This is a genomic window from Flavobacterium sp. LAR06, from assembly GCF_041946075.1.
Taxonomy (GTDB): domain Bacteria; phylum Bacteroidota; class Bacteroidia; order Flavobacteriales; family Flavobacteriaceae; genus Flavobacterium.
Genome location: NZ_JAUTYT010000001.1, coordinates 576,715 through 634,385, shown reverse-complemented (window position 1 = coordinate 634,385; position 57,671 = coordinate 576,715). Strand labels below are relative to the sequence as shown.

At 34.5% G+C, this 57,671-nt stretch carries 60 protein-coding genes (2 of these 60 only partly in view); 34 read left to right on the top strand and 26 right to left on the bottom strand.

What is annotated here, in order from left to right; translation table 11 throughout:
- The 12 genes from mgtE to Q7C23_RS02730 all read right to left on the bottom strand — a co-directional run.
- Positions 1-508, bottom strand: the start of a protein-coding gene (mgtE, locus tag Q7C23_RS02785) for a magnesium transporter (protein ID WP_375031070.1). The gene continues 842 nt to the left of window position 1, outside the view; only the first 508 of its 1,350 coding nucleotides appear in the window; it begins with the start codon at positions 506-508; the stop codon falls past the left edge of the window.
- Positions 492-1,277, bottom strand: a complete 786-nt coding sequence (rsmA, locus tag Q7C23_RS02780; protein ID WP_072969895.1) for a 16S rRNA (adenine(1518)-N(6)/adenine(1519)-N(6))-dimethyltransferase RsmA — start codon at positions 1,275-1,277, stop codon at positions 492-494. Before rsmA ends, mgtE begins: the two co-directional genes overlap by 17 nt.
- Before the next feature lie 186 nt (positions 1,278-1,463).
- Positions 1,464-1,775, bottom strand: a complete 312-nt coding sequence (locus tag Q7C23_RS02775; RefSeq protein ID WP_375031069.1) for a DUF4286 family protein — start codon at positions 1,773-1,775, stop codon at positions 1,464-1,466.
- Between the two features lie 143 nt (positions 1,776-1,918).
- Positions 1,919-3,700 carry a tetratricopeptide repeat protein gene (locus tag Q7C23_RS02770; protein WP_375031068.1) on the bottom strand — a complete coding sequence of 594 codons (1,782 nt, stop codon included), beginning with the start codon at positions 3,698-3,700 and terminating at the stop codon, positions 1,919-1,921.
- 56 nt (positions 3,701-3,756) lie between these two features.
- Positions 3,757-4,590 (bottom strand): prolipoprotein diacylglyceryl transferase, encoded by an 834-nt coding sequence (gene lgt, locus Q7C23_RS02765; RefSeq protein WP_375031067.1) that lies wholly within the window; start codon positions 4,588-4,590, stop codon positions 3,757-3,759.
- Positions 4,591-4,685: 95 nt separating this feature from the next.
- Positions 4,686-5,957 (bottom strand): serine--tRNA ligase, encoded by a 1,272-nt coding sequence (gene serS, locus Q7C23_RS02760; protein WP_375031066.1) that lies wholly within the window; start codon positions 5,955-5,957, stop codon positions 4,686-4,688.
- Between the two features lie 293 nt (positions 5,958-6,250).
- The gene (locus tag Q7C23_RS02755) at positions 6,251-6,664 is read right to left on the bottom strand and encodes a lipocalin family protein (protein WP_375031065.1); all 414 of its coding nucleotides are present in this window, start codon (positions 6,662-6,664) and stop codon (positions 6,251-6,253) included.
- A 196-nt stretch (positions 6,665-6,860) separates the two neighbouring features.
- Positions 6,861-8,405, bottom strand: a complete 1,545-nt coding sequence (locus Q7C23_RS02750) for a patatin-like phospholipase family protein (protein ID WP_375031064.1) — start codon at positions 8,403-8,405, stop codon at positions 6,861-6,863.
- Between the two features lie 123 nt (positions 8,406-8,528).
- The gene (locus tag Q7C23_RS02745) at positions 8,529-8,888 is read right to left on the bottom strand and encodes a PKD domain-containing protein (protein ID WP_375031063.1); all 360 of its coding nucleotides are present in this window, start codon (positions 8,886-8,888) and stop codon (positions 8,529-8,531) included.
- 106 nt (positions 8,889-8,994) lie between these two features.
- Positions 8,995-9,552, bottom strand: coding sequence for a hypothetical protein (locus Q7C23_RS02740; protein WP_375031062.1), 558 nt, complete (start codon positions 9,550-9,552; stop codon positions 8,995-8,997).
- Between the two features lie 144 nt (positions 9,553-9,696).
- Entirely contained in the window at positions 9,697-10,239 is a 543-nt protein-coding gene (locus Q7C23_RS02735; RefSeq protein WP_375031061.1) for a hypothetical protein, read from the bottom strand.
- Between the two features lie 70 nt (positions 10,240-10,309).
- Positions 10,310-10,483, bottom strand: a complete 174-nt coding sequence (locus Q7C23_RS02730; RefSeq protein ID WP_375031163.1) for a hypothetical protein — start codon at positions 10,481-10,483, stop codon at positions 10,310-10,312.
- 248 nt (positions 10,484-10,731) lie between these two features.
- Between Q7C23_RS02730 and Q7C23_RS02725 the strand changes: the two genes are divergently transcribed.
- The 8 genes from Q7C23_RS02725 to Q7C23_RS02690 all read left to right on the top strand — a co-directional run bounded on the left by Q7C23_RS02725 (position 10,732) and on the right by Q7C23_RS02690 (position 15,918).
- Positions 10,732-11,232, top strand: coding sequence for a hypothetical protein (locus Q7C23_RS02725; protein WP_375031060.1), 501 nt, complete (start codon positions 10,732-10,734; stop codon positions 11,230-11,232).
- A 36-nt stretch (positions 11,233-11,268) separates the two neighbouring features.
- On the top strand, positions 11,269-11,832 hold the full coding sequence (locus Q7C23_RS02720) for a hypothetical protein (protein ID WP_375031059.1): 564 nt from the start codon (positions 11,269-11,271) through the stop codon (positions 11,830-11,832).
- Between the two features lie 12 nt (positions 11,833-11,844).
- On the top strand, positions 11,845-12,360 hold the full coding sequence (locus Q7C23_RS02715; RefSeq protein WP_375031058.1) for a hypothetical protein: 516 nt from the start codon (positions 11,845-11,847) through the stop codon (positions 12,358-12,360).
- 2 nt (positions 12,361-12,362) lie between these two features.
- A complete protein-coding gene (locus Q7C23_RS02710; protein WP_375031057.1) occupies positions 12,363-12,920 on the top strand; it encodes a YdeI family protein in 558 nt (185 codons plus the stop codon).
- A gap of 25 nt (positions 12,921-12,945) precedes the next feature.
- Positions 12,946-13,362, top strand: coding sequence for a hypothetical protein (locus tag Q7C23_RS02705; protein ID WP_375031056.1), 417 nt, complete (start codon positions 12,946-12,948; stop codon positions 13,360-13,362).
- Positions 13,363-13,463: 101 nt separating this feature from the next.
- Positions 13,464-14,366 carry a PhzF family phenazine biosynthesis protein gene (locus Q7C23_RS02700; RefSeq protein ID WP_375031055.1) on the top strand — a complete coding sequence of 301 codons (903 nt, stop codon included), beginning with the start codon at positions 13,464-13,466 and terminating at the stop codon, positions 14,364-14,366.
- 6 nt (positions 14,367-14,372) lie between these two features.
- A complete protein-coding gene (locus Q7C23_RS02695; RefSeq protein WP_375031054.1) occupies positions 14,373-14,861 on the top strand; it encodes an SMI1/KNR4 family protein in 489 nt (162 codons plus the stop codon).
- Between the two features lie 97 nt (positions 14,862-14,958).
- Positions 14,959-15,918 carry an IS110 family transposase gene (locus Q7C23_RS02690; protein WP_375031053.1) on the top strand — a complete coding sequence of 320 codons (960 nt, stop codon included), beginning with the start codon at positions 14,959-14,961 and terminating at the stop codon, positions 15,916-15,918.
- A gap of 613 nt (positions 15,919-16,531) precedes the next feature.
- Here Q7C23_RS02690 and Q7C23_RS02685 read toward each other — a convergent pair.
- The gene (locus Q7C23_RS02685) at positions 16,532-16,759 is read right to left on the bottom strand and encodes a CDGSH iron-sulfur domain-containing protein (RefSeq protein WP_026984188.1); all 228 of its coding nucleotides are present in this window, start codon (positions 16,757-16,759) and stop codon (positions 16,532-16,534) included.
- A gap of 254 nt (positions 16,760-17,013) precedes the next feature.
- Between Q7C23_RS02685 and Q7C23_RS02680 the strand changes: the two genes are divergently transcribed.
- From Q7C23_RS02680 to Q7C23_RS02630, 11 genes are all read left to right on the top strand, one after another.
- Positions 17,014-17,901, top strand: a complete 888-nt coding sequence (locus Q7C23_RS02680; RefSeq protein ID WP_375031052.1) for a DUF1080 domain-containing protein — start codon at positions 17,014-17,016, stop codon at positions 17,899-17,901.
- Positions 17,902-18,202: 301 nt separating this feature from the next.
- Complete coding sequence (metG, locus tag Q7C23_RS02675; RefSeq protein WP_375031051.1) at positions 18,203-20,338, top strand: methionine--tRNA ligase; 2,136 nt, start codon at positions 18,203-18,205, stop codon at positions 20,336-20,338.
- A gap of 122 nt (positions 20,339-20,460) precedes the next feature.
- Positions 20,461-21,906, top strand: a complete 1,446-nt coding sequence (locus Q7C23_RS02670) for a hypothetical protein (protein ID WP_375031050.1) — start codon at positions 20,461-20,463, stop codon at positions 21,904-21,906.
- Positions 21,907-22,006: 100 nt separating this feature from the next.
- The gene (locus Q7C23_RS02665) at positions 22,007-22,894 is read left to right on the top strand and encodes a DMT family transporter (RefSeq protein ID WP_375031049.1); all 888 of its coding nucleotides are present in this window, start codon (positions 22,007-22,009) and stop codon (positions 22,892-22,894) included.
- 117 nt (positions 22,895-23,011) lie between these two features.
- Complete coding sequence (locus Q7C23_RS02660) at positions 23,012-23,719, top strand: HAD family hydrolase (RefSeq protein ID WP_375031048.1); 708 nt, start codon at positions 23,012-23,014, stop codon at positions 23,717-23,719.
- Entirely contained in the window at positions 23,719-24,348 is a 630-nt protein-coding gene (locus Q7C23_RS02655; protein WP_375031047.1) for a CatA-like O-acetyltransferase, read from the top strand. Before Q7C23_RS02660 ends, Q7C23_RS02655 begins: the two co-directional genes overlap by 1 nt.
- Before the next feature lie 74 nt (positions 24,349-24,422).
- Complete coding sequence (locus Q7C23_RS02650; protein WP_375031046.1) at positions 24,423-24,737, top strand: hypothetical protein; 315 nt, start codon at positions 24,423-24,425, stop codon at positions 24,735-24,737.
- Positions 24,738-24,789: 52 nt separating this feature from the next.
- Positions 24,790-25,587: an OmpA family protein gene (locus tag Q7C23_RS02645; protein WP_375031045.1), complete on the top strand. Its 798-nt coding sequence runs from the start codon at positions 24,790-24,792 to the stop codon at positions 25,585-25,587.
- 154 nt (positions 25,588-25,741) lie between these two features.
- Positions 25,742-27,217 carry a hypothetical protein gene (locus tag Q7C23_RS02640; RefSeq protein ID WP_375031044.1) on the top strand — a complete coding sequence of 492 codons (1,476 nt, stop codon included), beginning with the start codon at positions 25,742-25,744 and terminating at the stop codon, positions 27,215-27,217.
- Positions 27,218-27,311: 94 nt separating this feature from the next.
- A complete protein-coding gene (locus Q7C23_RS02635; protein ID WP_056188711.1) occupies positions 27,312-27,830 on the top strand; it encodes a ferritin in 519 nt (172 codons plus the stop codon).
- A 355-nt stretch (positions 27,831-28,185) separates the two neighbouring features.
- Positions 28,186-28,878 carry a DUF2461 domain-containing protein gene (locus Q7C23_RS02630; protein WP_375031043.1) on the top strand — a complete coding sequence of 231 codons (693 nt, stop codon included), beginning with the start codon at positions 28,186-28,188 and terminating at the stop codon, positions 28,876-28,878.
- A gap of 66 nt (positions 28,879-28,944) precedes the next feature.
- On the opposite strand, the gene Q7C23_RS02625 is transcribed toward Q7C23_RS02630, so the two are convergent.
- Positions 28,945-29,277 carry a single-stranded DNA-binding protein gene (locus tag Q7C23_RS02625; protein ID WP_375031042.1) on the bottom strand — a complete coding sequence of 111 codons (333 nt, stop codon included), beginning with the start codon at positions 29,275-29,277 and terminating at the stop codon, positions 28,945-28,947.
- 177 nt (positions 29,278-29,454) lie between these two features.
- Here Q7C23_RS02625 and Q7C23_RS02620 point away from each other — a divergent pair, with 177 nt between their 5' ends.
- From Q7C23_RS02620 to Q7C23_RS02600, 5 genes are read left to right on the top strand one after another with little or no spacing between them, the layout of a single operon-like run.
- On the top strand, positions 29,455-30,984 hold the full coding sequence (locus Q7C23_RS02620) for a GNAT family N-acetyltransferase (RefSeq protein ID WP_375031041.1): 1,530 nt from the start codon (positions 29,455-29,457) through the stop codon (positions 30,982-30,984).
- The gene (locus tag Q7C23_RS02615; RefSeq protein WP_026984200.1) at positions 30,981-31,328 is read left to right on the top strand and encodes a hypothetical protein; all 348 of its coding nucleotides are present in this window, start codon (positions 30,981-30,983) and stop codon (positions 31,326-31,328) included. Before Q7C23_RS02620 ends, Q7C23_RS02615 begins: the two co-directional genes overlap by 4 nt.
- Positions 31,329-31,340: 12 nt before the next feature.
- The gene (locus Q7C23_RS02610) at positions 31,341-33,746 is read left to right on the top strand and encodes a M28 family peptidase (protein WP_375031040.1); all 2,406 of its coding nucleotides are present in this window, start codon (positions 31,341-31,343) and stop codon (positions 33,744-33,746) included.
- A 17-nt stretch (positions 33,747-33,763) separates the two neighbouring features.
- Complete coding sequence (locus tag Q7C23_RS02605; RefSeq protein WP_375031039.1) at positions 33,764-34,633, top strand: tetratricopeptide repeat protein; 870 nt, start codon at positions 33,764-33,766, stop codon at positions 34,631-34,633.
- Between the two features lie 2 nt (positions 34,634-34,635).
- Positions 34,636-35,055 (top strand): SRPBCC family protein, encoded by a 420-nt coding sequence (locus Q7C23_RS02600; protein ID WP_375031038.1) that lies wholly within the window; start codon positions 34,636-34,638, stop codon positions 35,053-35,055.
- A 276-nt stretch (positions 35,056-35,331) separates the two neighbouring features.
- On the opposite strand, the gene Q7C23_RS02595 is transcribed toward Q7C23_RS02600, so the two are convergent.
- From Q7C23_RS02595 to Q7C23_RS02585, 3 genes are all read right to left on the bottom strand, one after another.
- Positions 35,332-35,499: a group II intron maturase-specific domain-containing protein gene (locus Q7C23_RS02595; protein WP_375031037.1), complete on the bottom strand. Its 168-nt coding sequence runs from the start codon at positions 35,497-35,499 to the stop codon at positions 35,332-35,334.
- Positions 35,500-35,525: 26 nt separating this feature from the next.
- Positions 35,526-36,098 (bottom strand): reverse transcriptase domain-containing protein, encoded by a 573-nt coding sequence (locus Q7C23_RS02590; RefSeq protein WP_375031036.1) that lies wholly within the window; start codon positions 36,096-36,098, stop codon positions 35,526-35,528.
- A 208-nt stretch (positions 36,099-36,306) separates the two neighbouring features.
- On the bottom strand, positions 36,307-36,702 hold the full coding sequence (locus Q7C23_RS02585; RefSeq protein WP_375031035.1) for a rhodanese-like domain-containing protein: 396 nt from the start codon (positions 36,700-36,702) through the stop codon (positions 36,307-36,309).
- A 145-nt stretch (positions 36,703-36,847) separates the two neighbouring features.
- Between Q7C23_RS02585 and Q7C23_RS02580 the strand changes: the two genes are divergently transcribed.
- The 8 genes from Q7C23_RS02580 (at position 36,848) to Q7C23_RS02545 (ending at position 45,185) form a co-directional block, all read left to right on the top strand.
- A complete protein-coding gene (locus tag Q7C23_RS02580) occupies positions 36,848-37,750 on the top strand; it encodes a LysR family transcriptional regulator (RefSeq protein WP_375031034.1) in 903 nt (300 codons plus the stop codon).
- Entirely contained in the window at positions 37,735-38,184 is a 450-nt protein-coding gene (locus tag Q7C23_RS02575; protein WP_375031033.1) for a GNAT family N-acetyltransferase, read from the top strand. The genes Q7C23_RS02580 and Q7C23_RS02575 overlap by 16 nt, the downstream gene beginning before the upstream one ends.
- 134 nt (positions 38,185-38,318) lie before the next feature.
- Complete coding sequence (locus tag Q7C23_RS02570) at positions 38,319-39,152, top strand: SDR family NAD(P)-dependent oxidoreductase (protein ID WP_375031032.1); 834 nt, start codon at positions 38,319-38,321, stop codon at positions 39,150-39,152.
- Positions 39,153-39,332: 180 nt separating this feature from the next.
- A complete protein-coding gene (locus Q7C23_RS02565) occupies positions 39,333-39,809 on the top strand; it encodes a methylated-DNA--[protein]-cysteine S-methyltransferase (RefSeq protein ID WP_375031031.1) in 477 nt (158 codons plus the stop codon).
- 96 nt (positions 39,810-39,905) lie between these two features.
- Positions 39,906-40,619, top strand: a complete 714-nt coding sequence (locus Q7C23_RS02560; protein WP_375031030.1) for a 3'-5' exonuclease — start codon at positions 39,906-39,908, stop codon at positions 40,617-40,619.
- 72 nt (positions 40,620-40,691) lie between these two features.
- On the top strand, positions 40,692-41,765 hold the full coding sequence (locus Q7C23_RS02555) for a winged helix DNA-binding domain-containing protein (RefSeq protein ID WP_375031029.1): 1,074 nt from the start codon (positions 40,692-40,694) through the stop codon (positions 41,763-41,765).
- A 291-nt stretch (positions 41,766-42,056) separates the two neighbouring features.
- On the top strand, positions 42,057-43,496 hold the full coding sequence (locus Q7C23_RS02550; protein ID WP_375031028.1) for a nucleoside recognition domain-containing protein: 1,440 nt from the start codon (positions 42,057-42,059) through the stop codon (positions 43,494-43,496).
- Positions 43,497-43,580: 84 nt separating this feature from the next.
- Entirely contained in the window at positions 43,581-45,185 is a 1,605-nt protein-coding gene (locus Q7C23_RS02545; protein WP_375031027.1) for a fumarate hydratase, read from the top strand.
- Positions 45,186-45,338: 153 nt separating this feature from the next.
- Here the strand turns inward: Q7C23_RS02545 and Q7C23_RS02540 are convergent, their stop codons facing one another.
- The 3 genes from Q7C23_RS02540 to Q7C23_RS02530 all read right to left on the bottom strand — a co-directional run bounded on the left by Q7C23_RS02540 (position 45,339) and on the right by Q7C23_RS02530 (position 47,616).
- Entirely contained in the window at positions 45,339-45,836 is a 498-nt protein-coding gene (locus Q7C23_RS02540) for a PAS domain-containing protein (RefSeq protein WP_375031026.1), read from the bottom strand.
- A 95-nt stretch (positions 45,837-45,931) separates the two neighbouring features.
- Positions 45,932-47,014 carry a DNA polymerase IV gene (gene dinB / locus Q7C23_RS02535; RefSeq protein WP_375031025.1) on the bottom strand — a complete coding sequence of 361 codons (1,083 nt, stop codon included), beginning with the start codon at positions 47,012-47,014 and terminating at the stop codon, positions 45,932-45,934.
- A gap of 89 nt (positions 47,015-47,103) precedes the next feature.
- Positions 47,104-47,616 carry a hypothetical protein gene (locus tag Q7C23_RS02530; RefSeq protein WP_375031024.1) on the bottom strand — a complete coding sequence of 171 codons (513 nt, stop codon included), beginning with the start codon at positions 47,614-47,616 and terminating at the stop codon, positions 47,104-47,106.
- 154 nt (positions 47,617-47,770) lie between these two features.
- Between Q7C23_RS02530 and Q7C23_RS02525 the strand changes: the two genes are divergently transcribed.
- Together Q7C23_RS02525 and Q7C23_RS02520 are read left to right on the top strand one after the other, a co-directional pair.
- The gene (locus Q7C23_RS02525; RefSeq protein WP_375031023.1) at positions 47,771-48,505 is read left to right on the top strand and encodes a metallophosphoesterase family protein; all 735 of its coding nucleotides are present in this window, start codon (positions 47,771-47,773) and stop codon (positions 48,503-48,505) included.
- 49 nt (positions 48,506-48,554) lie between these two features.
- Positions 48,555-49,085, top strand: coding sequence for a DUF6646 family protein (locus Q7C23_RS02520; protein WP_375031022.1), 531 nt, complete (start codon positions 48,555-48,557; stop codon positions 49,083-49,085).
- A 67-nt stretch (positions 49,086-49,152) separates the two neighbouring features.
- On the opposite strand, the gene Q7C23_RS02515 is transcribed toward Q7C23_RS02520, so the two are convergent.
- From Q7C23_RS02515 to Q7C23_RS02490, 6 genes are all read right to left on the bottom strand, one after another.
- The gene (locus Q7C23_RS02515) at positions 49,153-51,936 is read right to left on the bottom strand and encodes a M4 family metallopeptidase (RefSeq protein ID WP_375031021.1); all 2,784 of its coding nucleotides are present in this window, start codon (positions 51,934-51,936) and stop codon (positions 49,153-49,155) included.
- Positions 51,937-52,300: 364 nt separating this feature from the next.
- Entirely contained in the window at positions 52,301-52,954 is a 654-nt protein-coding gene (locus Q7C23_RS02510) for a CoA transferase subunit B (protein ID WP_192186624.1), read from the bottom strand.
- Positions 52,955-53,063: 109 nt separating this feature from the next.
- The gene (gene bla, locus Q7C23_RS02505) at positions 53,064-53,951 is read right to left on the bottom strand and encodes a class A beta-lactamase, subclass A2 (RefSeq protein ID WP_375031020.1); all 888 of its coding nucleotides are present in this window, start codon (positions 53,949-53,951) and stop codon (positions 53,064-53,066) included.
- A gap of 113 nt (positions 53,952-54,064) precedes the next feature.
- The gene (locus Q7C23_RS02500; RefSeq protein WP_375031019.1) at positions 54,065-54,766 is read right to left on the bottom strand and encodes a CoA transferase subunit A; all 702 of its coding nucleotides are present in this window, start codon (positions 54,764-54,766) and stop codon (positions 54,065-54,067) included.
- 172 nt (positions 54,767-54,938) lie between these two features.
- The gene (locus Q7C23_RS02495) at positions 54,939-57,245 is read right to left on the bottom strand and encodes a penicillin-binding protein 1A (protein WP_375031018.1); all 2,307 of its coding nucleotides are present in this window, start codon (positions 57,243-57,245) and stop codon (positions 54,939-54,941) included.
- Between the two features lie 10 nt (positions 57,246-57,255).
- Positions 57,256-57,671, bottom strand: the 3' portion of a protein-coding gene (locus Q7C23_RS02490; protein ID WP_375031017.1) for a gliding motility lipoprotein GldH. The gene runs 64 nt beyond the window's last position; only the last 416 of its 480 coding nucleotides appear in the window; the start codon falls outside the window, past its right edge; its stop codon occupies positions 57,256-57,258.

The following is a 57,671-nucleotide window of genomic DNA, read 5'->3' as shown; positions in this document are numbered from 1 at the left end:
CTCTGGAAACGTTTTCTGCCTGAATACGCATTTCTTTCACACATGTTAGTACATTCCAATTTTCATTGACTTTTACTAACTCTTTCCCCATCAAACCACCGGCAGAATTTTCGTCGTAACGTAATAATTCGACGATATCCTTTGCGTGTTCAACGTCGTTTAATTCTGAAATTACCTCCGCTTTAATTTCCTGCGAAAGTTCTCCGATAATATCGGCCGCGTCATTGGTTTCAAGCTCATCAAGCTCTTCTGCAATCTCTTTAGGTGAAAGTCGGCTTAAGATGTTTTCACGCAAATCATCTTCCAGTTCAAGAAGAATTTCCGCTGTTTTATCACTATCTAAAACCCTGAAAATATAAGTTGCTTCATCAAAATCCAGCTCATCCAGGATTTCCGCAATATCTGCGTGGTGCAGATCGTTTAATAAAACTTCAAGTTCCTTGTCGTTTTTATTAACAATGTGCTCTTCTAATTGGTGGATTAAATCTTTGCTAACTTTGAACTCCATCGGCTTCTATTTTTTGAGTCAGTTCAATAAATTCTTCTACACTAAGTTGCTCGGGACGTTTATCAAAGATAGTGTCTAATCGCAAATCATCAGTTAAATTTAATGTTTTCAAACTGTTACGTAATGTTTTTCGTCTTTGCTGAAAAGCAGTTTTCACCACAGTAAAGAACAACTTTTCACCACATGGAAGACTATAATCTTCCTTTCGGGTCATTTTCATCACACCCGATTTCACCTTGGGCGGAGGAATAAAAACATTTTCGTCAACAGTAAACAAGTACTCAGTAATATAGAAAGCCTGGGCTAATACAGATAAGATTCCGTAAGCCTTTGAGCCTTTTTTCTCGCAGATTCGCTCTGCAACTTCCTTTTGAAACATTCCGGAAAACTCAGGAATCTGGTCTCTGAACTCTAAAGTTCTAAAAACGATCTGAGTTGAAATATTATAAGGGAAATTCCCGATTATAGCGAATTGTTTGTCCTTGTAAACCTCATTGATATTGTATTTCAGGAAATCCTGAGAGATAATCTGATCTTTTAATTTCGGATAATTTTCACCCAAATACGTTACCGACTCGGTGTCGATCTCGATTACGTGCGTATTAATTGGTTTGTCAAGCAAATACTTAGTCAACACACCCATCCCTGGTCCTATTTCCAGAACCTCATTGTATCCCTCTAAACTCAAAGTATCAGCAATTGCTTTGGCGATACTTTCGTCTTTTAAGAAGTGTTGTCCTAAATGTTTTTTAGCTTTTACTTTTTCCATTTTCTTTTTTATTTGCCGCGAAGGCTCGAAGCTATTTTGCCACTAAGGCACCAAGTTTTTTATTTTTTGCCACGAATTATACACATTATCACTAATTTTAAAATACAATAATCATTGGTAATCTGTTTAATCCGCTAGATCTTTGAGCAATTCTGTTACTGTAAACCGAGACTGAAAACTCAAAAATTAATGTTCCGAGATAACTTCCAACTCCGTTCTGAAAGAAAGCATTTTGTCTGCGAACAACTCTAAAGCTTCTCTGTGAAATTCTGGTTCATCTTCTATGTAATAGCGCTCCAAAGTTTCTTTGTTATCGGTAACATATTGAACAGAATACGTGATTCCGCCCATTTCTTCTTCAATTAAAACTTTTACAATTCTTGCTGAAGAAAACTTGTTCGTAGCCAGAATTTCCGGTATGTGTTTTTCCTGCATCCATTTTAACCATTGGTCGTGAACGCTTTCGTGTATATTTGTGGTAACGTTGTAAATTATCATTTTTTAAAGGTTCTGAGATTCTAAGGTTCTAAGCTTTTTTCTTCTTAAAATCTTAAAACAATTCGTCATATTATTAATTCTATTCTTTTTGGAATTTGGAATTTGCTTTTTGGACCCGAGCGATAGCGAACAGGCGAAGCAATTTACAAATTCTTATCTCCTCTCAACTCACGGTATTTTTTTCTCGCATCAACAAAGTAAATACTGTCCTGATGGTTAAAAATTACCTTTTCATACAAAGGTTTTGCCTTTTCTATATCTTTTAATTCGTCGTTGTAAATTTCTGCCGAAAAAAACAATGCTTCATCAACATAAATTCCATCGCTATGATGGTCAATGATCTGCTGGTATTGGCTTAAAGCCGAATTATAATCCTTCAGACTTTCATAGATTTTACCTAAACGCAACATTGTTACAGCTTCGATTTCCTGTCCTTTAAAGGTTTTCAGAATGTTCTGAAACTGTGTAATCGCTTCTGTTTTTTTATTCTGATAAAGTAGAAAATCACCTTTTGCAAATTGCTTCAATGCCGTTTGTGTCGAATCGGCAACGGTGTTGTCATTTATCAATAAAAAATATTCCAGCGCATCATTTGCTATCAACTGTGTATTGGCCGACTTTAATTCTTTGAACTGTTTTAAAGCCCATTCAAAATCAGTTTTATAATAACTTGTTTTCGCCGCCTTTAAACTCGCTTCGTGCGACATTACATCATTCTTTAAATCCAATTGAATCTGCGAGTAATAAATTAATGCCTGATTGAATTTTTCCTGCAAAAGCAAAATATCTCCCAACTCCATTTTAGCATCTGCTTCCTGATAATCGTTCAAATTGAGCTCTAAAGCACTTTTGACAATTGCGATACCTTCTTCTGGCTTTTTTAAATTAAAAGCCTTAAAATGCGCCTGAATTAATTGCAAAGATAAGGTAAAAGGAGTTATTTCATAGGTTGTAAGCAATTGTTGTAACTCAGCATCAATTATTGGATACTCTTTTTCCTGTGCTTTATCAATTTTAATTTGTATTAAATAGTAATTGGTCTGTACCAATAAATCCAAATCTTTGGTATTAAGAAGAATAAAGTTCAGGATTTCAGCTGCTGTCTCCATGTTGTCTTCATTCAATGCAAACTGACTTAAATTCACAATGCTAGAAAGTGATTCGGGTTCGCGCTTGTAAATGGCTTTTTCCTGAATAAAAGCTTTTCCAAATTCTTTCTGTTGCACATAAAACCAACTTAAATAATGATTCCAAAATACATCCTGATCTTTTTGCGTTTTCAGGATTAAGGCTTTTCGCATGGCATCTTTAAAAGCAGTATTATCTGTTTCGCCGTTCATGAAACGCGATAATTGTGTCTGAATTAAATTGGCGTTTTGTGGATTGTTATAAGATTCTGTCAATAAAAGATCAATCATTTGATCCGTTTTACCCAACTGTCCGTACAACATTCCGATTTGGAAATTAAAATTGTAATTCGGCTGCACCTGCATTGCCGTTTGATAGGCTTTTAAAGCATATTCTAATAATACTTTTTTCTCGAAAGAATTTCCGATTCCATAAACATCATTAGCATTCGTTTTGATTTTCTCTATAGCCTGATCGTAGTAATTTTTGGCTTTTGCATCATTTTTTTGAAGCTGGAAATTATACCCCAATTCCACTAAAAAAACACCTTGTTTGTATCTGCTGTAACGCTCCTGAATCATTTTTTCAGCCAAAGCAAATTGCTGCAGTTGCTGATAACAGTCAACCGTTCTTAAAAAATATTGCGTATTGGAGGGTGCGCTGTTTAAAAGCTCTTCGTAACTGATTTTCGCTTTTTCGAAATCGCCTTTATCATAGTAATATTGCGCCAGCTGTTCATTTTGAGAAAATGCAAAACCGGACCACAACAAAACGATATAGATAAAGATGTTTTTCATATTTCAGTTTTTTTAAGTTGTAGTTTGTGCGCAGTTTAAAACTGAACTCAAAAATATCAAATTTTAGTGTATTCTTTTCTTTCTTTAGATTTCCAAATAACCAAAGTTAAGCCAATTAAAATAAAAGGGATACTTAAAATTTGCCCCATGTTGATCAACATGTTATTCTCAAAACTCTCTTGATTTTCTTTAAAAAATTCAATTAAAAATCGAGCTAAAAATAGCAGTGCCAGAAAAGTTCCAAATAATAAACCGTTTGCTTGTTTTATTCTTTCTGATTTATACATCCAAAATAAAAGGGCAAAAATTAGCAAATAGGAAAATGCCTCATACAATTGCGTTGGATGCCTCGGAATCAAATCGTCTCTTTGAAAAACAACGCCCCAACTGCCATTTGTAGGTTTTCCATAGATTTCAGAATTCATAAAATTCCCCAGTCTGATAAAAGCTGCCGTAACCGGAACTCCAATTGCCATTCTGTCTAACAGTCCTAAAAAATTCACTTTATATTTTTTGCAATATAAAACGATAGCAATTAAAACACCGATTGTTCCACCATGACTGGCTAAGCCCTGAAAGCCAACAAACTTATAAACCCCGGCAATCTTCTGAATTGGCAAAAGTATTTCGATAGGATGTTTTAAAAAATAATCAGGTTCATAAAAAATACAATGTCCCAATCGGGCTCCCAAAATTGTACCTACAATTACATAAACCAGCAAACTATCCAGGTTATCTAATGGTAGCTGCTCTTTTTTATAAACATTTCTGACAATATAATATCCAAGTAAAAGTCCGGAAGCAAAAAGGGCACCATAATATTTCAAAGGAAAACTATCTGTTATCATAACAATAACCGGATCCACATTCCAATTTAAAATTCCGTCCATCTCTTGGTATTTTTTTTATTAAAGTTCCTATTTAAAACTGAGAAAACCTAACAAGTTTTAAAAACCTGTTAGGTCTAGTCTTAAGAACTATAAACTTAATTTATAATATCAAATCCGCAGTAAGGGCGTAAAACTTCTGGAATTACGATTCCTTCCGGCGTTTGGTAATTTTCTAAAATTCCTGCCAAAACTCTTGGCAAAGCCAATGAACTTCCGTTTAATGTATGTGCCAATTGGTTTTTTCCGTCTTTATCTTTGAAACGTAATTTCAGGCGATTTGCCTGGAAAGTCTCAAAGTTAGAAACTGAACTAATTTCTAACCAACGATCCTGCGCTGTAGAAAACACTTCAAAATCGTAAGTCAAAGCTGATGTAAAGCCCATATCGCCTCCGCATAAGCGTAAAACTCGGTATGGCAATTTTAATTCTTTCAAGATATCTTTTACGTGTTCCACCATTCCGTCCAATGCTGCATAAGAGTTATCCGGATGTTCGATACGCACAATTTCTACTTTATCAAATTGGTGCAAACGGTTTAATCCACGAACGTGCGCTCCGTAAGAACCTGCTTCACGACGGAAACATGGCGTGTATGCTGTATGTAAAACCGGTAATTCTGTTTCGTTTAAAATAACATCACGGAATAAGTTCGTAACCGGAACCTCAGCCGTTGGAATCAAATATAAATCATCAATAGTTGAATGATACATTTGTCCTTCTTTGTCTGGCAATTGTCCTGTTCCGTAACCTGAAGCTTCGTTTACCAAATGCGGCACCTGAACTTCATTATATCCTGCAGCTGTATTTTTATCTAAGAAATAATTGATTAACGCACGTTGCAAACGAGCACCTTTTCCTTTGTAAACCGGAAAACCAGCACCTGTAATTTTTACACCCAATTCAAAATCGATAATATCGTATTTTTTTACCAATTCCCAGTGAGGCTGTGCGCCTTCGTGTAAAACTGGAATATCACCTTCCTGGAAAACATTTAAATTGTCGTCCGGAGTTTTTCCTTCAGGAACAATATCTGCCGGAAGGTTTGGTAATGTGTATAGTTTATTTGTCAATTCGGTTGCTAAAGCTTCTGCTTTTTCGCCTAATTCTTTACTTTTTTCTTTTAAGGAAACTGTTTTTTCTTTTAAGATTGCAGCTTTAGATTTCTCTCCTGCTTTCATCAATTCCCCTATATCTTTGGATAATTTATTAGATTCAGCTAAAGTGTTGTCTAATTCAACTTGTGTTGCGCGACGATTTTCGTCTAATTGCACGACCTCTTCAACAACGCTTTTAGCATCGATATTTCGTTTTGCTAAAGCCTTGATTACTTTCTCCTGATTCTCTCTAATAAATGCGATTTGTAACATAGCTTTGTGTTTATAACTAGTATTTTTATATAAAGGAAGCAAATTTAAGGAAATGTTTGCTAAGAATACGACAAAGTTTAAAAGGAAAAAGTTATTTCGTAGTTGTCTCACAGAGATTCACGAAGGTTTCACAGCGATACACAAAGTCTTTTTAAAAAAATTTTATTCGAAATCGTATAATACTTTGTGTCTCTTTGCGGAATAAAAACAAAAAAAAAACGGAAACAGCCCCCAAGCTGTTTCCGTTAGCTAAATTTTCTATAAAGAGATTTAGCAAAATAGGATAAAATAATTTATCTTGTATAAACCGTGATAACACCGGCAGCATCTTTCACTTTTAATTCTTTAAGTGTTAGATTTACGATATCCTGAGTTTTAGTTACACCATTAATAACGGTAGTTAAATTATTGTGTGATCTGGAATAAATTCCTGATTGAACTGTTAATGCACAAGCAGTTGTACTATAATCTCCAACATGTGCTGTATTATCTAATTTTAGTTCCAAATAATCTTTGTTACATCCACTTTGATTCTCTGGCGCATCAATTAATTGTTCAGTTCCGCCAACAACAGTTCCTGTTTTGCTAAGATCCCATTTTCCTTCTAATGGAATTAGTGTTTCCCCTTCATTATCATCATTGCTGCAAGATGTTGAAAATAATCCAATACTAAGTATTAAGGCGAGTAATAAGCTTCTAGTTTTCATGTTTGATTTCTTTAAAATTAATAGTGCTAAATTAATTTTAAAGCATTCCAGATGTGTTACACAAATTCATCGATGATTTACATAATTTCTAGAAATTCGTAAGTTATTTCATAAAGTTACGTAAAAATAATATACGATACCACAACATGGGGACAAAATATTTAAGTATTTTCTTAATGAATCTATCTAAATCGTTTTACTTGCGCTCCACTAATAGTTCCTTAAGTTGATTTGCTTTTAAGTAGCTTGCCAGTCGGCCCGAAAGTAGTAAAACCTCTCTTTCCTCGGGAGCAATTCGTAATTTGGTTTGGACATGCGAGGCAAATTCATATAAGATAAGAATTTCACTGGCTGTTAATTCATCGAATTTCTCACGACTTAAAGTAGCCAGAATCACTTCGCCATCTTTGTCTTTTGTAAAACTGAGTTCTCCAAACTGATCAATTAATTCTTTTTTGAAGTTGGTATAAAATCGAAGCCAGGTTGAATAATCATCATCAGAATTTTTCAATTCGGTTACCAAATCTTCGTACTTCTGATCTTTCTCCATCTTTAATAAGTAATCCCGAAGCGTTGTAAAACCAATAACCTGATAATTCGAAACCGGAATTTTATAGCGGTCCATTAAATTTTCCACATCTCTGTCAAAAGTGATGTAGCGTGTTTGAACTGTGTATAGCGATGCGGTTTCAAAAAGAGAAATCAGCTTAATTTTTTGATCGCTGATATAAGGTTCTTTTTTTCCTTGCCCTAAACAATCAATAAAAAGGGCCCGTTTGTTTTTATTATCTACTTTAGAATCATTATTAAGTAATTCCACCAGGGTTTTATATCCCATATTATCCGACGCACCACCATCGATAATACATAATATTTTATCGTGATTTTTTACACCAAATTTCACTTTTGGCAAAACACCCGGAAAAGCGGAACTCGCTGTAATAGCATAGGTAACCGGGAAATTAAAACCATCATTTACTTCATTATGATTTAATGGAATTGAAGCTTTATTTGGTGCTAAAGAAGAATTCAAATTTAAACCGTGAATAATATGAGGCATAAACGGAATACGTTCTCCGTTGTTATAAGCTGTTCCGTTAGCTACCATCATGGGTAAACTCGGCGTGTTTTTACTTTCCTTTGGAACAAAAAAATCAGACATCAGCATTTGGGTTGAAAACTTATTTGGGTTATCAGGATTCGTATTGTCGTATTGCAGAATCTCCGAATCCAATCGCTGTGCCATCGAAATTTTATCGCCTTTTTCGTTTCGGCTATTGTTTAAAAGCGACAAAATCGTTGCCGATTTATCTACATAATCTTTAAAGGCATCGGCTTTTGAGAAATAAAACTCATTAAAGGTACAATTGTCGTGATTGAGTCTGTTTTTCAGAATCGTCAAATAATATCCTGCCGAATAACAGCCTCCGGAAACGGTTGAAAAATAATCGATTTCATTTAAGAAATTACGCTGCTGATAATTTTCCTGAATTTCCTCTAATCCCAAAAGAACGCCCATACTGAAAAACTGCGCTCTCGAACCACCGCCCGAAATGGCAATTCCCAGAGCAATATTGGGATTTTGAAATCGCGTATTACGTTCCTGAACCGATTTGTAGTCATTTAAAGAAACAGCTGGAATAGAACTGTAATTAATCTCCGAAAAAAGATTGATTTTATTTTGAGAAAAGCCTGTTTCAACAAGAAGAAAAAGCAATATCTGCACGTATTTATATCTCATTTTGAATCTATTTTAAATAACTGAAATCATTATAAGCAAAATTTAAGGAACCGGCAGAAAATTACCTATCAAAAACTGAACCCATTAAATGCAAAGCCTACATTTTAATGGGTTCAGAATAGTTTAATTTACAGTAACACTTTTTACAGGAGAGGATGTACAAGTACCTTTTCCTTCCTGAACAGTGATCTCTGCTTTTACTGAATAAGTTCCTGCAGCACTATACGTATGAGAAACCGTTACTCCTTCTACAGACGGCGTTCCGTCTCCAAATGTCCATTTTACGGATTTTAATGTTTTATCCCCAGTATATTCAACCGAAAAATTGATCTTTTTAGGATCAGTAGCATCTGCTGTATGTTTTACTTTTTGATATATCGATTCAGCAACACAGTCAATTCCTTTTTCAATGTCATCTTTCCCGCAAGAGAGATTTAAGGTTATTAATGCAACAAAACACAAAATTGCAGCCGTTTTTTTCATGACTTTAGTTTTTAGGTATTTTTTAAAAACGTATTCATACAAATATAAATAATATTATCCTTACAATTTTAGATTATTATCACCAAAAAGCCATTTTTACTCTATATTAAACAATCTTAAGATAATAAGACAGCTCATAAACGATAAAAAGTATCGCTAAAACGCTATGAAAAGTTTTATTATGAATTTTTATGGCCAATAAACAAAGTGCTACATGTGTCGCAATCCTGACATAATATTCGGTTTGATTGTATAAAAAGTAGTTTCCGCCTTTGATAGCCATATCAATCATATCGGCAATAAAACTAATGGCAAGAATCGCAAAAAACCAATTTTTACGGGAATAAAAATAATCTTCGTAACCGGTATAATCGACTAAATCATCAGGATACAAAATAGCACAGAGCAGATAGTAAATCAGGATATAACAGATGATAAAGAAGTAATCTATAAAATACCATTCCGTTATCAGCTTCAGATTAAACTCCCACCACCAAAAATGAATAATCAGCAAAAAAACATAAAACACCCAAAGCGAGTGCACAAAATAGATTTTCTTGCGTCCCGGATGCTGAATAAAAAGTACCGATCCTTTAATAAGATGGGTTAAACTCAACCCGAGACTAATCCCGATAATCGATTTGATGTGCGTTAGTTCTTCCATAAAAGCTAAACTTCATAAAGAACTAAAATTAAGCATTTTACCACAGAGACACACAAAGAATTTATTTAATCTCGTAAAGGCGCAAAGTTTAATTTTCTTTGTGTAACTCTGTGAAATTTCTTTGTGTATCTCTGTGGTAAAACCTTAAGCTCTCTTAATCTCATGCCCAACATATTCCTCCAAAGTAGCAAACATATCATCTACCGAAAGCACTTCGAAATCAGGGTGATTTTTCAGGAAATTAGCATTTAGCGTCACTAAGTTTTCTTCCAATTCATAAAAAGTATCATTATTCAAAGAATCGCGAACCGGATTCACGCCTTCGAATTTTCCACTCACAAATTTATTCAGCTTAACACTGCTCATCAATTTGACTTTCTTGCTTTGCTGCTGAAACAATTCCAGGTGTTTTTCAGCGCCAACCAAAGCCAGACCTTCCTCGATTAATTCGTTCAATTCTTTATTCCAACCCGATTTATAGACAAACTGCGCAAAATTTCCTTCGGCATATTGCGACCAGTAATAATCCAGATAATAACTCATCAAAGCATCCGGGTGAATAAATTCGTCATCGACACCTTCTTCACGCATTAAATTGATAACCGAAATATTAGAATGAATCACATCATGAAGATTTTCACTATTCATTGCCGTTTCAGAAACTATTATTCTACCGAATTCCTCCATTTGATTTTTGTTTTGAGATTGATTTGCAAATTTCAGTTAAATTAAAACAGAAAAGAAATACAATCTGATTTTATATGCCTTTCGCCCCGTCTGTATGCTGCTTTTCGTTCATTTTTGCCACTAAAGCTTTCAAACGCAAGGCGCGTTCTCTTTTCTCTTCTTGAAGTTTGGCTTTCTTCCGATTAAGTAATTTGGTATGTAAAGCCTTGTTTTTTGTGTTTTTTTCAGGTCCTTTTCCCATCATTTCTATGGTTTAGTACTTTATTTTGCAAATTTCGGTGAAATATTAATACGAATCAGAATAATTTTCTGGGCGATTTCCGCCCCGGTGGATCGGGCTATTCGCTGCAAGTCCTCGCACTTCCTTCGTCAGGCTGGAGGCTTTCCGCTGCTATCCCTAACGCTCACGGTTTCATAAGAAGATTTAGTTTTGTGAGATTATTTTGTACTATTAAATTGAGTATTTTAGCTCAAAACAATCAAACTTCTTATATGATTAGAAAATACTTTTTATTTCTGTTTTTAATATTAGTAGGATGTCAATCATCAAAAAAGAATCATGATTTTACTTTTTTTAAATGGAATATTCATCAATCTTATTATTTAAAATTCAATTCATCTGACACACTTTATTTCATTAATACCTATCCATTTGAAGAACAAACTTCTTTTACTATCCTAAATGAAGAAGAAAAAGAGAGAATCCAAAGCACTTTAGATATTATATCTTTTCCAAAAGAAAAAGAGTTTGCAAGTTCCGTTGATGACGGAGAAACTTTTGCTTTTGAATTAAAAAGCAAAAAGCAATCAAAGCAACTTAAAATTCATGGTCACCAAGGTCCAAATCAATTTTGGCTATTCGGAAAATCATTAGAAACAATTAAAGACCAGCATACTTTCATTAAAATCAATAAAAAGTTTGATTTAAGTGAATTTAATAAAATGATTCTTTCACCTGCTCCCTTAAATTGGACTTGCAATAACTGCCCGTAAAACAAACCTAACAAGTCAAAATAAATCAAAACAAAAATGAAGAATCTAAACCTAAAAAGAAATCAATTTGCCGTCAGCAAAGCTGAATTCACAACAGGAATTGTTCTAAAAAATGATGGCCTTTATTTTAAAAGTGGCGACAATCAAAATGATATCTATACAATATTCGAAACTTTTGACCTAGCTAAAGATTTTGCAATAAAAGAAGTTCAACAAAATCCTGAAATCGAATGTTGGATAAAAAACACTAGATCAGAAACTGTCTTTTTTATTGATAAAAATGGTGAGCGAAAATTTGAAAAAATAAAACATAAATATTTTTTGAACATACCAAAAAACCTAACCCTATTCTACATCTCAGGAATTCTTTCCATTATCGCAGGAATAATTTATGCGATAATACTAATAAACGGCAATTCCGCAGAAGATGGTTTAATGGGCATTTACATTTTGTTTTGCTTGATTCCGGTTTTGTTAGTTATATTGATTGATCGCCTTTTAGTCCGAAAGTTTGGCAATCAAAAAGTGAATAAAGTGCAATTCTCTTTTGTAGGATTTATTATGCTTTTATGGATTATTAGAGCGATTGCGAATTTGTAATTATTTTAAATCATGAAAAAAGGAATTTTATTAGTTGCGATCGTATTTACTTTCTTCGGATGCAAAAAAGAAGAAATGAACGAATTTCCGTTTGATAGTTTCATTTTGTCTGGCTCTGGACTGCGTCAAGACAATTCAATTAAGATTACAAAAAGTGATACAGTATATTTTCAAAGAAGATTTCCTGAACCCAAAGAAAACTTTTATGCAGTACTAAATAAACATCAAAAAACCCGGCTTGAGAAATTCTTTAAGAGTTTAAATTTTAATCCGTTTTCTACTTATTATCAACAAGAAAACATTGCAGATGGAGGAAGCTTACAGTTTGAAATTTTAAACAATAATAAAAGAAAATTAATTTTCATTTATGGTGGTACAGCACCCGATAAACTCTATGATGGCGATCATTTTTTAAGAAAATTTCAAAAAGAGCTTACCTTTATTAAAACGATAAAGCCTATTTATTTTGGTGATCAAGGACCTATTTTTGATCGCCCTCCATTGCCTCCTTCTTTAAAAAATAAATAAAAATGAACCCAACCTTCTTCGCAACCCAGGAAAAATTCAGAACATGGTTAGAAAAGCACTACGAAACTGAAACCGAGCTTATCGTTGGTTTCTATAGAGTGAGTACCAAAAAACCATGTATGACCTGGTCAGAATCTGTAGATCAGGCGCTTTGTTTCGGTTGGATCGATGGCGTTCGAAAATCAATTGACGGAGAAAGTTATACGATTCGTTTTACACCGAGAAAGAAAACCAGTATTTGGAGTGTAATCAATATTAAAAAAGTCGAAGTTCTCACAAAAGCCGGGTTGATGAAAGAAGCCGGAATAAAAGCTTTCGAATTAAAATCTGACGAAAGATCTAAAATTTACTCTCATGAAAATGAAGCGTATGTTCTCGACCCTGAGTTCGAAAAGCAATTTAAAGCCAATAAAATAGCGTGGGAATATTTCAACAATCAGGCGCCATCGTACAAAAAAGTAATAATTCACGTAATTATGAGTGCCAAACAAGAAAAAACCAGACTTTCAAGATTGGAGAAAGCAATAAAATTTAGCGAACAGCAGAAACGAATGTTATAAAGAATTAAAAAACAACAAAATTTATATGGAGATTTTACTCAAAATTATATCATTCGTCTTATTAGTTTCTTTAATCATTTTCCCGATTTTGGTCTTAAAACAATTACAAAAACGAAAAACTAAGAATATTTTCATTCCTTACCTCATGATCAGTCTTATAATCACTTTTATTCTCATTTTGATTATTGCCTGGTGGACTAATTTCTCCAATAAGCTTCTTCTTTCCCATTTGGGTTATGATTTCGAAGCTATGAACGATATTCAAAGATTTCAAGATGTTGCATCTGAAAACTTAGATACAGTAAAAAAGTTAAGAATAAGTACAATGGGAATTGGTTGGCCATTGAAGGCTTTTATGTTTTACCCTTTTTACTTCCCTTATCTTTTAATTGTATCTTTTGGTTCTTCTTTTCTAACAAGAATTAAACAAAAAAGTAATTAACGCTTCATTTTTGTTTGTTTTCTTTATAGTACTTTTATATAATATTACAAGCAATACTAAAATTGCAAAAGCGTTATATTATCCAAAAAAAAAGATAAACAATGGAAAACAGAACCACCTTACAATACTACGTTTTAGATGTATTCTCGAATAAAAGTTATAAAGGAAACCCATTGTCGGTTGTTTTTACAAATGGTGATTTAGAATTAGAAACCTATCAGAATATCTCAAAAGAATTTGGTTATTCTGAAACCTCTTTCGTTTATTATTCCACCAAACAAAAAGCACTTAACGTTCGTTCTTTCACACCAACAGGTTTTGAAATTGATGGTGCAGGGCATAATTTACTTGGGGCAGTTTGTGGTGCCTTGCTAAAAAGAATGCCCATTTTTGAGGAACAGAATGAAAGCGAACGTTTTGTAATGATGAACAACGCTCCTATTCCTTTAACGGTAAGTTTTGATCCGATTACACAATATCCTGTGGTCCAAATGCATCAAAAATCGGCGGTTATTAAACAAGAAATCCCGACTTATAGAATTGCAGTAGCGCTTGGTTTAAAAATTGAAGATTTAGATGTAAATGCCTTTGTTCCGACTATTGTCAAAACAGAAGTTGCCCATACGATGGTTCCAATAAAAAACAGTCAGGTACTCAATAGTATTGTGCCTGATAACCAGCTTTTAATCGAAATCTCAAAAGAATATCAATTTGAAGGATTTTATTGTTTCACCCTTGCCGATGAAAATCAGGAACACATAATCGAAACGAGATTCTTCAATCCCATAATCGGAATAAACGAAGATCCTGCTACAGGAACAGCTGCGGGTCCTTTAATTGGCTTTTTAACACAAAAGAAATTCACTAAATCAGAGAAAGAATATAAAATCCTTCAAGGTGTAAAACTAAAACAGGCCTCCATGATTGAAGTTATGAATCGTGAAGAAGATATTTTGGTTGGTGGTTCTTCGATTATTACGATGAAAGGCGAACTTTATTTATAAAAGATCATGAAAAACTTACTAATTTCAATTTCTGAAAAAGCAATTAAATATGAAGATTTCAATTTTACACCTGAACAAATTGAACACAATTGGCTCGGAACTATTCCTGCTTCAGAAAAACAAATAAGTGACGTTGAAAACAAACTTGGCATAAAATTACCTAACGATTACATTGAGTTTTTAAAAATAACTAATGGTTTTTCAGCTCCAAATCATATTGAGCCCAGTTTTGGATCAATTGAAAATATTGATTTTTTAAAAAATATTGATCCTTTTACAATTGAAGCATATGGTTTGCCTGAATTAGAAAATGCTATACTCGTTGCAGGCATCGAAGAAGAACAATATTTTTTATTACTGCCTCCAGAATCGAAAAATGAAGAATGGAAATATTGGAAATTTGCGAATTGGTATCCTGGCGAACATCCATTTGAAAATTTCAAAGCATATCTGGAAGATGTTCTTAGATTTATAACCAAAGAATATGAATCATAAAAATAATTATGATTTAGCACGCGCAAACACCCATGAGTTTTTCGCGGCACGTGAATATATTACTTAAATTAGATGTTTAAAAAAAACATTTAATGTTATGGAAACCGTTGAATTCGAGCAGCTCATTTCTGTAGGATGCGGAATAGATGTTCACAAAGATGTTATAGTTGCGACCATTCGCAAGAGTAACAAAGATTATCAAACCAAAAGCTTTAGCGCTTTTACAAGTTCATTGATAGATTTGAGGGATTGGTGTAAATCTGAAAGAGTCACCCATATCGCGATGGAAAGTACTGGAATCTATTGGAAACCATTATTTAATATTCTGGAAGAGGATTTTGAGATCATCTTAGTTAATGCTAGGCATATAAAGAATGTTCCTGGACACAAAACCGATAAGAAAGATAGTATTTGGATTAGTAAATTACTTTTAAGTGGTTTACTAAAGGGCAGCTTTATCCCGCCCGTTGAGATACGGGAATTACGAGATTTAATTCGCTACAGAAAGAAAAAAACGCAATTCATTGCGTCAGAAAAAAATAGAATGATCAAGTTTCTAGAAGATTGTAATATCAAATTAAGCAGTGTAGTTTCCGATACACAAGGAGCAAGTGCAACAAAAATGACTAATGATATTATTGATGGTAAAGATGATGTCATAAGTTTATTATCCCATGCGCATGGCAGCATAAAAGCCAGCAAAGAGGATATTGCAAAAGCCTTAACTGGAAGAATAACACCTCACCACCGTTTTATGTTAAAAATGATTCGAGAAACCATCGAAGAAAATGAAAAACTAATTAGCAAATTGGATCAACAGATTGATTTGAGTGTTGAAAAATATCAAGTAGAATTGCAGCTTTTACAAACTATTGATGGAGTTGGACGCGATACAGCAATTACTCTCATTAGCGAAATTGACACCGATATGAGTCGATTCGCAAACGAACATCATTTAGCCTCTTGGTCTGGATTAAGCCCTGGAAATAATGAAAGTGCTGGTAAAAAAAAAGCACCCGAGTCATCCACGGAAACAAATACATCCAATCCACTTTAGTTGAAGCAGCATGGGGAGCAACTAGAAAAAAGGAAGGCTATCTAAAAGGATTCTATCATCGATTACTAATTAAAAAAGGGAGTAAAAAAGCGTTAATAGCAGTAGGTCATAAAATTATCAAAGCAACGTATCATATTCTAAAAAACAAAGAAGAATACAAAGAACCATTGTTGCAGCTAGAAAAAACAAAAGAAAGAAATAAACAAAAAAACGTTCAAAAATTTGTTACCCAATTAGCTGGCCTAGGATTTAGTGTAAGACTAACTCCAACAGCATAAAGATAAATATAAGCTCGTAGCTTTTAATAGAATTATAAATCTGTGATAAAAATTGAGTCCTAACTGGATAAGCACAAACACTTGATGCAAAAATTAAGTAGTAATACAAAATTGGAAGCTCGAATATGAAAATTTACATTCTCTTATCCTTTTATAAATAAAAACAAAGAAGTTAAAGCTGTACAATTAAGCAATTACCATTTATTGAAGACTTCGAAATATCAGATCAAAAGACTAAAATTAGATTTTTAGCGAGTTTTTATTGGAGTAAAAAAAATAAAACACATATGAAAAGCTGCATTAAATAATGCAGCTTTTTTATATCAACCAGAGAATTAATTCGTTTTCATTGGCGGTAAATCAAACGCAACTGAATCGTGTTCGAAGTTATTTCTATGTCCACCATCGCAAAATGGTTTGTTTGCAGATAATCCGCAACGGCAAAGTCCTAATGCAGATCTTCCCTGAAGTCCGTAAACTGTTCCTTCTGAATCCATGATTTCAAAATCTCCTTCGATTTTGATTGATCCGTTTTTATTGATGATAAGTTTTGTCTTGCTCATAAGATTGTCTTTGTTTTTTTTCAGGGCAAAGGTTGCAAAATATATCTTTATTTATAAGCGGTAAACGTAGTTTAAACTGGTTCTATTTAAACTACGTTTCTCCATTTTTAGACAATATGATTTACTAATGATGAGGATGTTTCAGAAAGATAAAGGATAGAAATGGTATCTGATTTTAAATTAATTAGGACAATATCATTGAGACATTATTTTGTAGATTTGAGAAATCATTTTATCCAAATTATCAACCACTTATGAAAAAACACTCCTTTCTAATAACATTTGCCCTTCTTTTTAGCTTAACCTCTGTAACTAACAAAACAAATTCAGTCGAAGACGATTGGATAAATTTACTGGACAACGGCCTTAGTAAATGGGATATGTATCTAAGTTACAAACACCAAAATGGCTATTCCGGTAAAGTCCCAACGGATGCTAATGGAAAAGAAATAGAGCCTATTGGTTATAATAAAAATGTAAACAATATGTTCACGGTAATTCAGGAAAACAACGAACCGGTACTTAAAGTTTCCGGGGAATATTATGGTTGTGTCTTTACCAAAGAAGATTTTAAAAACTATCGCCTGAAGTTAAAAGTTAAGTTTGGAACTAAAAAATGGGAGCCCAGAACCGAAAAATTGATGGATGCCGGTGTGCTGTATCATTCGCAGGGGAAAGCGGGCGTAGATTACTGGCGTGCCTGGATGTTATCGCAAGAATTTCAAATAATGGAAGGCCATTTTGGCGATTATTGGAACATTGCTAATTCGGCCATTGACATCAAAGCTTATATTCCCGAAGGAAGCATGTGTGCCGTAGCCGATGAGGATCAGCAATTTATTCCGTTTGGGACACATACTGAAAATACAGGGTTTTGCATGCGAAAAATGAGGGCTGAAACACCAAATAACGGTTGGACAGAAATAGAATTGGTTTGTTTTGAAGGAAAAAGTCTTCATATCATAAACGGTAAAGTAGTAATGGTTTTGCAAAATTCCCGTTATTTTGATGGTGAAAAATTTATGCCTTTAACCGAAGGAAAAATACAATTGCAAAGCGAAGCTGGTGAAGTTTACTATAAAGACATCAAAATAAAACCAATAAGCAATATGCCTGTTGAGTTTGAAAATTATTTCAAATAAATAGAATCCCCGACCCCGATTACCGGACGAATTGAGCATTTTTCTAAAAAAAATAATTGTATTTACAGAATCTTGTCATTTCAAATGACAAACAGTGCAACTAATCGTTGACTTTAAATTAAACTTTGCGGCTCTGCTCCTGATGGCTATCGGGATTGCGAGATTAATTCGCTTTGCTTTAAAAAACTTATTGAATCTCTGTGGTTTTCTTCGTGCAACGCTGTGAAATTGCTTGCGAATCTCCATGTAATAACAAAATCTCAATTCTATTGCTTATTTTTGCACTCAATAAAATTGAGTTATGATACAGAATCCAAAGAGATATACTATTACGGCAGCCTTACCTTACACCAACGGACCTATTCATATTGGGCATTTGGCGGGGGTTTACGTGCCTGCAGATATTTATTCGAGATATTTAAGATTACAAGGAAAAGATGTTGCATTTATCTGCGGAAGCGATGAACATGGTGTTGCAATTTCGATGAAAGCAAAAAAAGAAGGAGTTACGCCACAAGAAGTTATTGATAAATACGATGGAATTATCAGAAAATCATTTGCTGATTTCGGAATTTCGTTTGATAATTATTCTCGTACTTCGGCTAAGATTCATCATGATACGGCTCAGGAATTCTTCAGGACTTTGTATGATAACGGTGATTTTATTGAAGAAGTAACGGAACAATTGTACGATGCAAAAGCAGATCAGTTTTTGGCGGATCGTTTTGTAGTGGGAACTTGTCCGAAATGTGACAATCCGGAAGCTTATGGCGATCAGTGCGAAAAATGCGGATCGACTTTGAATGCAACCGATTTGATTAATCCGAAATCGACCATTACCGGAGAAACTCCTATTTTAAAAGAAACAAAACACTGGTTTTTACCTTTAGACAGATATACTGATTTCCTAACAGAATGGATTTTGGTTGGGCATAAAAACGACTGGAAACCGAATGTTTACGGGCAAGTAAAATCCTGGGTTGACGGCGGATTGGAGCCTCGTGCGGTAACGCGTGACCTGGATTGGGGAATTGATGTTCCGGTTGAAGGTGCCGAAGGAAAAAAATTATACGTTTGGTTTGATGCGCCTATCGGATATATTTCGTCTACGAAAGAATGGGCGGCGCGCGAAGGAAAAGACTGGGAACCATATTGGAAAGATGAAGAAACGAAATTGGTTCACTTTATCGGGAAAGACAATATCGTTTTTCACTGTATCATTTTCCCTGCAATGCTGAAAGCTGAAGGAAGCTATATTTTACCTGACAACGTTCCGGCAAATGAGTTTTTGAATTTAGAAGGAAACAAACTTTCGACTTCTAAAAACTGGGCTGTTTGGTTGCACGAATATTTAGAAGAATTTCCGGAAAAACAAGATGTTTTGCGTTATGCATTAACTTCAAACGCACCAGAAACTAAGGATAACGATTTTACGTGGAAAGATTTCCAGGCAAGAAACAACAACGAATTGGTTGCTATTTTCGGGAATTTCATTAATCGTGTTGTGGTTTTAACCAACAAATATTATGAAGGAGTTATTCCAGCGCCAAACGAATTCTCAGAAGTTGACGAACAAACTTTAGCCGAATTAAAAGCGTATCCGGCTGTAATTTCAAGTTCAGTGGAGCGTTACAGATTCCGTGAAGCTTTAGGTGAGTTGATGAATGTGGCCCGTTTAGGTAATAAATATTTGGCAGACGAAGAGCCTTGGAAAGTGATGAAAGACAATCCGGAGCGTGTAAAAACGCAAATGTATGTGGCGTTGCAAATTGCTACTGCTTTGAGTGTTTTGGCTGAACCATTTTTACCTTTTACATCGGCTAAACTTTCCAAAATCCTGAATTTAAGTGATCTTAAAGAGCATTTTGAAGGATTTAGCAAGTTTCTTAAAGAGAAAAATCGTGATGCAAAAGACATCATTATTGATAAAGTACTAGGTTGGAATGATATTGCTGAAAACTCAGATTTAATTCCGGCAGGACACAAAATTGGCGAAGCTGAATTGCTTTTTGCTAAAATAGAAGACGAAGAAATACAAAAACAAATAGATAAATTGGAAGCTACAAAAACAGCCAATCTTGCAGAAAGCAAACAGCCGGAACCACAAAAAGATTTGATTCAGTTTGAGGATTTCGCTAAAATGGATATTCGCGTTGGAACTATTCTGGAAGCAGAAAAAATGCCAAAAGCGAATAAACTTCTGGTCCTTAAAGTAGATACCGGAATTGACGTTCGTACTATCGTTTCTGGGATTGCTGAAAGTTTTTCTCCTGAAGAAATTATCGGAAAACGTGTTTCTGTATTAGCAAACTTAGCTCCAAGAGCTTTACGTGGTGTAGAAAGTCAGGGAATGATCTTGATGACTACAAATGCTGAAGGGAAATTGGTTTTTATCAATCCGGATGCTGACGCTCCTAATGGCGAAACGGTAAACTAAAGTTTTATACTACTATAAAATGGCGTGAATCGATTAAGAACTTTAATTGATTCACGCTTATTTTTTCTAATAAAGGAAAAATAAAACATTCACCAATTAAAATAAAATTGATCAGCCCTAAAATGTTAAAAAAAGCACTAATAATCGCTCTATCTTTAAGCAGTTTCATCTCATTTTCACAAGAAGTAGTAAATTATACTTCTGTTGCATTAAAAAAAAACAGAGATGTTTTTCAAATCGTAAATAATGATAAAAAAGAAACCACATTATTCATTAGTGACAAGCAAAAAGTTAAAGCCGTATTGCTAAATGCAAAAATGCAGATTATCGATAGTATCTCCAGCGAAAGACCTGATAAAAACAAATATGACGACATGATTGGTTACAATACCAATGCTGCGAATACAAGATTATACTGGTCCTCTAGCGACCACAAACAAATTTTCTCTCAATTATACGATTTTAACTCTCGAAAAGTTATTATAAGTCAATATACGCTTCCTCTGAAAAATGAAAAATACCTGCAATCTTTTAGTTCAAAAGACAAATTCTACCTCCTAACGGTTTTTAAAGAGAGTAATATTCTTAATCTTCATATTTTCGATCAGAATGGTAAATACGAAGCAAAAACAGTTGATTTAAACAACTTTCATTTCTTCAAAGGTTATTATACAAAAACGAATCTTTATGGTGTTTTTGAAGAGAATCTTCCTTTTTTTGAACCATCATTTTCTTTACAAAATATTCGAATTGAAAACCCAACGTCTATTGCCGATGGTGCTAAAAAGAGAAAATGTTATTTTAAAGAAAATGAATTAATCATAACGCTTGATAGTAATATTGACTATACTCAAATGCTTATAATTGATTTAAAAAAATTCGTCGCTTCAGAAAAAATCATCAACAAACCGACAATTCCAATTGTTTATCGATCTAGTCTGAACTCAAATTCATTTTACTTTGATAATAAGTTATATCAGATAAAAAGCTCATCAGACTCATTTTTCTTTACGATAAAAGATCTTGACGGAAATACAATTAAAGAATATCATGTTACTCCAGATACAGCAATTGTTTTCAAAAACTCAGAAATCTATCAGGAAGGTGGCAGTTTTGGTGGAAAAAGAATTTTAGAAAACAGTTCGCAATTTATTAGAAAAATAAACAATTTATATTCTGGAATTTCTTGTTATCATATTGGAGAAAACACGCTGATTACACTTGGCAGTGTTTCTGAAATAAAGCAATCTGGCCCGCAAGTTGCTTTAAGTGCCTTTGGTTTAGTTGGTGCTGCCGCAGCAATAGCAATTACTTACTACAATCCAACAATGGAGAGTTTTAATTCCTATTCAAACCGAAAAGTAGTCAAAATAGAATGTTTATTTGATCAGGATAATAATCACGTCGAAAAAGAGCTGAAACCGTTAGCCTTCGACAAAATTAGAACCTTTTTTGATGACAATACTGATGTTTCATCGCAGACATTATTTAAAATGGATGCTAATTACTATTTAGGTTATTACGACAATAAGGCCAAAGAGTATGTCATCAGAAAATTTGCTGACTAAAAAATCACTTCCCGGCTTTAAAACTCGGGATTTTTTTCTTTTAAAAATTGCTTTAGATTCAGTAAATTGTAACCGATCAGGCACGAAAAACAGATAAATAATGAAACTCACCAAACCAAGATTAGCCTTAATCTGCGGAATACTTTGTATTTCAATTTTTCCGATATTGGTTAAACTGAAATTAGCTCCTGGATTAATTTCCGCTTTTTACCGCATGTTTTTTGCGGTCATTTTGCTTTTGCCTTATGTAATTATCACTAAGAACTTTAAACTTCCAAAAACTAAGTTCTTACTTTTGGCGATGCTTTGCGGTGTTTTATTTTCTTCTGATGTTGCGGTTTGGAATATCGCCATTCAGGATTCGAGTGCCACGCAGGCTTCTTTGCTGACGAATTTATCGCCGCTTTGGGTCGGAATTGGTTCCTTTTTCTTTTTGAAGGTTAGACCGGCAACTAATTTCTGGATAGGCACAATTGTTTCTTTATTCGGAATGGTGACTTTGGTTGGTTTTAGTTTTTTTATGGAATTGAATTTTGATCAGGCTTTCTTATTTGCGGTTTTATCTGGTATTCTATATTCAATTTATCTTTTGGTCAGCAAAAATGTACTTTCAGAAGTTGATGTTTTGTCGTTTATGACGATTAGTTTATTGGCGTCGAGTGTTTACTTGGGAATTCTTTGTTATTCGCTGGATCAGCCTTTTACCGGATTCTCAAATACCGGTTGGTTTGTGCTGGTTTTGCAAGCTGTAATTTGTCAATTGTGTGCCTGGCTGTCGATCAGTTATGCGACACAACACATGCGCGCGACCAGAGTGTCACTGAGTTTATTAAGTCAGGCTGTAATAACTTCAATATTAGCTTGGTTGTTTTTAGAAGAACAAATAACTTTACAGATGGTTTTCGGTGGAATCATTTTGCTTCTCGGAATCAGAATAACTTTTTACGACAAGACTATTTCGTTAAAAAGATTATTCTCTAAGGATTGAGAAATGGCACGCGGATGACGCGGATCGACGCAGATTTTAAAAGAATCTTTAAAATCATTTTAATCTGTGGCAAAAAACCTGAAACCTGAAACAAAAATAAACTTGAAACAAAATTCTATGTTACATAAAAGCAAAATACCCAATTTAAAAGTAATTGCATTTGATGCAGATGATACCTTATTTGTAAACGAACCTTATTTTCAGGAAACGGAGCATAAATTTTGTGCTTTGATGGAAGATTATCTTTCGCATCAGGGTATTTCGCAGGAATTATTCAAAATTGAAATTGCCAATTTACCTTTGTATGGTTACGGAATCAAAGGTTATATTCTATCGATGATTGAAGCGGCGATGAATATTTCGAACAATACGATTCCGATAGAAGTCATTGAAAAAATCATTCAATACGGAAAAGAATTACTTGAAAAACCTATTGAACTTCTTGACGGAATTGAAGAAACTTTACAGGCTTTACATGGAAAATACAAATTGGTTGTGGCTACAAAAGGCGACTTAAAAGACCAGCACAGTAAATTGCATCGTTCAGGTTTAGGTCATTATTTTCACCATATCGAAGTGATGTCAGACAAACAGACGATTGATTATGAAAAATTATTGGGTCGTTTAGACATTCAGGCGAGTGAATTTTTAATGATTGGAAATTCTTTAAAATCTGATGTGTTACCTGTTTTGGAGATTGGAGGTTACGCCGTTCATATTCCGTTTCATACTACGTGGGAACACGAGAAAATTAATCATAAAGTAGAGCATAATCATTTTAGTTCTTTCGAAAAAATATCTGAAGTGCTCCCTAATTTATTATAATGAAAACACTTTTAGACTTAGAAAACTGGAATAGAAAAGAACATTTCGTGCATTTTAGCGGAATGGAAGAGCCTTTTTTTGGCGCAACCGTTGAAATTGATTGTACCAAAGCCTATCAAGCGGCAAAAAGTCTTAAGGCTTCCTTTTTTATTTATTACCTGCATAAAATATTAGTAGCTGTAAATACGATTGAGAATTTTAAATATCGAATTTCAGAAGGCAAAATCTACATTAACGATCGTGTTGATGCCTCGGCAACCATTGGTCGTGAAGATGGGACTTTTGGTTTTTCTTTAATTGAATATAATAGCGATTTTACAGTTTTTGAGCAGACTGTTTTGGCAGAAATCGAACGTATTCAAAATACAACCGGAATCTTTACAAGAACTTTTAACGATGACAATGTGATTCATTTTTCTGCTATTCCGTGGCTAAATTTCACATCACTTTCTCATGCAAGAAGTTATACCTTCCCGGATAGTTGTCCTAAAATTTCATTTGGAAAAATGATGACTTCTGAATCCGGAAAAAGAACCATTGCTATGTCGGTGCATGTGCATCATGGTTTAATGGATGGTTTACACGTTGGACAATTCGTTGACACTTTTCAAGAGCTAATGAACTCTTAATGTTCATCTTACCTAATAAACCTTATTTTAATACGTTTTTTGAACTTTTAGCAGAAAGTAATTCTTATAAATAATTGTTGGTTTGGGAAAAATTTAAAATCTCAAATACAATAAAAAAAATTGTAATTACTCTGGCATTTGCATTAAGCATAATTCATGCAAAAGTACAAACAGAAAATACTACAACCAAGTATAATAAATGGTCTGTGGAATTAGCCGGAGGTGTAAACAAACCTCAAAAACCATTTACGGATAATTATTTTACAAACACGCCAAGTCCATGGGTTGGTGATCTTGGAGTTCGTTATATGTTTAACAACAAATTCGGTTTAAAAGCTGATTTTGGTTATAATAGCTTAACCAATAAAAAACAACTCTTTAGATTTTGACTCAAAATACCATAGAATAGATTTATAGGGAGTGGCTAATTTAGGCCGCATTATGAATTTTGAAACCTGGACCAATACCATTGGCTTGTTAGGGCAAGCTGGTTTTGGTGTTGTGCAGTTAGAAAATAAAGATTTGCATGTAAAAGACAGAATGGGGAACTTTATTACGGGTATTACCGGACAAATAAAACTATCCAACAGAATTGCATTAACAGGAGATTTTTCTGCTATTTTTAATGCTTTACAAGACCTTACATTTGATGGTGCTGTTGCTCCAGGCAATAGAGGATTTTCAGGAATTCTTTTTAATGGTACAGTTGGCTTAAATGTTTACTTAGGAAAAAATGCAAAACATGCTGACTGGATGGTAATTTCAAACAATGCTGATATCGCTGCATTAGAAAGTAAAGTAGCAGATCTGGAAACATTAGTTAAAACAATACCTGAAAAACAAGTAATTATCGAAAAACCAATAAACACGACGATAGTTAATGACAAAGATGTTGTCAAAGAAATGATTAACGACAAATACTATAGTGTTTATTTTGATTTCAATAAATCAACTCCAATCGAAAATTCAACTGCTGCTATTGATGTCGTTTTATCTTATTTAAGAAAAAATCCATCGGCCTCTCTTGATATTCTTGGTTATGCTGATCAGGTAGGTTCTTCAGAATACAATAACAAATTATCAAATGCACGCGCTACGAATGTTAAAACCATTTTTGAAAAAGCCGGAATTGCATCCTCAAGATTAAATGTAGTTGCAGAAGGTGCCGCTACTTCTATCCAAAAAGACTCGGAAGAAGCAAGAAGATTAGCGAGAAGAGTTACTTTCAAAGTAAAATAAGTGCTACTTATTTTAAAACTTAGCCCTAAAGAAATTTAGGGCTTTTTTATTTTGTCCATTTTTCGGCTTAGAATCTATCAGAAATAATTTGTACTTTCATCATTCAAAATAATCGCCCTATAAATTGGAATGCTATTTGTGGTTAAAAAGAATTGTGAAAAAAATTATATTCTTATTTCTTCTCTTCTCTACATCGGTATTGTCCAGCCAGACAATATTGAACTCTACTCCATTGGAAATAAGAGAATCAAACAGATCCAATCAGTTGTTAACCATTGAAAACAAAGCAACACATGATGTATTTGTTTTCGCTGCCAGTAATGAAAACCTTTCAATCTTACAATATAGCACTTCTTTATTTTTAAAGAATAAGTACACTACACCACTTAAAAACATAAATAATAAGTCCTTAATTGGTTACAGTTTCAGTGAAGACGGAAACCCGACCCTTTATTGGTCAACACCAGATTTTGAAATCATTTTAGCAGTTAAATGCTTTCTGGAAAGCAAAACATCCAGGCTTTTATATTTTAAATTTGCCTCAGCGAGACAATATGTTGTTTCACAATTTCAGCAAAATGATTCCTTCAATATTTTAACTAAAGACCTTGATGATCAGGCATTGACCTTATATTCTTTCAAAAATGGAGCTGTAGAAGAAAAGTTACTTGATTTTTCAACTTATCGTTTTCAGGATAAAAACGGAAAATTGCGAACTTTTACCGATATTATTAGAGAAAATCCTATTGAAAAGATGGATGAATCTGAATATAATCCGTTGTATACAAGCACGGCAAAAACGAAACTATATTTATTGCCTAATCGTATGATCTTCACTTTGGACTATAATCCAAAAAGCACCCAAATATTTGACTTCAATACTGAATTAGAAGAAATAAAAGAAAAAAACTTCACCCAATCTGTTAGTGAAAAGGGAAGAAAGCTAAGTAATTCTTTTTTTCAGGATGATAAACTATATCAGGTTACAGCCAATGAAGAAGAACTTTCATTTGATATAAAAGATTATAAAACCGGACAGAACCTACATAGTATCAGAATTTCAAAAAACGATACTATTAAATTTAAAATCTCGCCATTATTCATTCAACGAGAAGGCCGAAAACCTAGCGAGCTAAAAACGACTAAAAAATTTCTAAAACATCTTACTTACTTAGATCTTGGGTTGTCTGTATTTAAAAATAATCAAAACACCTATTTTACAATTGGCGGAACTCCGAAAATAAACGAAATGGACGCCTTTCCGAATTTTGACTATTTAGATCCTGACATAGCAGCACTTATTCCGGCTGTTTATAATTCTTTTGGTACCATGCATACTGAAAGTGTATATTTTGAAAGCGTCTTTGATTCCAATTATGCCTTTATAAAGCAGGAAAACCTTGAGCCGTTGGCCATGGATAATATCTTTTATTTTTTAAACACAAATAAAAAAATAGTATTAAATAATAGCATTAAATATAAAGACTTTTATATTCTTGGTTATTATGATAGTGTCTTAAAACAATATATCATGCGTAAATTCAAAGATGGATTTAATGCAGATGATCCTTTTCTAAACGAGATAAAAACTCCATCCTCCTTCAAAAGGCCTTTTCTAAAAACGCCTTAAATTTATTGAGAATTAATCCAAATGTCTTAGGTTTCCCGGTTTCAAAAAAATGGAATGGATTATTTTTTTTAACTTTACAAAAAAGACACATATTATGCTAAAGAAAAATATTGAATCGGCTTTAAACAAGCAAATACGCATAGAGGCAGAATCTTCGCAAACCTACCTTTCTATGGCTTGTTGGGCTGAAGTACACGGATTAGAGGGAATTGCTCAATTTATGTACACACAGTCAGACGAAGAGCGTGCGCACATGCTAAAACTGGTTAAATATGTTAACGAGCGTGGCGGACATGCAACAATTACAGATCTAAAAGCACCAAAAACATCTTATACTACATTTAAAGAAATGTTTGAAGCGCTTTATAGCCATGAAATTTTTGTTTCGGAATCTATTAATGAATTGGTTCACATCACCTTTGAAGAAAAAGATTATGCAACACATAATTTCTTACAATGGTATGTATCTGAACAAATCGAAGAAGAGGCTACTGCTAAATCAATCTTAGATAAAATCAACCTAATTGGCGATGACAAAGGCGGTCTTTACTTGTTTGATCGTGATATTCAACAGTTAACGGTTACGAGCTCAATCGCTATCAACCCAAAATAAAAAAGTTAAAGTTTATTTAGAATACTTAAAAATAACAAATTTCTTTTATATTTGCCTCTGTTTTATAATACAGAGGAAAATTGGGCAAGAAAGAAAAAGACAAGGACAAAAAAAAGGATAAAAAGAAAAAGAAGAATAAAGCTATCCTTGAGAACATTAAGAAGTTAGAAAACTGTAAATCTTCTTGTTGTGAAAAGTACAAAAAAAGCGAAAAGAAACGCTGCTCGCGTTGTCCTATGTTTGATTTATTCAAAAAAACTGCTTAAATAATATATTCAAAACCCACCAACAATTTGGTGGGTTTTTTGTTTAAATTGCAGTCCGCTTTGATTTTAAAAAGCGTCAAAATTTAATTATGGAAAACCAGATTACTATACCTAAATCCAGTCTTGATTTTTTAATTCAGCTCAAAAACAATAATAACAAGCCCTGGTTTGAAGTAAATAAACCACAATATTTAAAGGAATTAAATCATATCGAAAATTTTGCAGGTGCGCTGCTTCATGAACTTTCTAAAACTGATGTTCTGGAAACAGCTTCCGGTAAAAAAAGTGTGTACAGAATCTATCGCGATATTCGTTTCTCTAAAGACAAGACTCCTTTTAAAACTTTTTGGGGAGGAAGTTATACAAGAGCAACAGCAGCAAGACGTGGTGGTTACTATTTTCATTTAGAACAAGGAAACAGTTTTGTTGCAGGTGGGTTTTGGGGACCAAATGGCGCAGATTTAAAACGTATAAGAAGTGAATTTGCCCATGATCCTGAATCCATGAAAAAAATATTGAATTCAAAATCTTTCATCAATACTTTCGGGACCTTACAGGGCGAACAGCTCAAAACAGCACCAAAAGGTTTTGATGTAAATCATGAAGCTATTGATTTACTGCGTTATAAACAGTTTTTAGTTATGAAACGTTTTACTAATGATGAAGTTTTAAGTCCGGATTTTCTGGAACAAGCATTGGAAACCTTCAAAAGCATGAGGCCTTTTTTTGATTATATGAGTGAAATATTAACTACAGACATAAATGGAGCTTCGATTTTATAATTATATATACAAAACCCGACAGGTTTTTTTAAAACCTGTCGGGCAAGTGAAAATTCTTTGAAATAATTATTTACTTAACAACAGAATTTCATTCACAACAACTTCGGTTATATATTTCTTCTCCCCGTTTTTATCATCATAACTTCTGTGGGTTAGTTTTCCGTCAATGGCAACTTCTTTCCCTTTCACAACATACTTTTCAATAAGTTCAGCGACTTTTCCCCAGGCTGTAACTCTATGCCAATCTGTTTGTTCTATTTTTTCACCTTTTTCATTTTTATAATAATCGTTTGTTGCGATCGTTAGCTGTGCAAATTTTTTTCCGCTTTCTAATGTTTTAATTTCAGGATCATTTCCTACATTACCAATTAATTGTACTCTGTTTTTCATTGCATTCATGGCGTATACTTTTTAAATGTTCTTATAAAATCGAATTCGTTTATCAAATTCAACAGTGCAAAGATGTGACAGCTTTCAAAAATTAGTCGGTTAACAACTATTTACTTTCGGTTGTAACTATTTGTAAACGTTTGTAAATGGAAATGTTTTCGTATATTTGAGATAAATCTTACTTATATGCAGGCACAAATCAACAAAGTAGAACTACGGAATTTAGAATTAGACGATTACAAGCAATTGAAAAACTCAATGGTTGAATCGTATCCGGAAATGGCTAATTCATACTGGGAATCAAAAGATATTAAAAAATTACTCTCCATATTCCCTGAAGGCCAATTGGTTATATTGGTAGACGGAATTGTTGTCGGATCTGCATTATCATTAATTGTTGATGAAAAACTAGTTGACAAAAGACATAACTACAAACAAATCATTGGAGACTATACTTTTTCAACTCATAATCCAAATGGTGAAATTTTGTATGGTATAGACGTTTTTATACACCCTCATTATCGTGGTCTGCGCTTAGGGCGCCGTTTATATGATGCCCGTAAAGAACTTTGTGAGCAGCTAAACTTAAAAGCAATAGTTTTTGCAGGAAGAATTCCTAATTACGCACAGCATTCTAAAAAATTTACTCCCAAAACTTATATTGACAAGGTAAAACATAAAGAGTTACATGATCCTGTTCTCTCTTTTCAATTAAGCAATGACTTTCACGTTTTAAGAATTATCAAGAATTATTTAGAAGGTGACGAAGAATCAAAGGAATTTGCGGTTCTATTAGAATGGAATAATGTTTATTACGATGAAAGTCCAAAACTTATCAATCTTGAAAAAAGTGTTATTCGACTTGGATTAATCCAGTGGCAAATGCGTCAATTGAATAATATAGAAGAATTTTTCGAACAATCAGAATTTTTTATAGATGTCGTTTCTGGTTATGGCGCCGACTTTGCCTTATTTCCAGAACTCTTCATCGCTCCTCTGATGGCTGATTACAATCATTTATCTGAGGCTGAAGCCATTCGTGAATTGGCCCGTTATTCTGACCCAATAAGAAAGCGATTTCAGGAATTTGCCATTTCATACAACATCAATATCATTACCGGAAGTATGCCTTATTTAGACAATGGTAATTTGTATAATGTTGGTTTTTTATGCAAAAGAGACGGGACTTCAGAAATGTATACTAAAATTCATGTAACACCAAATGAAGTACAGCATTGGGGAATGAAGGGCGGATCACATTTTCAAACCTTTGATACGGATTGCGGAAAAATTGGAATCCTGATTTGTTACGATGTTGAATTTCCGGAACTTTCCAGAATCATGGCCAACGAAGGCATGAATATATTATTTGTTCCATTTTTGACAGATACTCAAAACGCATACACTCGTGTAAAACATTGTTCGCAGGCACGCGCTATCGAAAACGAATGTTATGTTGCCATTGCCGGGTGTGTAGGCAATTTACCAAAAGTGAATAATATGGATATTCAATATGCACAAGCATCTGTTTTTACACCATCTGATTTTGCTTTTCCGAGTAATGGCATAAAGGCCGAAGCGACTCCAAATACTGAAATGACACTTATTGTTGATGTCGATTTGAACCTGTTAAAACAACTTCATGAACATGGAAGTGTACGAATATTAAAAGACAGACGACACGATTTATATGAAATTAAAAAAATTGAACAATGAAAACCTGCCTCGAATGCTCCGAAAAAATTGTAGGCCGTGAAGACAAAAAATTTTGTTCAGATAGCTGTCGCAATGCCTTCAACAACAAAATAAATAAGGACAGTACTAATTTCATGCGAAATGTAAACAACAAATTACGGAAAAATTACCGTATTTTGGCTGAGTTAAACACGGAAGGAAAATCAAAAGCAACAAGGGACAAAATGATCAATAAAGGTTTTGATTTTGATTTCTTTACCAATATCTTGCACACCAAAACAGGCAATACCTACTATTTCCTGTATGACCAGGGATACAGATCTTTGGACAATGATTATTTTATGCTTGTTAAAAAAGAAATTTAGTACTTATTCATCATGAAAAAAAACCCCACCTCAATTCTTGCCGTAGTCTGCATCTTAGCAATTCTTGGTATTATTTACGCTACCATGATGCCGCAATGGATTTCGAAAGAAGAGGAAGCTCTTGCTGAATTTTCGACCGAAAGGGCATTAAACCAAGTTGAAATTATTGCTCAAAAACCACATTATGTGGGATCGACTAATCACGAATTAGTAGCAAACTACCTTAAACTTGAATTGAACCGAATTGGTTTAGAGACTTCTGTTCAGGAAGGATTTACACTAAACGATAAAGGGCTTTTAGTAAAGTCTAAAAATATTCTGGCCCGTCTAAAGGGAACCAACAACTCCAAAGCTCTTTTATTATTATCACATTATGACAGCGCGCCGCATTCCTTTTCAAAAGGAGCAAGTGATGATGCTTCAGGCGTAGCAACGATTCTTGAAGGCATTCGTGCCTTTATGTACTCTAAACAACCACAAAAAAACGATATTATAATTCTTTTTTCAGATGCTGAAGAATTGGGATTAAACGGTGCTGCACTTTTTGTAAACAAACATCCATGGGCAAAAGATGTAGGCCTGGTTATTAATTTTGAAGCCAGAGGGTCTTCAGGACCAAGTTATATGTTGATGGAAACCAATAAAGGAAATGAAGCTCTGGTAAGAGAATTTTCGAATGCAAAAACCAAATATCCAGTTTCAAATTCATTGATGTACAGTATTTACAAAATGCTCCCAAATGATACTGATCTAACTGTTTTTAGAGAACAAGGAAATATTCAGGGGTTTAATTTTGCATTTATAGACGGCCATTATAATTACCACACGCAACAAGATGATGTTCAGCATTTAAACAAAATGACCTTAGCGCATCAGGGAACTTATTTGATGCCTTTATTAAAATATTTTTCAAACATCGATCTAAACGAGACTAATTCAACTGCAGACGATGTCTATTTTACTGTTCCGTTCTCCTTTATAAGCTACCCGTTTACCTGGGTTTTCCCAATGACTGTAATCGCTCTGGGATTACTAATTCTTTTTATTTTTATCGGAAAAGCCAAACGAGTAATCACTTTTAGAGAGATCTTTAAAGGGTTTGTCCCGTTTTTGGGTGCTTTGATCATTTCAGGTTTGGTCACTTTTTTAGGATGGAAAATTGTTTTACAGATCTACCCGCAATATTCAGATTTACTTAATGGTTTTACCTACAATGGACATGCTTACATTGGAGCATTTGTAACTTTAAGCATCGCGATTTGTTTTGCTTTTTATCATAATTTTTCAGAAACAAAAACCGCGATGAATCATTTTGTAGCGCCTTTGTTACTATGGATTGTTATCAATATGTTTTTGGCGAATAGTTTGACAGGCGCAGGGTTTCTTATTATTCCCGTTTATTTTGGAATCTTCTTATTTGGAATTTTCGTTATTACACAGCATTATAGCCTAGGTTTAAATTTAATATTTACACTTCCGGCACTTATAATTGTAGCGCCATTTATTGTAATGTTTCCAATTGGTCTAGGTTTAAAAATTCTTTTTGGAAGTGCCATTCTTACCGTTTTACTTTTCGGATTACTACTTCCTATTTTCGGAGGCTTTATTCGAAAAGGGGCATGGGCTGCATTCTTTTTTATTGTATCTATAGGCTTTTTTGTTTACGCAGGGTACCATTCTGGTTACGAGCACGGAGAAGCAAAATCGAACAGTTTAGTTTATGTTTACAACGCCAATACAAATTCTGCTGTTTGGACTACATATGATGTAAACCTTGATGATTGGACAAAAACGTATTTAGGAGAAAAAAATCAAAAAGCAGTTGGTTTAAATGCATTACCACTTGCCAGCAAATACGACTCTGGTTTTACCTATAGTGCAATTGCACCGGTTGTTGATGTTCCAAAACCAACAATCACTTTCCTTAAGGACAGTGTGGTCGGTAACAATCGTTATATGAAAATTCAAATTACACCGAACCGAAAGGTAAATCGCTATGATATTTTCGCTCATCCTAAAATGACATTTTTCAATTTTAAAGCCAATGGAGTTTCAACTTCAGACCAAAAAGGAAATCGTCTGGAAAGAGATGGAATGAAGATTTTATGCTATTATGTTGTGGGTAATGAACCTCTTGTAATGGAATTCTACATCAACAAATCGTCTATTTTTGATATGGATTTAATTGAAAGTTCTTTTGATTTGATGACCAATCCGTTATTCAAAGTAAAATCTAGAGCAGACTGGATGATGCCGACACCTTTTGTTTTGAATGATGCCGTTTTAATTCAGCAAAAAATAAAAAGATATACCGCTCCATTGCCGGTAATCGAAACTGCACCGGTCAAAGACAGTTTGGCTGTTGCAAAGGATAGTTTAAAACCAGATATTAAACCGCAACCAAATAATAGTTTATAAAATAGAAACAGTTTTATATGAAGAAAACAATCCTGATTTTTATAGCATTTGCAAGCTTTCCTACTATTTATGAACAAGCTGTAGAAGAAAAAATAGCAGCAAAAACATGTGAGTGTTTAAGTAAAAGTTCAGGAATTACAGAGACTATTTTTAGAGACTGTTTGACCAGCACAATGTCCGAAACCATATTGACGGATAAAGATCAAAAAGTCAGGGAATCAATCAATACCGTTGACGGAATTAAAAGCATGATTCAAAAAGTGAGTGATGCGGTAATTAAAAAATGTCCAAAATTATTGCCTCAGGAACCTGAAGATAAAACGACTATTTTTTATGCCGATTCAAAAAATGAAAAAGCTCAGAACTCGTATATCATAGCTAAAGATTTTATGAAAACCAATAACTATAAATTAGCTATTGAGGCTTTACAACTTTCGTTGAAGGAAGATCCTAATTTTGTATTGGCACTAGATGACATTGCAGTTTGTTACAGACAACAGAATGATTTTGACAATGCTATAAAATATTATAAAAAATCACTTGATATTTTTCCTGAAGGCAATTTAGCATTAATGAATATTGGAGTTGTTTATACCCTAAAATCCGATTTTAAGACCGCTATTGAATATTATGAAAAACTAATCAAATTCCAGCCTAATAATGCAGAAGGTTACTTTGGTGCCGGAAAAAATTATTTTGTTTTAAATGATGACGAAAAAGCGCTTGACAATATTTTCATGGCACATATTATCTATTCCAATGAAAAATCAGAATATGTAAAAGATTCTGAACAACTTTTGGGAGCTATTTATCAAAAAATGAAATCTGAAAATAAAGAAGATTTATTCAAAAAAATTGCAGAGAAAAACAACGTTAAAATTGAATAAAAATGGCAACAAATATTTCTACAATAGTACTGAATGCACCAGTCGAAAAAGTATGGAATACCTTAACACAACCCGAATTGGTTAAACAATGGCAATACGGAAGTGATTTGATTACAGACTGGAAAGTTGGGAATGAGATTAGATTCCAAAATGAATGGGAAGGTCAGGTTTTTGAGCAATGGGGAACTATTTTAGAAATTATTCCAAATCAAAAAATTAAATATTCTTTGTTTTTCCCAAGACCTGGATTAGAAGACAAACCAGAGAATTATTTCATTATGAGTTATGTTTTATCTGGAGACAATCAGAAAACCAAGCTCGAAATTATTCAGGAAGATAATCGCCCAAATGCAGTTCAGGAAGAACCTCAAGGCGAAGAAAACCCGATTCTTCAAGCATTAAAAACAATAATAGAAGCTTAAGATTGATTTAAAAAATCGGATAGGAACCTAGGGATTATTTCCCTAGGTGACCTTCCACACCACCCAGCATACGGATCCGTACCAAGGCGGTTCTTAATTTACGATACATTTTTGGTGGATGTCACTCAGCAACATATATCCGGCTTTCCTTAGAGTTTGCGTGTTTAGGGGTATTTGCAGGATTGGACTAAGCGCAGTTCGACAATACCCCCTTCGGGTATTAGCCCACTGATAGACCTGATGATTGTCATTAACTCCAATCTTTCGAGGATTGTTTTATTTAGTTCTTATCTTCTTCCAGTTTTTCCATATTAACATTCGTATTCTAAATCTAAGCCATTTGTCTATACGTTTAATCTTGCCTGACATATCGGCTAGTTTAAAATAGGATACCCAACCCTGCAAGTAATATCGTAAGAGTTCTTTGATCTTTTCGTACCCCATACCATTACTGCAGTTAGTGATTTCCTTTAATCTGTCTTTAAGTTTACCATAGCTCTTCGGGTGTACACATAGTCCCATTTCCCTTTACTTTTGTTATAGAAGCTATAGCCAAAAAATTTCTTTCCTTTGATATACCCAACTGTAGTTTTCTCCTTGTTTACCCTCGGGTATAATACGCTTTCAATAAACGCAGTTATACTTTCCTTGACCCGAAGACATGCTCTCTTGCTTTTACAGAAGATTAAGCAATCATCTGCATAACGCACAAAGCAGTGTCCGCGTTTGGCAAGTTCCTTATCTAGTTCCTGGAGCATTATATTGCTCAACAGTGGACTTAATGGTCCGCCTTGAGGAATATCAAGTGACCTTGTTTTACCTCCCTCTTTAGGTATCTCAACTCTTCGAACAGCCTGAGGTTTGTATTTCCCGTTCTCTAGCGATTCGATCAACGACTCTTTATGTTCTAAGAGCCATTCTTGTAAGTGCTCAGTGGACAACTTGTCTATTCCAAAGCTTCCTTTATTGGATCTGACTCTTTTATAAGCCAGATTCATATTGGAGGGAATTACTTCGGTTTGTATAGCAACCTTATCCAACATTTCTGGCCTTATATATAGTTTCTGTTCGTTCAGGCCAAGAGTTTGCCTACTGCTTCCTTCAGATTCCACCTCGCAATGGACACCCTTGCATTCAGCTAACACTTCCCACTGTAAAGGCGTGCTCGGGACTTACACCCTAGAGTTATCACCCATGCTGGGCACACTATAAAACGGGCAAACTTCAAATTAGAAGTTTGCCCGTTTTTCTTTAACAAGCACATTCAATTTTCAATCCTGCCTTTACGCCATTAGTCCCTTCGGTGGCATATCCGTCAAACTTCCACCACTCTATTCCACCAATTAATTCTTTTACTTTAAAACCCATTTTTGCCATATTCAAAGCCCCTCTTGTCGAAGCGTTACAACCAATTCCGTCACAATACGTTACGTACAAAACTTCTTTATCTAAATGTTGGGTACTTTCTATAGTCATTTCGCGATGTGGAATATTAATCGCTGTCGGAATATGTTCCGCTTCAAATCCAAAAGGTTTTCGCGCATCAATAACAACCACTTTTTCTCCGTTATTCAAGGCATCAAACAAATCAGATGGATCCATTTCAAAGGCCAATTTGTTTTCATAATGTGTAATTTGTGCTTCCATTTTTTAAGTTTTTATGATTTTGTTTTTTCAAAAGTAGAGGAACATTATATACCATAAAAACGAAAAGAATTCATCAAGTAGATTACTTTTTTTCATGAAAAAGCCATTCTAAAATTTTGTTCCTTTGTATACAAATTACCTAAAAATGGAAATACGTCACTTACGATTGATAAAAGCAATTGTCGAAGAAGGAAGCATCACCAAAGCGATAGACAAACTTCACTTGACGCAATCAGCCTTGAGTCATCAACTTAAAGAAGCTGAGTATCAATTGGGAACTGCCATTTTTTTGAGAACAAACAAAAAACTGGTTTTAACCAAGGCGGGCGAAAAAATCTACGAGCTTGCTAATGAAATTCTGGACAAGCTTTCGCAAACCCAAACTCAGATTAAACAAATGGTTTTTGGAGAATATGGTGAAATCCGAATTAGTACCGAATGTTTCTCAAGTTACCACTGGCTTCCGTCGGTAATGAAACAATTTCATTTACTTTATCCGAATGTAGATTTAAAAATTGTAACCGAAGCCACGCATATTCCTCTTCAAAAACTGCTCGACAACACTATTGATATCGCCATCATCAGTGATCAGATCAATGACAATAACATCAAATATCTGGAGCTTTTTCAGGATGAGGTTGTCATGGCTGTTTCTGAAAATCATGCCTGGGTAAATAAAAAGTACGTTGTTGCCGAAGATTTCATCAACGAACATCTTTTGATTCATTCTCTTCCGATGGAAACCGTTACGATTCATCAGTTTATTTTAGCACCAGCCAAAGTAAGTCCGAAGAAGATTACCGCATTACCATTGACAGAAGCTTCTCTTGAAATGGTAAAAGCTGATATGGGGGTCATGTCGATGGCAAAATGGGCGTTGTTACCACATTTAAAGAACAATCCGATAAAGGCTATCAAAATTGGAAAAAACGGCCTTAAAAGAAAGCATTTTATCGCCATAAGAGACAATCAGGAATATCCGGCTTATTTTCATCATTTTATCACCTTTTTACAAACCGAAATTAATCTGCAATGGAATATACAATAAGAAATTGCGAAATAACCGATTTGCCAAAATTGGTTATTTTATGCCAAAAACATACTGAATTTGAGAAAGCTGATTATGATCCGACTGGAAAAGAAGAAGGTTTAAAAAAAGCACTATTCAGTGAAAATCCCAAATTGTTTTGCTTAGTGGTTGCCGCTGAAAATGACATTGTAGGTTACGTTTCCTATACTTTTGACTTCTCTACCTGGAGTGCCGGCGATTTTATTTATATGGATTGCTTGTTTTTAGAAGAAGAAGCCAGAAATTTTGGAATTGGCGAAGTTTTAATCAATAAATTGAAAGAAATCGGAAAAGCCAAGAACTGCGTAAACATGCAATGGCGAACGCCTCAATTTAACGAAAGAGCTATAAAATTCTACAACCGAATTGGCGCAAAAGGAAAAGACAAAATTTGCTTTTTTCTGGATTTGTAATGCTCCACGCTTAATTTAATCTCACAAAGGCGCGAAGTCGCAAAGAAAAAGCTTTTTAAGTTTTTAAATTTATGATTTGGCACATCCAAACCTTTGTACCTTTGCAACTCCGAACCTTTGCACCTTTAAAGAAAATGAAGAAAATAAGTATTTTAGGCTGTGGCTGGCTGGGTTTGCCTCTAGCAAAAAAATTAATAGAAAAAGGAAATTTGGTTAACGGATCTACAACTTCTGAACATAAACTTTCTATTTTGAAAGACAACGGAATAAATCCATTTCTTGTCATTCTGAGCGGAGTCGAAGAAAAGCTTGAAAGCGAAAGTATTTCAAAAGGTATAAATGATTTTTTAGCCGAAAGCGAAATTCTAATTATTGATATTCCGCCCAAATTACGAGCAAATACAGATTCATCCCGACATGTTTTTGTAGAGAAAATCGAAAATGTGATTCCATTTATAGAGAAATCAACTGTCAAAAAAGTGCTTTTTGTAAGTTCAACTTCTGTTTATGGAGATCAAAATGATTTAATTACAGAAGAAACGATCCCAAATCCGGAAACAGAAAGAGGTAAACAATTGGCTTTATCAGAATCCATTTTGCAGAAAAACCAAAACTTCGAAACCACAATTCTGCGTTTTGGGGGATTAATTGGCGAAAACCGTCATCCTGTAAAGTTTCTTGCCGGAAAAGAAAACCTCGAAAATCCAGATGCACCAATCAATTTAATTCATCAAAAAGACTGCATTAATATCATCGAAGAAATAATAAACCAATCAAAATGGAGTGAAGTTTTCAATGCTGTAGCACCTTATCATCCATCGCGTTCAGCGTATTATACAGAAAAAGCAAAAGAAGAGAACTTAATTTTGCCAAAATTCAACTCAGAAAAATCGAATATTAAAAAGATTATTTCAAGTGAGAAAATTGAAAACATTCTAAAATACCAATTCAAATTGGGCGAATACTAAACCATATAAGTCATATAAAAAGTTCAATACTTTGTGATCTTAAGCAAAGCGTTTAAAAAAAATATTGACAAAGAAAAAACTTCGCGAACTTTGTGAAAAACCTTCGTGCCCTTTGTGGTAAAAAAACAAAAAACTTTGCGAACTTTGCTTAAACCCTAGCGCCTTTGCGGTAAAAAACTAATGGAAACAGCTTATATCAATTCACCTTTAGGAATCACCAAAATCATTGGAGACGATAATGGCATTACTGTAATCTCCGTTTCTGATGTTGGTTCAAATGAAGTTTCTCCAGAAATTCCTGAGGTTTTAAAAGAGGCGGTTTCACAACTTGAAGAATATTTTCAAGGAAAAAGAACCGATTTTGATCTGAAACTAAATCCGCAAGGCACAGAATTTCAACAAAAAGTATGGAAAGCCTTATTGGAAATTCCATACGGGAAAACTGTCAGCTATATGGACCAAACCAAAAAACTGGGCGATATAAAAGCGATTCGCGCTGTTGCATCAGCAAATGGAAAAAATCCACTTTGGATTGTTGTTCCCTGTCATCGCGTTATTGGTACAAACGGATCTTTAACAGGTTACGCCGGAGGCTTATCTCGCAAAAAGTGGCTACTTGAACACGAGAATCCAAGCACACAACAAAGTTTATTCTAAAATATATAAGTTAATTCTTAGATAAAATCAATTTTTTGTACTTTTATAAATCTAAGAAGCCTTATAATCTAATAGCTTAAGAAGTTCCAAAAAATAATGATTGAAAAAATAAACCTCAACAACATCTTATTTCTCGATATAGAAACCGTTCCGGAAGAAGAGAATTTCAATTCGCTTGACGCGGAAATGCAATCGCTTTGGGATCATAAAACACAATATCAGCGTAAAGATGATTTCACTGCGGAAGAATTTTACGATCGCGCCGGAATTTGGGCGGAATTCGGAAAAATTGTTTGTATTTCGGTTGGGTATTTTACCATCAAAGGCGATATCCGGAATTTTAGGGTGACTTCCTTTTTTGGAGATGAAAAGAAGATTTTGAAAGACTTTAATAATCTGTTGAACAATCATTTTAATCAGCCCTATCATCTTTTATGTGGACATAATGCGAAGGAATTTGATATTCCGTTTATTGCCAGAAGAATGATTATCAACCAAATTACCATTCCGGACAAACTGAATCTATTCGGAAAAAAACCCTGGGAAATTCCGCATTTAGATACTTTAGAATTATGGAAGTTTGGCGATTACAAGCATTTCACTTCTTTAAAATTACTAACCAAAATTCTAGGAGTTCCATCTCCAAAGGGCGATATCGACGGAAGTCAGGTCGCGCATGTTTTTTATGTCGAGAAAGATATTGACCGAATTGTAACCTATTGCGAAAAAGATACAATAGCGGTTGCACAGATTTTTCTTCGTTTGCGTCGTGAAGATTTGTTGATTGAAGATGAAATTATTCATGTGTAATTTTAAAGGTTCAAAGTTGCAAGGCACATAGGTACAAAGGTTTCATCTCTTGAATTTAAATGATTTAGAAATATGACTTATCAGGAAATCTCTCATCATAGGCTTGTTTCACAAAAATTGTACAAAACAAGTCCAATTTCTCCTCAGGAAATTGTAAAGCATTTAGGTGCTATGCAGGCTCAGGATTATTCGATGGCCAAATGGGCAATTGGTTCGCGATGTGATGCTACTGAGGCAGTCATTGAAGAAGCCATAAATTCCGCACAAATCATCCGAACTCATATTCTTCGACCAACCTGGCATTTTGTTTCCGCTGATGATATTTACTGGATGTTGCAACTTTCTGCGCCACAGGTCAAAAGATTTACGGCTTCAGCTGGTAAAAAATACGGTTATGACGCTAAGAAACTCGATCAGACCAATTCTAAAATCGAAAAACTGCTTTCCGGAAACAATCACTTGACTCGTGATGAAATCATGCAAGAACTCGGCATCAAAAAAACTTCCAAGGAAGATTTCTTGAGTGCTGCCATTATGATGAATGCCGAATTGGATGGTTTAGTTTGCAACGGAAGAATGAAAGGAAAACAAATCACTTATGCTCTACTTGAAGAACGGGTTTCAAAACCAAAATCAAAATTAACCAAAGAAGAAGGCCTTGTAAAATTAGCCCTCAAATATTTAGAAAGCCACGGCCCTGCAACGGTTATTGACTTTTCGTGGTGGTCTGGTTTCCCTCCAACAACTTGTCAAAATATCTTTAATGCAATTAAGTTGCAATTGAATTCGATTGAAATTAATGGTCAAATTTATTGGTTTAAAACTGACTCTTCTGATGAAAACAGCTTTCGCGAAAGCGTACATTTCCTCCCGGCATTTGATGAGATTCTGATTTCATATAAAACCAGAGAAGCTTCCATTTTAGTCGAACATCAATCGAAAGCATTTACCAATAACGGTATTTTTAAACCTGTTATTCTTGAAAACAGTAAAGTCATTGGGACCTGGAAAAGAACTATGGCAAAAGATCACGCCCAAATAGAAACACAATTTTTTAATGAAACCGAAAATCATAAAAAAGCAGTTCTGTTTGAAGGCATCAAGGCTTTTGAAAACTATTTGGAAACCAAAATTGTTATAGAATAGAATACTTGAGTAACTACGGAGGAACTATTTCAAATTAAAACAATACTTACTATAAATTTTTCACCATGTGAGGGTGAGAATAACGCATAAAAACAATATCCCATTTATAAAAGCCCAATATTATCAAGACCTTAGATTCTTAGAAGAAATAGCTTTTTGATCAAAACACACATCAAAAATCAAACTAACATATCGGAAAATTACAATTTCCCATAAATTCTTGCCGCTTCAACATTAAAATCTTTGTGCATTTTATTGCTAAATAATTACATTTACAAAAAAAACAGTGCTATGGTATTAAGTAGATTTTGGTTAACTATTTTTATTTCGTCGATTATCTTTGTTATATTCAGTTTGTTTACTGCCAATACTTATACAATTGATTATGTTCTGAATGGCAAAAAAGACGATCCTATTCTTATTTCCGAAAAATACGCTGAACAACTTCCTGCTTTCATCAAAGACAGCATCAAAAAAGCGCCGGATCAAACCATGATCATCAATCGTGATACACTTAATGCTGACACCACTTACGTTTATAAAAACAAAACCGTAAAGATTTTCAGCGGTGTTCAAAAATCTGACGGTTTATTACCAACTTGTAAAACTACCTTACTCGATTTAATTTTACCATTAATGGCTTATTTAGCCTTTTTCTGTGGATTAATGGAACTTTTAATCATTTCAGGAGTTTCTGGAAAATTAGCCAAAGTATTGAGTCCGGTTTTTGTAAAAGTGTTTCCGAGTATCCCAAAAAACCACCCTTCTATCTCGTATATGACGTTAAACTTTGCCGCGAATTTCTTAGGATTAGATTCAGCTGCAACACCGTTTGGTCTTAAAGCAATGGAAAGTTTACAAGAAATAAACCCCGACAAAGACAAAGCAAGTGATGCACAGATTATGTTTATGTGTCTGCACGCTTCAGGTTTAACCTTAATTGCAACTTCAATTATCGGTTACCGCGCCGCCGCAGGTGCGAGCAATCCTGCAGATGTTATGCTTCCCTGCATTATTACTTCATTTATTGGCACTATTGCTGCTTTTTTAATTGTCGGAATCAAACAAAAGATCAATTTCAAAAGTGCTTCTCTTGTTATTGGTCTAATGGTCTTAATTGCCGCGATTGTTGGTTTGTTAATGTATGTGAACCATTTAGACTTGATTGGTAAAAACTATTTTACCACTAATCTTTCGGCACTAATCTTAATGTTTATAGTTGTCGCTACTTTAATTTTCTCCTTCATCAATGAAAAGAAATTCACCGATGCAAACACCACAGTTTTTGACTCATTTGTAGTAGGAGCGAATAATGGCGTTAAAACTGGGGTTACTATCTTTCCTTATGTTTTAGGGATGCTAGTGGCTATCTCATTATTTAGAAACAGCGGTTTGTTTGAAATTATCAGTGATGGTATCGCCTTTATTTTCTCAAATATGGGTGTCAACAAACAAATCACAGATGCCTTGCCAGTTGCGATGCTAAGACCTTTTAGCTCAGCAGGATCAAGAGGATTTTTGATTGATTCGATGAATACTTTTGGCGCTGATTCCTTAACGGGGCGATTGAGCAGTATTTTTCAATGTAGTGCTGAGAGTACTTTTTATGTTATTGCAGTTTACTTTGGCTCTGTAAACATCAAAAACACACGATATGCTTTAGGTACCATGCTTTTGGTGGATGTAATTTGCGTAATTACTGCAATTTTTGTAGCGAGCTGGTTTTTTTAAAAACAATCTTTTCATTTAATTAAACACAGCTAATTCAAATTCTTTCTTAGAGAAATAATTTTTAACTTTGTCAAAAACAAAGAAATGATTGATTTTATATACCAAGACCCTTATCCAATTTTAAAGGATGATACACAATATCGCAAAATTACTTCTGATTTTGTAAAAGTTGAAAAATTTGGAGAACGTGAAGTTCTTACTGTTGATCCAAAAGGATTAGAATTATTAGCTGAAGAAGCTTTAACAGATGTTTCTTTCATGTTGAGAACGAGTCATTTGCAAAAACTAAGAAACATTCTGGACGATCCGGAGGCTACAGATAACGATCGTTTTGTAGCTTACAATTTACTTCAAAATGCTTCAGTAGCTGCTGAAGGCCAGTTGCCAAGCTGCCAGGATACCGGAACTGCAATTGTAATGGCAAAAAAAGGCGAAAGCATTTTTACTGGTGTTGATGATGCAGAATGGTTGAGCAGAGGAATCTTCAATACATACCAAAAACGCAACTTACGTTATTCTCAAATTGTTCCGATTTCGATGTTTGAGGAGAAAAACTCAGGTTCGAATCTTCCGGCACAGATTGATATTTATGCTAAAAAAGGAAACTCATATGAATTTTTATTCATGGCAAAAGGTGGTGGATCTGCTAATAAAACGTATTTATATCAGCAGACTAAATCTTTATTGAATGAAAAGTCTATGGATGCTTTTGTTCGTGCAAAAATTAAGGATTTAGGAACTTCGGCTTGTCCTCCATACCATTTAGCTTTGGTTATTGGCGGAACTTCTGCGGAAGCAAACCTAAGTGCCGTTAAAAAAGCATCTGCCGGATATTACGACAATTTACCGACTACAGGAAACATGGCTGGTCAGGCTTTTCGTGATCATGAGTGGGAACAAAAAGTGCAGCAAATTTGTCAGGAAAGTGCAATTGGGGCACAATTTGGTGGAAAATATTTCACACATGATGTTCGTGTAATTCGTTTGCCTCGTCACGCCGCTTCTTGCCCGGTTGGATTGGGAGTTTCGTGTTCTGCTGACAGAAACATCAAAGGAAAAATTACGAAAGACGGAATTTACGTAGAGCAATTAGAAGTAAATCCGAAACAATTTTTACCAGAAACAGCTCCACATTTAGAAGCTCCGGTTGAAATTGATTTAAATATGCCGATGAAAGATATGTTGGCAAAACTATCTCAATATCCAATAAAAACGCGTTTAAAATTAAACGGAACCGTAATCGTTGCCCGTGATATCGCTCACGCAAAAATTATGGAAATGCTGGAAGCGGGTCAACCGATGCCAGAATACTTTAAAAATCACCCTGTTTATTACGCTGGCCCTGCAAAAACTCCGGAAGGAATGGCTTCAGGAAGTTTCGGACCTACAACGGCAGGACGTATGGACGTTTATGTAGATGAATTCCAAAAACATGGCGGAAGTATGATTATGTTGGCGAAAGGTAACCGTACCAAACAAGTTACAGATGCCTGTAACAAATATGGTGGATTCTATTTGGGTTCTATTGGAGGCCCGGCGGCTATTTTAGCTCAGGATAATATCTTAAAAGTTGAAGTTGTTGACTTTGAAGAATTAGGAATGGAAGCTGTTCGTAAAATCACTGTTAAAGATTTTCCTGCATTTATTATTACAGATGATAAAGGGAATGATTTCTTTGAAAATCTATAATCTAAGATACTGAGGCACTAAGATGCTAAGGTTCTAAGACAAAAAAACCGCCTATCTGGGCGGTTTTATTTTTATATTTCTCTATTTTTTTTCACCTTTACAAAAAAACTTTGCGAACCTTGCGTAGACCTTAGCGATCTTTGCGGTTAAGTCTCAAGCGCTTTTATCAACGCTTTCAAAAGCTATAAAATGCGACAGCTCACCTTTTAAATTAAAAATAGGGATGCTATTTATTTTGCATTTATAGATTTCGCCATCTTTTTTGTAATTCTCGATTGTTTTTTCAAACGGAACTTGTGATTGAATAGCTATTTTCATCTCTTTTAAGGCGATTTCAGACGTTTTTGGCCCCTGAAACATCTTTGGTGTCTTCCCGAGAATTTCGCTTTCTGTATAGCCTGTCATTTTTTTGATTCCGTTTGAGGCAAAAACGATTTTCAAATTCGCATCAGTAACTAAAATCACTTCGTCTAAAATTCGGTTTTTGATCTCCAGGTTTTTATCATTCCACTTAAACCGGTTTGAAATTTTATTTACTTTTTTTAAATCCGCAAAAATTGCCCGTAGTTCATTTAGATATTCATAGTGAAAATCCCAGGACAAAATGGGAACGGTATTCCGTTGCGGGATTTCTTCTTTAGTATTTTTCATTTTTGAAGTGGTATTGAAAAACTTTCTATAGTAAAGATAGAGAGAAAATTCATCATAAAAGCTAGATTTCTAAGTTTTTAACGCTACTTTGTTTATCAAAAAGCAAACTTTAACTGAACAACAACCGCTTTCTTCTCTTCGGTATTCAAATTGCTTAAAGAGATTCCGAGTAAGCGAACAGAATCTTTCATTTTTTCCTGATACAATAATTCTTCTACCGTTTCAAGGATTAGGCTTTTATCAGCAATAAAATAAAGCAATGTTTTGCTACGTGTTTGCTGTGTAAAATCACTGTATTTGATTTTCAGAGTAACTGTTTTACCTGAAATACTATGTTTTTTTAATCGTTTTTCCAATGAAGTGGCAATTCTTTCCAGTTGCTCCAACATAAAAATCTCCGAAGATAAATTCACATCAAAAGTATGTTCTGCCGCTACCGATTTTGTTACCCGATATGATTTTACTTCGCTATTATGAATTCCCCGAACCACTTTATAATAAAAAGCGCCTGATTTCCCGAAGTGCTTTTCCAGAAACTCTTCTGATTTTGTTTTTAAATCGGCTCCGGTAAAAATTCCCAGCTGATACATTTTCTCAGTAGTTACTTTTCCGACACCATAGAACTTCCGAATAGGCAATTCTTCCAGAAAAGATAAAATCTCATCCGGATTTACGGTTTTCTGCCCGTTTGGTTTATTGATATCACTGGCAATTTTAGCTACAAATTTATTAACTGAAATTCCAGCCGAAGCTGTCAATCCAACTTCATTTAGAATTCTTAACCGAATTTCCTGAGCTAATAAACTGGCACTCGGATTCCCTTTTTTATTCTGAGTTACATCCAAATAAGCTTCGTCCAGCGAAAGTGGCTCTACCAAATCGGTGTATTCATGAAAAATTTTATGAATTTTACCTGAAATTTCTTTGTACCGATCAAATCTCGGCCGGACAAAAATTATTTCAGGACAATATTTTTTGGCTAAAACGCCGCTTATGGCACTTCGAACACCAAATTTACGAGCTTCATAACTTGCCGCGGAGACTACTCCTCTATTCTCTGAACCTCCAACAGCAACAGGTTTTCCGCGTAAAGCAGGGTTGTCCATTTGCTCAACAGAAGCATAAAAAGCATCCATATCAATATGGATAATTTTACGATATGTAGGTGCTTCAGACATACTGCAAATTTAAACAGGAAGCTTGAAAATGAAATGAAAAAAAGCTACAATTTTACAACTATAGCTTTTCTTAATTTTAGTCTAAATAATTAAAATTCAATTCTAAAACCAATTTGATTAGCACGTGCCAGTAAAGTAGTTTTCGGCTGTGATTTATAACTATCAGCCAAACCAACGTTGTGTTTTTCTAGCGCCGATTTAATTTTTTTAGGATATCCTATTTTAATCGGAATTGATGCAATCAAGAGCGCGCCGCCAATAATAGCTGCGGTCATATTAGTACGCTCTGACTGTGGAGATGCATAATATCCGTTACCTGAGTACGTTGCTGTGATATTATCACTATTCATTCCGATAACCAAATTTGTAGCAACAAGTCCTAATCCTCCGTAAAAAAGAACATTCCCCCATGTTTTTTTATTTCTTCCTGAATTATAAAGTGCAAGTGCCTCAGAATTATTTGCCAATAATAATCGAACTTCATCTGGTTTGAGTTTTTTATTTTCAGAATTATAAACTGTTCCACCACTTCTGTAAGTAAGTTGTTGGGAATAGCCTGCCAGTGTTAGAAGTAAAAATAAAATAGTTAGGTTTTGTTTCATGTTGTAATTTGGTTTTTGAGGTTATGTTAGTTTTCTATTTTTCTAAAAAGATCTTTCTAATTAAAAACATTTTTAGGCACGCAAAGATTAACAACTAAATGATCACAAACAAATCATTTTATTTATTTTTGTATGCTACTCGAAATAAAATAAAATGCGAACATTTGTTATAGGCGACATACACGGAGGATTACTCGCACTTGAGCAAGTGTTGAAAAAAGCCGAAGTTACTACTGAAGATACTCTAATTTTTTTAGGTGATTATGTTGATGGCTGGAGTCAATCGGCCGAGGTAATCGAATATTTGATTGACCTGAAAAGCAAGCAAAACTGTATTTGCATCAGAGGAAATCACGATCAGCTTGCATTGGATTGGCTTGAAAACAGGCATGAAGAATTTGATGAAGAAATGTGGTACAAACATGGCGGCAGAGCTACTGTTGAAGGATATGCTAAATTGTCGGAAGAAAGAAAAAAAGAGCATATTGTTTTCTTAGAATCTTTACAGGATTACTACCATGACGATCAAAATCGATTATTTGTTCATGCCGGTTTTACTAATTTGAATGGTGTTGTCTGGGAATATTTCCCAAAATTATTTTATTGGGACAGAACCCTTTGGGAGTCAGCTCTTGCCTTAGATCCTAATCTAAATCCTGACGATCTTTTCTATCCAAAACGTTTTACTGTCTATAAAGAAATATTTATTGGCCATACTCCCGTAACCCGAATTGGACAAACCGTTCCGGTTAATAGAGCCTGTGTTTGGAATGTGGATACAGGCGCAGCTTTTAAAGGTCCGTTAACGATTATGAATGTTGACACTAAAGAATTCTGGCAAAGTGATCCGTTAAATGAATTGTATTCTGATGAAAAAGGTAGGAATTAATCTATAAAAAACTACATTTGCAATCCGAAATAATTAATATTTAAAATTTATGAAAAAAGTTATTACATTTTTGTTTTTAGTATCATTCGGCTTAACACAAGCACAACAGGCTTTTACCGGAAAAGGCGATGTTAGAGTTAACGTTGGTGCTAATCTACAAGATGGTGGTTCAGGAATTCAAGGTTCTGTTGATTTTGGTTTAGGAGAAAATTTCTCTTTCGGATTTGTTTCAACTTACCTATTAGGAGTTGATAATTTCACCGGGTTTTACGATAATAATCCAACTCCATACACTGATGAAAAACCAGAATTTCAAGATCGTTTTGACGCAAAAGCAAGAATAAATGCAAATTTAAGCAGTGTTATTGGAGTAGAGCAATTGGATATCTATCCCGGTTTGAGCCTAGGATTACACAATTTTGGTGGTCACGTTGGCGGTCGTTATTTTTTCACTGATGGTTTCGGTGTTTTCACAGAAATTGGATTTCCAATTGCTAAATACAGCGACAACAATGACATCTTTGATCATTTAAATAATCAGGCAACTTTTAGCTTAGGAGCCTCTTTTAATTTGCAATAAGTCTTTTAGATTTTCATAAAAAAGCCTCGCAAATGCGAGGCTTTTCATTTTAATCAAATTACAATTTTTACTTCTTAATAAATTTCTTAACGATTTTTTTATCCCCATTATTTAATTCGATGATGTAAAATCCTGCTACCAGTTTACTTACATCGATAGCATTTCCAGAAACTTCTCCTGCAATAAGTTGCTGACCAATTGTATTTAAAACTTTAAATGAATATCCGTTACTATTTGAAAAAGAAACATTTAATTCATTTTCAACCGGATTTGGATACAATGCAAATCTTCCAGTTTCAGTAGTTTCAATTAATCCTGCAGTCATTTCCTCCACAGCAACTGCACCAGAAGCTGTTATATTTATAGAATAATCTTCTACCTGACCGTATGAAAAAGACTCACAAGCTGTTGGAATTCCGTTGTATTTCATAGAAACTCTTACTCTTGTTGTTCCAAGCGTTGCCGTTGCCGGAATTGCAATTGAACCCGTTACCGGAGTTGTAGTTGATGTAGCTTTTGTCCAGGCCGTTTCACCAGAATCTGTAAAATCACCATCTTGGTTATAATCTATGAATACTGCATATCCTTCACTGTAAACAGAGGAAGTCCAACTAGGTGTAATTGTAATGGTATACGCTGTTCCTCGAGTTGCATTTGTAGCAATAGCTGTATAATTTTCATACCCCGTTGTTCCTGTAGAAGTATTATTGATCGTACCAAAAACTACTTTACCAATTCTTTCGTCAGCCGCACTATTTCCTTTAGACGTGCAGTAGGTTAAAGTTGTTGTTGTAGTTGTAACATTTACAGCGTTGCTCGCTGCTGAAATATTTCCTGCTGCGTCTTTGCCTTTTACTGTAAAAGTATATGCTGTTGATGCTGTTAATCCGGTAACTGTATACGTTGTCGTTGTAGACGAACCTTTTAAAGTGGTACCCTGATAAATGTCGTATCCTGTTACCGCTACATTATCTGTAGAAGCAGTCCATGCTAAATTGGTTGTTGTTCCGGTTGTACCAGATGCCGCAAGAGCTGTTGGTGCTGTTGGCGCAACTGTATCTGTAGATCCCGAATAAGCAGCTCCTACTCCAACGGCATAAAATGCATTTGTTGTAGCAATAACTTTAGCAGAACCTGCACCATACAAATCAATCGCTGATTGTATGCCTGAAGTTCTTGCATTTGCGTAAGTTGAATTTGCAGTTAAATAAACACTTTCTAATCGATAAGCAATTTTTGCAGCTTTATCGATTGTAATTCCGGTAACATTATAAACGCTTCCGATGTCATTTGTTCCAGATTTACCAACTGAAAGGATGTAAAACCAGTGATTTAAGACGCCTGAATTTGTATGAACACCGCAATAATCATTATTGTTTGTTGGCGTACAATTTACATTTATCCAGTAAGTTCCTCCGTACGTATCCGGCTGACCTTCAGAATTTGGATCACTCATAGAGCGCAAAGCCAAATGTCCAGATCTTCTTTCAATATCTTCACCCACCAACCAGGTTGATTTTGTAGGCGCCGCACGATATTCGATACAAGCTCCCCAAATATCTGAGAAAGCTTCATTCATTGCTCCTGATTCTTTTTGGTAGGCTAAGTTTGCCGTATAAGTACATACCGCATGACCTATTTCGTGTCCGGCAACATCCATTGCAGTTAAGATATCAAAACCTCCAGTTCCCGTTCCGTCACCATAGGTCATCACACTTCCGTTCCAGAAAGCATTGTTATTATTTGGATAACCTGCGGCAACTAAATTGTAATGCACATAACTTTTAATTTTCGCTCCGGCATTATCATAACTATTTCTACCATGAACGGCTGACCAATAATCATACGTCATTTCAGCTCCCCAATGTGCATCCAATGCACCATTGTCTTTATTAGTATTATTATATTCGGCAGCTGTCCAGTTATTATCTGCATCTGTGAAGTTTGTTGTTGGATATGTTGCCGTTCTTGCAGAATTATAGGTTTGAATCCCATTTCCACGCGTAACATCTGATAATATATAAGATGAACCGCTTAAACTTGTCTGAATTGTTTGCGTACCGCTATATCGAGTTGCCGCATTGGCAGCAACAACTGTAAGTTTGGAAGCTGTATTCTTTTTTTGCTCTTTAGCTCCTAAGCCGTTTGATCGCCCATGACTAAATTCGCCAAGATGTTTTATGGTTGCGTTATAAAATAATGCTTTTCCAGTTTCAGCATCAATATAAAGATCACCTCGGCTTAAAGGATTCGTTGCGTAAATATCAAATTTATAAGCCAATCTTACTTTGTCGCTTTTTCTCAATTGTCCCTGATCCTCCATAGATGGTAATAAAACCAGCTCACCTTCAGGCTTTTTATAATCCATTGCAGCGGCATCTTCAGGTTTCTCCCATAAATATTGTTTCGCACCGGTGTAAGCAATAGCTTTATCAAAAGCTGCCTGACTTGATAATTTTGGAGTTGTATTTACATTTTCAAAAGCATAAAATTCTCCGTTCATCGAAACTAATTTTCCGCCTTTTGAATGTAAAGTATAATTAGCAAACTCCACTTTAATCCCTTGTTCATACAATTGAAACTTTTCATGAGTAAAACCTTCTTTATCAGATTCTACTCTAATTTTTGAAAAAGACTGATTGTCTTTTAAACCTAATTGTTCTTTAAAGACTTTTTGAGAATCAGATCCTCTGTAGGTTGATTTGTCAGAAAAACTAATTGAACTTGGCAAGCCATTTTCAGATAGATCTTTTTTACTGACTCTTTTGTCGGTATTCTGCGCAGTTAAAGTCATTGAAAACGCAAAAAAAACAGTTGTTAATGCTAAAATTCCGGGTAATTTTTTTTCCATAATAAGTTTGGTTAAAGTTTGGTTAAATGGATTACAAATAAATTATTTAAAGTAAGTAAATACTTTATTTTTGTCTAAAAGTATTTTAAATTTGTTAGATAATCGATGTAATTTGCCTTTAATCGATAAAATGCAACATTTTTTGTACAAAATTCACTTCTATTTAACAAATTGTAAGAATCCTACAATAAAGAGATCAAAAAAGTAATTATACCATTGAATTATAACCTATTACAACAATTCAGCACTTACAAATCTCATTCTTATTGAAAACCCAGTAAACACAATAACTTTTAAATTATGCAACAAAAAAAGGCTAGCCTTTAAAAGCTAGCCCTATATTTTTAATTCTAAAAAAAAGAAACTAAATATTCATTTCCGGAATTTCACCCTCTATAATTAAATCCGCTTCAGTTGATGCAATGATGTGCTCAACAGAAACTCCTGGCGCTCTTTCTAAGAGCTTAAAACCCTTTTCTGTTACTTCGAGAACCGCAAGCTCAGTCACAACCTTTTTAACGCAACCTACGCCTGTTAATGGCAAAGTACATTTTTTAAGTATTTTTGATTCTCCTGCCTTATTAACATGCATCATCGCGACGATTATATTTTCTGCGGAAGCCACCAAATCCATTGCTCCTCCCATTCCTTTTACCATTTTCCCCGGAATTTTCCAGTTGGCAATATCTCCATTTTCTGATACTTCCATCGCGCCTAAAATCGTTAAATCTACTTTTTGGCTTCGAATCATTCCGAAACTAAAGGCCGAATCAAAGAAACTCGCTCCGGGAAGTGTTGTGATCGTTTGTTTTCCAGCGTTGATAATATCAGCATCTTCTTCTCCTGCAAACGGAAAAGGTCCCATACCAAGAACTCCGTTTTCACTTTGAAATTCAACTGCAATATCTTCACGCACATAATTCGCAACCAAAGTCGGAATCCCAATTCCAAGATTAACGAAATACCTGTCTTTTACTTCTTTTGCAATACGTTTTGCAATGTCTTCTTTTGTTAACATATTTTCTAATGTGTCAATTCGTTAATGTGCCAATTAGTCAATTTGATAATTAGATAATGCTCTCTGGCGCTTATATAAATTATCAAATTTTCTCATTTATCTAATTTATCTAATTTTTTCTCGTAAAATAATCCCAGGTTGCTTTTGCAATATCAGCGATTATCTTCTCTGTGTCTTCTTTGCTTTCAGTAATCTCTTTTAAATAAACCGAAAGAATAAAGTGTTTTCCGTTTGGAAGTTTTACAATTCCAATATCATTCATGGCAACTCTCAGATTGTTATCGTTTGTTCCTGAAATTCCAGTTCTGTGTGCCAATTCTGTTCCTTGCGGAAGACCGGCTTTCATCCAGGTAAGTCCTCTTGAAGTTTCTACCATTATTTGATATAAATACTGAGTTGTATTTTCTTTTAGAACTTCTCCTTTATAGAATTTCTCCAGCAATTCTGTCGTAGCCAGTGGTGTTGTTGTATTTACATAAAGGTTTTTCCAGCTTTCCATTTGCTTTTCATTGACCTTGATCACGAAATCCTTAATTCCTTGTTTGTCTATAAACTTCTGAACGACTTTTGTACCTCCAACTAAATTGATCAATAAATCACAACCGTTATTGTCGCTATGCGAAACCGTATATCGCAACACTTTGTCCAACGTTAAATCTATATTTCCCTCCGGATAATCTTCCCTCATTGGACTCCAGGTATTCTCATGCAAGTTCTTCTTCTTAATAAAGATTTTTTGATCCAATGAAAGCTTTCCTTGATCAACTTGGTTTAAAACAGTTAAAGCGATATGGAATTTAAAAACACTCATCATGGGTGCTTTCAAATTTCCATTAATACTTAAAGTATCTTTATCTTCAATGCTTTTAATAGAAATCCCCACTGTTGCATTCTTAGTTGCAATAATCTGATTTAATTGTTGCCTAAGATCAGACGTTGTTTGTGAAAAACCCTGAAACGAGAGAAAAGAAATTAGAATTACAGAAAGCTTGGTCATTTTATGATGTATCAGTTTATTAATATGGCAATTAGAAAATTTGATAATAGATAATGCTCGTCTTTGCGCAATCTAATTCATTATCTAATTGACTAATTATCTCAATTATCTAATTACGCTCTTTGCCTTACAGTACGTTGTTCAATTCTCTTTTCAAATTTTTCTCCTTGAAAAATACGTTGCACCATGATTCCCGGAATATGAATTTGATTTGGATCTAAAGTTCCAACCGGAACCAATTCTTCAACTTCAGCAATGGTAATTTTTCCGGCTCCTGCCATACAAGCGTTGAAGTTTCTGGCGGTTCCCTTAAAAATAAGATTTCCAGCTTCATCACCTTTCCATGCTTTTACAATCGCAAAGTCGGCTTTGAAGGCTTGTTCCATGATGTGCATTTTACCATTGAATTCACGAACTTCTTTTCCTTCTGCAACCTCAGTTCCGTAACCAGCAGGCGTAAAGAAAGCTGGAATTCCGGCTTGTGCTGCACGACAACGCTCTGCTAAAGTTCCTTGTGGAGTTAATTCAACCTCCAATTCTCCCGAAAGCATCTGACGTTCAAACTCTGCATTTTCACCAACATAAGACGATATCATTTTTTTGATCTGTTTCTTCTGCAAAAGCAATCCCAAACCAAAATCATCAACTCCTGCATTATTTGAAATACAAGTCAAATCTGAAATTGTGGTATTTACTAAGGCTGCAATTGTATTCTCAGGAATTCCGCATAATCCGAAACCTCCAAACATGATGGTCATATTGCTTTCGATTCCTTCTATCGCCTCCTGAACATTATTTACTTTTTTTGTTATCATAACAAACTGTCTTTATTAGCGTAATATTTTTGATAAAAATAAGATTTTCCAATTAATTTATAACGATTTCGTAAAAAATAAAGTCAACACAATCCAAAAAAAAACATCCCTTTGTATTCTTCTGAATTTCAGAAGCTACAAAAGGATATTTTTTATTTAGAGAGAACTGAATTTACAATTCGAATTCGTCTGTATTTTGTTCTGTTTGAGTAGTGTCTTTCACCACAGCAGGTCTTTGATAACAATCTACTTTTATAGAAAGATTTGACGGACGCTCAAATTCGGATTTAGAAATCTGAAGCGCTTCATCTTTATAACAAAGTTTCATAAAATAAGCCCAAACCGGCAATGCTGCTGTAGCTCCCTGTCCGTAAGTCAAACTTTTGAAACGTGCTGAACGATCTTCACAACCAACCCAAACTCCGGTTACTAAATTCGGAACCATTCCCATAAACCAACCGTCTGACTGATTTTGCGTTGTTCCTGTCTTTCCAGCAATTGGGTTTCTGAACATATAAGGATAACCTGTCCAGCGGTTGTCTCCGCTTCCTCCGCCTTCTGTACGCAAACGCGCCCCAGAACCGGTTTCAGTAACTCCTTCTAATAATTTAATCACAGCAAAGGCAATATCTTTATTTAAAACATCATGTGATTCCGGAATTGGTTCGTAAATAACCTCTCCGCTTTTATTCTCAATACGGCTTAAAAACTGAGGCTTTACATAAACTCCCTGATTAGCAAATGTGCTATAAGCAGCAACCATATCTTCAACCGTAATATCAACAGCACCTAATGCAATTGACGGTTGTACCGGAATTTCGGTTTTAACCCCTAATTTCTGTGTCAATTCTACAACAGCTTCAGGACCAGTTCTGTCAATTAATTTTGCTGAAACGGTATTGATGGAACCGGCTAAAGCTTGTTTTAAAGTCACCATCCCTCGGTAGGTATGGTTTGAGTTCCTTGGCTCCCAATCTTCTGTTACGTGATGACGCCCTTTGCGAATCACAAATGGTCCATCTAAAATAGAATCACAAGGAGACATATTTAACTGTTCAATAGCAGTTGCATAAACAAATGGTTTAAAAGTCGAACCAACTTGTCTTGCTCCCTGTCCTACGTGATCGTATTGAAAGTATTTATAGTTAATACCGCCAACCCATGCTTTGATATTTCCGGTTTGAGGCTCCATTGCCATTAAACCAGATTGTAAAAAGTGTTTGTAATAACGAATAGAATCCGTTGGTGTCATAATGGTATCACGTTCCCCTTTCCATGTGAAAATACGCATTTGCGTTTTTACTTTGAATGAAGCAATGATTTCATCTTCGCTTTTATCCATATCTTTCATGATTGCCCAACGCGTAGAATTTTTCATCGCCTGCATCATAAGCTTATCAGTTTCTGCCTGAGTGATATTTACGAAAGGTGCATTTTTATTATTTTTCTGGTCGATGAAAAATTGTTGTTGTAAATTTTTCATGTGTTCAGTAACCGCTTCTTCAGCATAAGACTGCATTCTCGAATCGATTGTGGTATAGATTTTCAATCCATCTTTGTAGATATCGTAATCAGAACCGTCTGGTTTTTTGTTTTCAGCAACCCACTTTTTCATGTAATCACGAAGGTATTCTCTGAAATAAGTTGCCGTTCCTTCACGGTGACTTTCTAATTTGAATTTTAAGGTAATTGGTAAGGCCTGTAATCTTTCCTTTTCAGCAGTAGTGATCATTTTAGCTTTTTCCATTTGCCCAAGCACCACATTTCGACGATTTTTCACGCCTTGTGGATTACGAACTGGATTATACAAACCTGAATTCTTGAACATTCCGACTAAAATCGCCGATTCGTCCATCGTTAAATCTTTTGGTTCTTTAGAAAAATAGGTCTGCGCTGCAGAACTAACTCCAACAGAATAATTTCCGAAATCGTAAACGTTGCAATACATCGCCAGGATTTCATTCTTAGTATATTGTCTTTCCAGACGAATGGCAATAATCCACTCCTTTATTTTTTGTACAATTCGGAAAGGAAGAAATTTGGAACCTTCACCATGAAACAATTGTTTTGCCAACTGCTGCGTTAATGTACTCGCTCCACCATTGGTTCCTAAAGTAAAAACAGCTCTTAAAGTACCACGTCCGTCAATTCCTGAATGTTCATAAAAACGTGCATCTTCAGTAGCAACTAATGCTTCAACTAAATTTTTTGGTAAATCCGAATATTTAAGCTGTGACCTGTTAGTTTTAAAGTACTTACCAAGTACAACTCCATCAGAAGAAATAATTTCTGTTGCCAAGTTAGAATCCGGATTCTCTAAATCTTCAAAAGAAGGCATTGAACCGAATAATCCCCAAGAGGCAAATAAAAAGAAAGCTAAAATTCCAAGCAAAGTATAAGCAAAAACTCGCCAGAACTTCTTTTTATAGTAATTAATATCTTTAACGCTATTTGATTGATTGTTTTTTTTAGCAGCCATAACTATATTTCTAATCTTTTTGTTCTATTCTAAAACCTACGTCTGTGATACCATCTAACTCCTCAACACCTGGTATTTTACCAGATTGTCTAACAGCTTGTTTAATATGTACTTTGTAATTTCCTCTAAACTTAACGCCTTCTTTATAGTACAGTTTACTTTCTTTAATATCTGTAAAACCGTTTCCTAATAATGTTCCGTCAGGGTTTGCCATTTGATATTCTAACGTATCTACTTTTGTGAAACCGTTTGGCATTTCAAGAGCCACAATTAAAAACAAATTATTGAATGGATAATTGTTATTGTCCCTCAAATTTACAAATAAATTGTATTTTTTGGTGGAATCTAAAACGGGCAAATCAAAAGTTACAACGCTGTCTTTATGCCATGCACTTCCAACAGATTTGTACTCATCAAACACTCTTT

What these genes read in the sequence shown, in the direction of transcription:
- rsmA (WP_072969895.1), bottom strand. Translation starts at nt 1,277, where the DNA reads ATGGAAAAAGTAAAAGCTAAAAAACATTTAGGACAACACTTCTTAAAA.
- Q7C23_RS02775 (WP_375031069.1), bottom strand. Translation starts at nt 1,775, where the DNA reads ATGATAATTTACAACGTTACCACAAATATACACGAAAGCGTTCACGAC.
- Q7C23_RS02770 (WP_375031068.1), bottom strand. Translation starts at nt 3,700, where the DNA reads ATGAAAAACATCTTTATCTATATCGTTTTGTTGTGGTCCGGTTTTGCA.
- lgt (WP_375031067.1), bottom strand. Translation starts at nt 4,590, where the DNA reads ATGGACGGAATTTTAAATTGGAATGTGGATCCGGTTATTGTTATGATA.
- serS (WP_375031066.1), bottom strand. Translation starts at nt 5,957, where the DNA reads ATGTTACAAATCGCATTTATTAGAGAGAATCAGGAGAAAGTAATCAAG.
- Q7C23_RS02755 (WP_375031065.1), bottom strand. Translation starts at nt 6,664, where the DNA reads ATGAAAACTAGAAGCTTATTACTCGCCTTAATACTTAGTATTGGATTA.
- Q7C23_RS02750 (WP_375031064.1), bottom strand. Translation starts at nt 8,405, where the DNA reads ATGAGATATAAATACGTGCAGATATTGCTTTTTCTTCTTGTTGAAACA.
- Q7C23_RS02745 (WP_375031063.1), bottom strand. Translation starts at nt 8,888, where the DNA reads ATGAAAAAAACGGCTGCAATTTTGTGTTTTGTTGCATTAATAACCTTA.
- Q7C23_RS02740 (WP_375031062.1), bottom strand. Translation starts at nt 9,552, where the DNA reads ATGGAAGAACTAACGCACATCAAATCGATTATCGGGATTAGTCTCGGG.
- Q7C23_RS02735 (WP_375031061.1), bottom strand. Translation starts at nt 10,239, where the DNA reads ATGGAGGAATTCGGTAGAATAATAGTTTCTGAAACGGCAATGAATAGT.
- Q7C23_RS02730 (WP_375031163.1), bottom strand. Translation starts at nt 10,483, where the DNA reads ATGATGGGAAAAGGACCTGAAAAAAACACAAAAAACAAGGCTTTACAT.
- Q7C23_RS02725 (WP_375031060.1), top strand. Translation starts at nt 10,732, where the DNA reads ATGATTAGAAAATACTTTTTATTTCTGTTTTTAATATTAGTAGGATGT.
- Q7C23_RS02720 (WP_375031059.1), top strand. Translation starts at nt 11,269, where the DNA reads ATGAAGAATCTAAACCTAAAAAGAAATCAATTTGCCGTCAGCAAAGCT.
- Q7C23_RS02715 (WP_375031058.1), top strand. Translation starts at nt 11,845, where the DNA reads ATGAAAAAAGGAATTTTATTAGTTGCGATCGTATTTACTTTCTTCGGA.
- Q7C23_RS02710 (WP_375031057.1), top strand. Translation starts at nt 12,363, where the DNA reads ATGAACCCAACCTTCTTCGCAACCCAGGAAAAATTCAGAACATGGTTA.
- Q7C23_RS02705 (WP_375031056.1), top strand. Translation starts at nt 12,946, where the DNA reads ATGGAGATTTTACTCAAAATTATATCATTCGTCTTATTAGTTTCTTTA.
- Q7C23_RS02700 (WP_375031055.1), top strand. Translation starts at nt 13,464, where the DNA reads ATGGAAAACAGAACCACCTTACAATACTACGTTTTAGATGTATTCTCG.
- Q7C23_RS02695 (WP_375031054.1), top strand. Translation starts at nt 14,373, where the DNA reads ATGAAAAACTTACTAATTTCAATTTCTGAAAAAGCAATTAAATATGAA.
- Q7C23_RS02690 (WP_375031053.1), top strand. Translation starts at nt 14,959, where the DNA reads ATGGAAACCGTTGAATTCGAGCAGCTCATTTCTGTAGGATGCGGAATA.
- Q7C23_RS02685 (WP_026984188.1), bottom strand. Translation starts at nt 16,759, where the DNA reads ATGAGCAAGACAAAACTTATCATCAATAAAAACGGATCAATCAAAATC.
- Q7C23_RS02680 (WP_375031052.1), top strand. Translation starts at nt 17,014, where the DNA reads ATGAAAAAACACTCCTTTCTAATAACATTTGCCCTTCTTTTTAGCTTA.
- metG (WP_375031051.1), top strand. Translation starts at nt 18,203, where the DNA reads ATGATACAGAATCCAAAGAGATATACTATTACGGCAGCCTTACCTTAC.
- Q7C23_RS02670 (WP_375031050.1), top strand. Translation starts at nt 20,461, where the DNA reads ATGTTAAAAAAAGCACTAATAATCGCTCTATCTTTAAGCAGTTTCATC.
- Q7C23_RS02665 (WP_375031049.1), top strand. Translation starts at nt 22,007, where the DNA reads ATGAAACTCACCAAACCAAGATTAGCCTTAATCTGCGGAATACTTTGT.
- Q7C23_RS02660 (WP_375031048.1), top strand. Translation starts at nt 23,012, where the DNA reads ATGTTACATAAAAGCAAAATACCCAATTTAAAAGTAATTGCATTTGAT.
- Q7C23_RS02655 (WP_375031047.1), top strand. Translation starts at nt 23,719, where the DNA reads ATGAAAACACTTTTAGACTTAGAAAACTGGAATAGAAAAGAACATTTC.
- Q7C23_RS02645 (WP_375031045.1), top strand. Translation starts at nt 24,790, where the DNA reads ATGAATTTTGAAACCTGGACCAATACCATTGGCTTGTTAGGGCAAGCT.
- Q7C23_RS02635 (WP_056188711.1), top strand. Translation starts at nt 27,312, where the DNA reads ATGCTAAAGAAAAATATTGAATCGGCTTTAAACAAGCAAATACGCATA.
- Q7C23_RS02630 (WP_375031043.1), top strand. Translation starts at nt 28,186, where the DNA reads ATGGAAAACCAGATTACTATACCTAAATCCAGTCTTGATTTTTTAATT.
- Q7C23_RS02625 (WP_375031042.1), bottom strand. Translation starts at nt 29,277, where the DNA reads ATGAATGCAATGAAAAACAGAGTACAATTAATTGGTAATGTAGGAAAT.
- Q7C23_RS02620 (WP_375031041.1), top strand. Translation starts at nt 29,455, where the DNA reads ATGCAGGCACAAATCAACAAAGTAGAACTACGGAATTTAGAATTAGAC.
- Q7C23_RS02615 (WP_026984200.1), top strand. Translation starts at nt 30,981, where the DNA reads ATGAAAACCTGCCTCGAATGCTCCGAAAAAATTGTAGGCCGTGAAGAC.
- Q7C23_RS02610 (WP_375031040.1), top strand. Translation starts at nt 31,341, where the DNA reads ATGAAAAAAAACCCCACCTCAATTCTTGCCGTAGTCTGCATCTTAGCA.
- Q7C23_RS02605 (WP_375031039.1), top strand. Translation starts at nt 33,764, where the DNA reads ATGAAGAAAACAATCCTGATTTTTATAGCATTTGCAAGCTTTCCTACT.
- Q7C23_RS02600 (WP_375031038.1), top strand. Translation starts at nt 34,636, where the DNA reads ATGGCAACAAATATTTCTACAATAGTACTGAATGCACCAGTCGAAAAA.
- Q7C23_RS02595 (WP_375031037.1), bottom strand. Translation starts at nt 35,499, where the DNA reads ATGGGGTACGAAAAGATCAAAGAACTCTTACGATATTACTTGCAGGGT.
- Q7C23_RS02590 (WP_375031036.1), bottom strand. Translation starts at nt 36,098, where the DNA reads ATGTTGGATAAGGTTGCTATACAAACCGAAGTAATTCCCTCCAATATG.
- Q7C23_RS02585 (WP_375031035.1), bottom strand. Translation starts at nt 36,702, where the DNA reads ATGGAAGCACAAATTACACATTATGAAAACAAATTGGCCTTTGAAATG.
- Q7C23_RS02580 (WP_375031034.1), top strand. Translation starts at nt 36,848, where the DNA reads ATGGAAATACGTCACTTACGATTGATAAAAGCAATTGTCGAAGAAGGA.
- Q7C23_RS02575 (WP_375031033.1), top strand. Translation starts at nt 37,735, where the DNA reads ATGGAATATACAATAAGAAATTGCGAAATAACCGATTTGCCAAAATTG.
- Q7C23_RS02570 (WP_375031032.1), top strand. Translation starts at nt 38,319, where the DNA reads ATGAAGAAAATAAGTATTTTAGGCTGTGGCTGGCTGGGTTTGCCTCTA.
- Q7C23_RS02565 (WP_375031031.1), top strand. Translation starts at nt 39,333, where the DNA reads ATGGAAACAGCTTATATCAATTCACCTTTAGGAATCACCAAAATCATT.
- Q7C23_RS02560 (WP_375031030.1), top strand. Translation starts at nt 39,906, where the DNA reads ATGATTGAAAAAATAAACCTCAACAACATCTTATTTCTCGATATAGAA.
- Q7C23_RS02555 (WP_375031029.1), top strand. Translation starts at nt 40,692, where the DNA reads ATGACTTATCAGGAAATCTCTCATCATAGGCTTGTTTCACAAAAATTG.
- Q7C23_RS02550 (WP_375031028.1), top strand. Translation starts at nt 42,057, where the DNA reads ATGGTATTAAGTAGATTTTGGTTAACTATTTTTATTTCGTCGATTATC.
- Q7C23_RS02545 (WP_375031027.1), top strand. Translation starts at nt 43,581, where the DNA reads ATGATTGATTTTATATACCAAGACCCTTATCCAATTTTAAAGGATGAT.
- Q7C23_RS02540 (WP_375031026.1), bottom strand. Translation starts at nt 45,836, where the DNA reads ATGAAAAATACTAAAGAAGAAATCCCGCAACGGAATACCGTTCCCATT.
- dinB (WP_375031025.1), bottom strand. Translation starts at nt 47,014, where the DNA reads ATGTCTGAAGCACCTACATATCGTAAAATTATCCATATTGATATGGAT.
- Q7C23_RS02530 (WP_375031024.1), bottom strand. Translation starts at nt 47,616, where the DNA reads ATGAAACAAAACCTAACTATTTTATTTTTACTTCTAACACTGGCAGGC.
- Q7C23_RS02525 (WP_375031023.1), top strand. Translation starts at nt 47,771, where the DNA reads ATGCGAACATTTGTTATAGGCGACATACACGGAGGATTACTCGCACTT.
- Q7C23_RS02520 (WP_375031022.1), top strand. Translation starts at nt 48,555, where the DNA reads ATGAAAAAAGTTATTACATTTTTGTTTTTAGTATCATTCGGCTTAACA.
- Q7C23_RS02515 (WP_375031021.1), bottom strand. Translation starts at nt 51,936, where the DNA reads ATGGAAAAAAAATTACCCGGAATTTTAGCATTAACAACTGTTTTTTTT.
- Q7C23_RS02510 (WP_192186624.1), bottom strand. Translation starts at nt 52,954, where the DNA reads ATGTTAACAAAAGAAGACATTGCAAAACGTATTGCAAAAGAAGTAAAA.
- bla (WP_375031020.1), bottom strand. Translation starts at nt 53,951, where the DNA reads ATGACCAAGCTTTCTGTAATTCTAATTTCTTTTCTCTCGTTTCAGGGT.
- Q7C23_RS02500 (WP_375031019.1), bottom strand. Translation starts at nt 54,766, where the DNA reads ATGATAACAAAAAAAGTAAATAATGTTCAGGAGGCGATAGAAGGAATC.
- Q7C23_RS02495 (WP_375031018.1), bottom strand. Translation starts at nt 57,245, where the DNA reads ATGGCTGCTAAAAAAAACAATCAATCAAATAGCGTTAAAGATATTAAT.